This is a genomic window from Photobacterium aquae (assembly GCF_001029445.1).
Classification (GTDB): domain Bacteria; phylum Pseudomonadota; class Gammaproteobacteria; order Enterobacterales; family Vibrionaceae; genus Photobacterium; species Photobacterium aquae.
On record NZ_LDOT01000005.1, the window covers coordinates 168,002 to 215,681 of the forward strand.

Annotated in this window: 50 protein-coding genes (1 of these 50 only partly in view); 35 read left to right on the forward strand and 15 right to left on the reverse strand. The window is 54.7% G+C overall.

Features of this window, described 5'->3' with window-relative positions; all coding sequences use genetic code 11:
* Positions 1-192 carry the start of a phosphoenolpyruvate carboxylase gene (gene ppc / locus ABT56_RS05300; protein ID WP_047877824.1) on the reverse strand. The gene continues 2,439 nt to the left of window position 1, outside the view, so the window shows 192 of its 2,631 coding nt (coding positions 1-192); its start codon is at positions 190-192; its stop codon lies off the left edge, out of view.
* A gap of 617 nt (positions 193-809) precedes the next feature.
* Here ppc and argC point away from each other — a divergent pair.
* The 4 genes from argC (at position 810) to argH (ending at position 5,870) form a co-directional block, all read left to right on the forward strand.
* Entirely contained in the window at positions 810-1,823 is a 1,014-nt protein-coding gene (gene argC, locus ABT56_RS05305; RefSeq protein WP_047877825.1) for an N-acetyl-gamma-glutamyl-phosphate reductase, read from the forward strand.
* A 27-nt stretch (positions 1,824-1,850) separates the two neighbouring features.
* A complete protein-coding gene (argB, locus tag ABT56_RS05310; RefSeq protein ID WP_047877826.1) occupies positions 1,851-2,639 on the forward strand; it encodes an acetylglutamate kinase in 789 nt (262 codons plus the stop codon).
* Between the two features lie 88 nt (positions 2,640-2,727).
* The gene (locus tag ABT56_RS05315) at positions 2,728-3,942 is read left to right on the forward strand and encodes an argininosuccinate synthase (protein WP_047877827.1); all 1,215 of its coding nucleotides are present in this window, start codon (positions 2,728-2,730) and stop codon (positions 3,940-3,942) included.
* A gap of 50 nt (positions 3,943-3,992) precedes the next feature.
* Positions 3,993-5,870: an argininosuccinate lyase gene (gene argH, locus ABT56_RS05320; RefSeq protein WP_047877828.1), complete on the forward strand. Its 1,878-nt coding sequence runs from the start codon at positions 3,993-3,995 to the stop codon at positions 5,868-5,870.
* Between the two features lie 65 nt (positions 5,871-5,935).
* Here the strand turns inward: argH and ABT56_RS23515 are convergent, their stop codons facing one another.
* The 3 genes from ABT56_RS23515 to ABT56_RS05335 all read right to left on the reverse strand — a co-directional run bounded on the left by ABT56_RS23515 (position 5,936) and on the right by ABT56_RS05335 (position 8,565).
* Positions 5,936-6,184: a DUF3624 domain-containing protein gene (locus tag ABT56_RS23515; protein WP_084722162.1), complete on the reverse strand. Its 249-nt coding sequence runs from the start codon at positions 6,182-6,184 to the stop codon at positions 5,936-5,938.
* 124 nt (positions 6,185-6,308) lie between these two features.
* On the reverse strand, positions 6,309-7,766 hold the full coding sequence (locus tag ABT56_RS05330; RefSeq protein ID WP_047877830.1) for a dihydrolipoyl dehydrogenase: 1,458 nt from the start codon (positions 7,764-7,766) through the stop codon (positions 6,309-6,311).
* A gap of 70 nt (positions 7,767-7,836) precedes the next feature.
* Positions 7,837-8,565 (reverse strand): glutathione peroxidase, encoded by a 729-nt coding sequence (locus tag ABT56_RS05335; protein ID WP_047877831.1) that lies wholly within the window; start codon positions 8,563-8,565, stop codon positions 7,837-7,839.
* Between the two features lie 164 nt (positions 8,566-8,729).
* On the opposite strand from ABT56_RS05335, the gene oxyR reads away from it, so the two are divergent.
* Positions 8,730-9,647 (forward strand): DNA-binding transcriptional regulator OxyR, encoded by a 918-nt coding sequence (gene oxyR, locus ABT56_RS05340; RefSeq protein WP_047877832.1) that lies wholly within the window; start codon positions 8,730-8,732, stop codon positions 9,645-9,647.
* A gap of 79 nt (positions 9,648-9,726) precedes the next feature.
* On the opposite strand, the gene ABT56_RS05345 is transcribed toward oxyR, so the two are convergent.
* Positions 9,727-12,273, reverse strand: coding sequence for a penicillin-binding protein 1A (locus ABT56_RS05345; protein ID WP_047877833.1), 2,547 nt, complete (start codon positions 12,271-12,273; stop codon positions 9,727-9,729).
* A gap of 147 nt (positions 12,274-12,420) precedes the next feature.
* Between ABT56_RS05345 and pilM the strand changes: the two genes are divergently transcribed.
* The 9 genes from pilM (at position 12,421) to dam (ending at position 21,235) form a co-directional block, all read left to right on the forward strand.
* Positions 12,421-13,419 carry a type IV pilus biogenesis protein PilM gene (gene pilM, locus ABT56_RS05350; protein ID WP_047877834.1) on the forward strand — a complete coding sequence of 333 codons (999 nt, stop codon included), beginning with the start codon at positions 12,421-12,423 and terminating at the stop codon, positions 13,417-13,419.
* Positions 13,416-14,000, forward strand: a complete 585-nt coding sequence (locus ABT56_RS05355) for a PilN domain-containing protein (RefSeq protein ID WP_047877835.1) — start codon at positions 13,416-13,418, stop codon at positions 13,998-14,000. The genes pilM and ABT56_RS05355 overlap by 4 nt, the downstream gene beginning before the upstream one ends.
* Positions 13,993-14,589 carry a type IV pilus inner membrane component PilO gene (locus ABT56_RS05360; RefSeq protein WP_047877836.1) on the forward strand — a complete coding sequence of 199 codons (597 nt, stop codon included), beginning with the start codon at positions 13,993-13,995 and terminating at the stop codon, positions 14,587-14,589. Before ABT56_RS05355 ends, ABT56_RS05360 begins: the two co-directional genes overlap by 8 nt.
* Positions 14,586-15,119, forward strand: a complete 534-nt coding sequence (locus ABT56_RS05365; RefSeq protein ID WP_047877837.1) for a pilus assembly protein PilP — start codon at positions 14,586-14,588, stop codon at positions 15,117-15,119. Before ABT56_RS05360 ends, ABT56_RS05365 begins: the two co-directional genes overlap by 4 nt.
* A gap of 13 nt (positions 15,120-15,132) precedes the next feature.
* Positions 15,133-16,845 (forward strand): type IV pilus secretin PilQ, encoded by a 1,713-nt coding sequence (locus ABT56_RS05370; RefSeq protein ID WP_084722163.1) that lies wholly within the window; start codon positions 15,133-15,135, stop codon positions 16,843-16,845.
* Positions 16,846-17,055: 210 nt separating this feature from the next.
* Positions 17,056-17,574: a shikimate kinase AroK gene (aroK, locus tag ABT56_RS05375; protein ID WP_047877838.1), complete on the forward strand. Its 519-nt coding sequence runs from the start codon at positions 17,056-17,058 to the stop codon at positions 17,572-17,574.
* 18 nt (positions 17,575-17,592) lie between these two features.
* A complete protein-coding gene (aroB, locus tag ABT56_RS05380) occupies positions 17,593-18,672 on the forward strand; it encodes a 3-dehydroquinate synthase (RefSeq protein WP_047877839.1) in 1,080 nt (359 codons plus the stop codon).
* Between the two features lie 11 nt (positions 18,673-18,683).
* Entirely contained in the window at positions 18,684-20,306 is a 1,623-nt protein-coding gene (locus tag ABT56_RS05385; protein WP_047877840.1) for an AAA family ATPase, read from the forward strand.
* A gap of 104 nt (positions 20,307-20,410) precedes the next feature.
* On the forward strand, positions 20,411-21,235 hold the full coding sequence (gene dam / locus ABT56_RS05390) for an adenine-specific DNA-methyltransferase (protein ID WP_047877841.1): 825 nt from the start codon (positions 20,411-20,413) through the stop codon (positions 21,233-21,235).
* A gap of 20 nt (positions 21,236-21,255) precedes the next feature.
* On the opposite strand, the gene ABT56_RS05395 is transcribed toward dam, so the two are convergent.
* Entirely contained in the window at positions 21,256-21,471 is a 216-nt protein-coding gene (locus tag ABT56_RS05395; RefSeq protein ID WP_047877842.1) for a DUF2970 domain-containing protein, read from the reverse strand.
* A 168-nt stretch (positions 21,472-21,639) separates the two neighbouring features.
* Between ABT56_RS05395 and rpe the strand changes: the two genes are divergently transcribed.
* The 8 genes from rpe to ABT56_RS05435 all read left to right on the forward strand — a co-directional run bounded on the left by rpe (position 21,640) and on the right by ABT56_RS05435 (position 29,910).
* Positions 21,640-22,314, forward strand: a complete 675-nt coding sequence (rpe, locus tag ABT56_RS05400) for a ribulose-phosphate 3-epimerase (protein WP_047877843.1) — start codon at positions 21,640-21,642, stop codon at positions 22,312-22,314.
* Entirely contained in the window at positions 22,314-23,003 is a 690-nt protein-coding gene (locus ABT56_RS05405; protein WP_047877844.1) for a phosphoglycolate phosphatase, read from the forward strand. Before rpe ends, ABT56_RS05405 begins: the two co-directional genes overlap by 1 nt.
* A gap of 84 nt (positions 23,004-23,087) precedes the next feature.
* Positions 23,088-24,104 carry a tryptophan--tRNA ligase gene (gene trpS / locus ABT56_RS05410; protein WP_047877845.1) on the forward strand — a complete coding sequence of 339 codons (1,017 nt, stop codon included), beginning with the start codon at positions 23,088-23,090 and terminating at the stop codon, positions 24,102-24,104.
* A gap of 112 nt (positions 24,105-24,216) precedes the next feature.
* Positions 24,217-24,795, forward strand: coding sequence for an aminodeoxychorismate/anthranilate synthase component II (locus ABT56_RS05415; RefSeq protein ID WP_047877846.1), 579 nt, complete (start codon positions 24,217-24,219; stop codon positions 24,793-24,795).
* A 419-nt stretch (positions 24,796-25,214) separates the two neighbouring features.
* On the forward strand, positions 25,215-26,432 hold the full coding sequence (locus ABT56_RS05420; protein ID WP_047877847.1) for an aspartate aminotransferase family protein: 1,218 nt from the start codon (positions 25,215-25,217) through the stop codon (positions 26,430-26,432).
* A 107-nt stretch (positions 26,433-26,539) separates the two neighbouring features.
* Complete coding sequence (gene astA, locus ABT56_RS05425) at positions 26,540-27,550, forward strand: arginine N-succinyltransferase (protein WP_047877848.1); 1,011 nt, start codon at positions 26,540-26,542, stop codon at positions 27,548-27,550.
* A gap of 10 nt (positions 27,551-27,560) precedes the next feature.
* Positions 27,561-29,036, forward strand: a complete 1,476-nt coding sequence (gene astD / locus ABT56_RS05430; protein WP_047877849.1) for a succinylglutamate-semialdehyde dehydrogenase — start codon at positions 27,561-27,563, stop codon at positions 29,034-29,036.
* Between the two features lie 79 nt (positions 29,037-29,115).
* A complete protein-coding gene (locus ABT56_RS05435; RefSeq protein ID WP_047877850.1) occupies positions 29,116-29,910 on the forward strand; it encodes a DUF1338 domain-containing protein in 795 nt (264 codons plus the stop codon).
* A 23-nt stretch (positions 29,911-29,933) separates the two neighbouring features.
* On the opposite strand, the gene ABT56_RS05440 is transcribed toward ABT56_RS05435, so the two are convergent.
* Positions 29,934-30,116, reverse strand: coding sequence for a hypothetical protein (locus tag ABT56_RS05440; RefSeq protein ID WP_047877851.1), 183 nt, complete (start codon positions 30,114-30,116; stop codon positions 29,934-29,936).
* A 180-nt stretch (positions 30,117-30,296) separates the two neighbouring features.
* Positions 30,297-30,929 carry a cAMP-activated global transcriptional regulator CRP gene (gene crp / locus ABT56_RS05445; RefSeq protein ID WP_027250650.1) on the reverse strand — a complete coding sequence of 211 codons (633 nt, stop codon included), beginning with the start codon at positions 30,927-30,929 and terminating at the stop codon, positions 30,297-30,299.
* Between the two features lie 263 nt (positions 30,930-31,192).
* On the opposite strand from crp, the gene ABT56_RS05450 reads away from it, so the two are divergent.
* The gene (locus ABT56_RS05450) at positions 31,193-31,597 is read left to right on the forward strand and encodes an OsmC family protein (protein ID WP_047877852.1); all 405 of its coding nucleotides are present in this window, start codon (positions 31,193-31,195) and stop codon (positions 31,595-31,597) included.
* Between the two features lie 101 nt (positions 31,598-31,698).
* Here ABT56_RS05450 and ABT56_RS05455 read toward each other — a convergent pair whose 3' ends face one another.
* The 5 genes from ABT56_RS05455 to ABT56_RS05475 all read right to left on the reverse strand — a co-directional run bounded on the left by ABT56_RS05455 (position 31,699) and on the right by ABT56_RS05475 (position 36,427).
* Positions 31,699-32,568: a phosphoribulokinase gene (locus ABT56_RS05455; protein ID WP_047877853.1), complete on the reverse strand. Its 870-nt coding sequence runs from the start codon at positions 32,566-32,568 to the stop codon at positions 31,699-31,701.
* 123 nt (positions 32,569-32,691) lie between these two features.
* Entirely contained in the window at positions 32,692-32,910 is a 219-nt protein-coding gene (locus tag ABT56_RS05460; RefSeq protein WP_047877854.1) for a YheU family protein, read from the reverse strand.
* 107 nt (positions 32,911-33,017) lie between these two features.
* Positions 33,018-33,992 (reverse strand): hydrolase, encoded by a 975-nt coding sequence (locus ABT56_RS05465; protein WP_047877855.1) that lies wholly within the window; start codon positions 33,990-33,992, stop codon positions 33,018-33,020.
* Complete coding sequence (locus tag ABT56_RS05470) at positions 33,989-34,447, reverse strand: TIGR02444 family protein (RefSeq protein ID WP_047877856.1); 459 nt, start codon at positions 34,445-34,447, stop codon at positions 33,989-33,991. The genes ABT56_RS05465 and ABT56_RS05470 overlap by 4 nt, the downstream gene beginning before the upstream one ends.
* 57 nt (positions 34,448-34,504) lie before the next feature.
* Positions 34,505-36,427, reverse strand: a complete 1,923-nt coding sequence (locus ABT56_RS05475) for an ABC transporter ATP-binding protein (protein ID WP_047877857.1) — start codon at positions 36,425-36,427, stop codon at positions 34,505-34,507.
* 206 nt (positions 36,428-36,633) lie between these two features.
* Here ABT56_RS05475 and kefG point away from each other — a divergent pair, with 206 nt between their 5' ends.
* The 4 genes from kefG to slyD all read left to right on the forward strand — a co-directional run bounded on the left by kefG (position 36,634) and on the right by slyD (position 39,921).
* Positions 36,634-37,206: a glutathione-regulated potassium-efflux system ancillary protein KefG gene (kefG, locus tag ABT56_RS05480; RefSeq protein ID WP_047877858.1), complete on the forward strand. Its 573-nt coding sequence runs from the start codon at positions 36,634-36,636 to the stop codon at positions 37,204-37,206.
* On the forward strand, positions 37,196-39,004 hold the full coding sequence (kefB, locus tag ABT56_RS05485; RefSeq protein WP_047877859.1) for a glutathione-regulated potassium-efflux system protein KefB: 1,809 nt from the start codon (positions 37,196-37,198) through the stop codon (positions 39,002-39,004). The genes kefG and kefB overlap by 11 nt, the downstream gene beginning before the upstream one ends.
* A gap of 36 nt (positions 39,005-39,040) precedes the next feature.
* Positions 39,041-39,280: a YheV family putative zinc ribbon protein gene (locus ABT56_RS05490; protein WP_047877860.1), complete on the forward strand. Its 240-nt coding sequence runs from the start codon at positions 39,041-39,043 to the stop codon at positions 39,278-39,280.
* Between the two features lie 74 nt (positions 39,281-39,354).
* Positions 39,355-39,921, forward strand: a complete 567-nt coding sequence (slyD, locus tag ABT56_RS05495; protein WP_047877861.1) for a peptidylprolyl isomerase — start codon at positions 39,355-39,357, stop codon at positions 39,919-39,921.
* Positions 39,922-40,008: 87 nt separating this feature from the next.
* On the opposite strand, the gene ABT56_RS05500 is transcribed toward slyD, so the two are convergent.
* Positions 40,009-40,230 (reverse strand): SlyX family protein, encoded by a 222-nt coding sequence (locus ABT56_RS05500; RefSeq protein ID WP_047877862.1) that lies wholly within the window; start codon positions 40,228-40,230, stop codon positions 40,009-40,011.
* Between the two features lie 4 nt (positions 40,231-40,234).
* Complete coding sequence (locus tag ABT56_RS05505; RefSeq protein WP_047877863.1) at positions 40,235-41,212, reverse strand: WD40 repeat domain-containing protein; 978 nt, start codon at positions 41,210-41,212, stop codon at positions 40,235-40,237.
* Positions 41,213-41,390: 178 nt separating this feature from the next.
* Here ABT56_RS05505 and fkpA point away from each other — a divergent pair, with 178 nt between their 5' ends.
* The 8 genes from fkpA (at position 41,391) to fusA (ending at position 47,548) form a co-directional block, all read left to right on the forward strand.
* Positions 41,391-42,203 (forward strand): FKBP-type peptidyl-prolyl cis-trans isomerase, encoded by an 813-nt coding sequence (gene fkpA / locus ABT56_RS05510; protein ID WP_047877864.1) that lies wholly within the window; start codon positions 41,391-41,393, stop codon positions 42,201-42,203.
* Between the two features lie 244 nt (positions 42,204-42,447).
* A complete protein-coding gene (locus ABT56_RS05515; RefSeq protein WP_047877865.1) occupies positions 42,448-43,170 on the forward strand; it encodes a helix-turn-helix transcriptional regulator in 723 nt (240 codons plus the stop codon).
* On the forward strand, positions 43,167-43,559 hold the full coding sequence (tusD, locus tag ABT56_RS05520; RefSeq protein ID WP_047877866.1) for a sulfurtransferase complex subunit TusD: 393 nt from the start codon (positions 43,167-43,169) through the stop codon (positions 43,557-43,559). The genes ABT56_RS05515 and tusD overlap by 4 nt, the downstream gene beginning before the upstream one ends.
* A 9-nt stretch (positions 43,560-43,568) precedes the next feature.
* A complete protein-coding gene (tusC, locus tag ABT56_RS05525; RefSeq protein ID WP_047877867.1) occupies positions 43,569-43,925 on the forward strand; it encodes a sulfurtransferase complex subunit TusC in 357 nt (118 codons plus the stop codon).
* Positions 43,926-43,944: 19 nt separating this feature from the next.
* Entirely contained in the window at positions 43,945-44,238 is a 294-nt protein-coding gene (gene tusB / locus ABT56_RS05530) for a sulfurtransferase complex subunit TusB (protein WP_047877868.1), read from the forward strand.
* A 179-nt stretch (positions 44,239-44,417) separates the two neighbouring features.
* Positions 44,418-44,792 carry a 30S ribosomal protein S12 gene (gene rpsL / locus ABT56_RS05535; protein ID WP_005595139.1) on the forward strand — a complete coding sequence of 125 codons (375 nt, stop codon included), beginning with the start codon at positions 44,418-44,420 and terminating at the stop codon, positions 44,790-44,792.
* A gap of 95 nt (positions 44,793-44,887) precedes the next feature.
* The gene (gene rpsG / locus ABT56_RS05540) at positions 44,888-45,358 is read left to right on the forward strand and encodes a 30S ribosomal protein S7 (protein ID WP_047877869.1); all 471 of its coding nucleotides are present in this window, start codon (positions 44,888-44,890) and stop codon (positions 45,356-45,358) included.
* Between the two features lie 93 nt (positions 45,359-45,451).
* Positions 45,452-47,548 carry an elongation factor G gene (fusA, locus tag ABT56_RS05545; RefSeq protein ID WP_047877870.1) on the forward strand — a complete coding sequence of 699 codons (2,097 nt, stop codon included), beginning with the start codon at positions 45,452-45,454 and terminating at the stop codon, positions 47,546-47,548.
* Positions 47,549-47,680: the final 132 nt, after the last annotated feature.

The following is a 47,680-nucleotide window of genomic DNA, read 5'->3' on the forward strand; positions in this document are numbered from 1 at the left end:
GGGCAGGTTTTGCAGTTCATCGATCAGCTTGGCGCGATCATCCTGATTTCCTGCGCGTGCAGATTTTGACAGTTTGCGGATAGTTTCTACTTTTTCGAGTAGCTCTTCACCATGCGCATCTTTAATGGTATTGCCCAGCATATGGCCAAGCATACTGACGTTACTTCTTAACGCGCTGTACTTTTCGTTCATATCGCATCCATCTCGTAAAAAAATTACATCCATTGATAACGTGATAAGAGGACAATCTAGCTGTGATCCGGCTCGAAGGTCAACAATGTTCGAATTTATCCATGATAAATCGCCCGGACATTGATTTTTGTCATAATCCGTAGCTGCTTTTGTAACTAACTTTCGTGAAATTGACTGATTAAGGCACGGTTTGTGCGTGCTGGTAGTACATTCTGCTTTAATTTTATCCGCTTCTGGCTTTTGCTGGCGAGATCTCCTGTTTTTCACGGTAGGTGATCCCTTCTTGTTAATCTGGTCTACCCTCTGTAAGGAAGAAATATTGTGTTTTTTTCATACAGCCTGTTGACACCAAATATTAATATGGTAAACATATAAATTCATTTGATGTGAATAAAAATATCTCATTGAGAAATTACACTGCCACGGATAGGCAGACCCAGAATTGTGATCTGACGGTCTCCCCTGAAAGGATATTGTTAACATGAACCAAGCGAAGCTATTCACCACAGTCTCCCTCCGACGACGCTAAGTCCTATTCGCTTGGTGCCCCCGTGCGCACCCCCTCATTGGCAGCATCTGCTGCACGCCCATACCAAAGACAAAATAACGGAAAAACTATGTTCAAGACCCTGATTATCGGTGCCAGCGGCTACACCGGTGCAGAGCTGGCAAAAATGGTTCACCAGCATCCCCATCTCCAGCTTTCTGGGCTGTATGTCTCGGCAAGCAGTCATGATGCCAATAAGCCGATCAGTGCGTTGCATGGAACGCTGAAAGGGCTTGTTGATATGCCTTTGCAGCCCTTGGTTAACCCCGGCAAAGTCGCGGAGCAGGCCGATATCGTGCTGCTGGCAACTGCCCATGAGGTGAGCCATGAATTGGCCCCGGTTTTTTTGGCTCATGGTTGTCAGGTCTTTGATCTTTCTGGTGCGTTCAGAGTTCAAGGTGATGATTTTTATCCCCGTTATTATGGTTTCGAACATCAGGCGGCGGATTGGCTGGAGCAGGCGGTATACGGGTTGGCGGAGTGGAATAAAGATGCCATTGCCACTGCCCAACTGGTTGCGGTGCCGGGGTGTTACCCGACGGCGGCCCAGCTGGCGCTTAAGCCCCTGATCGAGGCCGGTTTGATTGATGACAGCCAGTGGCCGGTGATCAATGCGGTGAGCGGGGCGTCAGGGGCGGGCCGCAAAGCAACGATGGCCAATAGCTTTTGTGAGGTTAGCCTGCAGGCCTACGGGATCTTCAGCCACCGTCATCAGCCAGAAATTGCTACTCACCTTGGCCGGGAGGTGATTTTCACCCCTCACCTCGGCAGCTTCAAACGTGGGATTTTGGCAACAATCACGGCTAAATTGACCCCGGGGACGACCGAGGCGGCGATAGCCGAAGCGATGGTCAAGGCCTATTCGCAAGGCGGGGATCCTCATGCTGTTCGGCTGCTGGGCAACCAGCCTGCACGGCTACAGGATGTTGTCCATACCTGTTTTTGCGACATTGGCTGGAGCTTACATAACGGACACATTATTTTAACCTCTGCGATTGACAATCTTCTCAAAGGTGCGTCATCGCAAGCAATGCAATGCATAAATATTCGAAATAAATTCCCTCAGATGACGGCGTTGGTTTAGGCGGAAATAAGGCAGTAGGAGATAGGCATGAGTCAGGTTCCTTTGGTGATCAAGTTGGGTGGTGCGGTGCTGTCTTGTTCCGACACGCTTGAGAAGTTATTCGGGGCAATTGGCCAATACCAGCAGCAGGCACAGCGCCCACTGATATTGGTTCATGGCGGCGGGTATTTGGTCGACGAGCTGATGGCCAAGCTGCAGTTCGAGACGGTGAAAAAGGATGGGTTGCGGGTGACGCCATCGGATCAGGTGCCCTATATCGCAGGTGCGCTGGCCGGTACGGCCAACAAGCTACTGCAGGGACAAGCGCTGAAGGCCGGGGTGGCAGCGGTTGGCCTCAGCTTGGCTGATGGCGGTTTGTGTCAGGTTGAAGAGCTTGCCCCCGAGCTTGGTGCCGTCGGCAAGGCCAGCCCTGGCGACGGTACGTTGTTGAGCGCGGTCATGGCGGCCGGCTATGTGCCGATTATCAGCTCGATAGGACTGGACGGCAACGGCAAGCTGATGAATGTCAATGCCGATCAGGCGGCAGTTGCGGTTGCGGCGGCGATGAATGCCGAGCTGGTGCTGTTGTCCGACGTCAGCGGGGTACTGGATGGTAAAGGGCGTCTTATCCCGACTCTGACCGAGACGGAAGCTGAGTCGCTGATCAGCCATGCGGTGATCACCGACGGGATGGTGGTCAAGGTACGGGCGGCGTTCGCTGCGGCCAGTGCCCTTGGCCAGCCGATAGAGGTTGCTAGCTGGCGTTACCCAGACAGGCTGGCGGCGCTGTTTAGCGGCCAGAGTATTGGTACTAAGTTTACGCCCGAGAATGGCTAGGTTCTGGGCGGGATAATTTTCAGTTAACGGATTACACAGAGACAAGCCTGAGCGGGACGACCGTCGAGCAGGTAATTAGGAGAGCATTATGAGCAAGGTATCAAAAGTAGTATTGGCTTATTCCGGCGGTCTGGACACATCCGCTATTATTCCTTGGTTAAAGGAAAACTACGACTGTGAGGTAGTGGCGTTTGTCGCCGATGTCGGCCAGGGCGAGGAAGAGCTGGTCGGGATCGAGGAGAAGGCGTTGGCCTCGGGGGCATCGGCCTGCTATATCGCCGATCTGAAAGAGGAAATGGTTAAGGATTATATCTACCCGAGCCTCAAGACGGGGGCGGTGTATGAGGGCAAGTACCTGCTGGGGACGTCGATGGCCCGTCCGATCATCGCCAAGGCTCAGGTTGAGTGTGCCTTGCAAGTCGGGGCGGACGCGCTCTGCCACGGTTGTACCGGCAAAGGCAACGATCAGGTCCGTTTCGAGAGCACCTATGCGGCGCTGGCTCCGCAGCTGGCGGTGATTGCGCCTTGGCGAGAGTGGGACTTGCGCAGCCGTGAGGCTCTGCTTGATTACCTTGCCGAGCGCAATGTGCCGACGACGGCCACGCTCGAGAAGATCTATTCGCGCGATGCCAATGCTTGGCATATTTCGACCGAGGGCGGGGTGCTTGAAGATACCTGGAACCAGCCGAACGAACTGTGCTGGGTGTGGACCAAAGATCCCGAGCAGGCTCCGGATCAGCCGGAGTTGGTTTCGCTGCAGGTTGAAAAAGGCGAGGTGGTAGCCGTCGACGGTGAGGCAATGAGCCCCTACAACGCTTTGGCCTACCTCAATGCCAAGGGGGCGGAGCACGGTGTCGGCCGTATCGATATCGTCGAGAACCGTCTGGTGGGGATCAAGTCGCGTGGCTGCTACGAGACTCCGGGGGGCACCATCATGATGGAAGCTCTGCGTGCCGTTGAGCAACTGGTGCTTGATAAAGAGTCTTTCGAGTTCCGCCAGACTCTTGGCCTCAAGGCCTCGCACCTGATTTACGACGGGCGTTGGTTTACCCCGTTGTGCAAGTCGCTGTTGGCAGCTGCCGATGAGCTGGCTCAGGACGTCAGCGGCGAGGTGGTGGTTAAGCTCTACAAGGGGCAGGCCACTGTTGTGCAGAAGCGTTCTTCCAACAGCTTGTACTCGGAGGAGTTCGCGACTTTCGGTGAGGACGAGGTTTATGATCACAGCCATGCAGGCGGCTTTATCCGTCTTTACTCGCTGGCGAGCCGTATCCGTGCTTTGAACGAACAGAAGAAAAACCAGTAAGACCCATAACGATAATGAGCAAGTCGGATAAGTAGGATAGGAGAAGTACCATGGCACTCTGGGGCGGACGGTTCAGCCAGGCAGCTGATACGAGGTTTAAGCAGTTCAACGACTCTTTGCGGTTTGACTATCGGCTGGCAGAGCAGGACATTGTCGGTTCGATTGCGTGGTCGAAGGCGCTGCGTCAGGTTAACGTGCTGAGCGAAGAGGAGCAGCAGAGGCTGGAGCTGGCGCTCAACGAGCTTAAGCTGGCCGTGATGGAAGACCCGTCTCAGATCCTCCAGTCCGATGCGGAAGACATCCATAGCTGGGTTGAGCAGCAGCTCATCGGCAAGGTGGGCGATCTGGGCAAGAAGCTTCATACCGGGCGTTCGCGTAATGATCAGGTCGCGACCGATCTCAAGTTGTGGTGTCGCCAGCAGGGCCAGCAGCTGCTGCTGATGCTCGACCACCTCCAGAACCAACTGGTGACGGTGGCGAGGGTGCATCAGGCGACGGTCTTGCCGGGGTATACCCACCTCCAGCGTGCCCAGCCGGTCACGTTTGCCCACTGGTGCCTGGCCTATGTCGAGATGTTCGAGCGTGATTACTCGCGTTTGCAAGATGCCCTGAGCCGTTTGGATACTTGCCCGCTTGGCTCGGGGGCGCTGGCCGGTACGGCTTACCCGATAGACCGTGAGGTTCTTGCCCATAGTTTGGGTTTCCACCGGGCAACCCGCAACAGCCTTGATTCGGTTTCCGATCGCGACCATGTGATGGAGCTGCTGTCGACGGCCTCGATTTCAATGCTTCACTTGTCGAGGATGGCCGAGGACCTGATTTTCTACAATTCCGGGGAGTCGAACTTTATCGAGCTGGCCGATACCGTGACCTCGGGATCGTCATTGATGCCGCAGAAGAAAAATCCCGATGCCCTTGAGCTGATCCGTGGTAAGTGCGGGCGGGTATATGGCTCGTTGGCCGGGATGATGATGACGGTCAAGGCACTCCCGCTGGCCTACAACAAGGACATGCAGGAGGACAAGGAAGGGCTGTTCGATGCGCTGGATACCTGGCATGAGTGTATGGAGATGGCGGCTCTGTGCTTCGACGGGATCAAAGTCAACAAGGACCGTACCCTCGAGGCGGCGATGCAGGGGTATTCCAATGCCACCGAGTTGGCGGACTATCTGGTTGCCAAGGGGATCCCGTTCCGTGAAGCCCACCATATCGTCGGGGTTGCCGTCGTGGCGGCGATCAAGAAGGGCTGCGCCCTCGAGGAGCTATCGCTCGAGGAGATGCGAGCCTTTTCGCCGGTGATTGATGTTGATGTCTATCCGATCCTGACCATTGAGTCATGCCTTGAGAAGCGCTGCGCGCTGGGCGGCGTGGCGCCGAATCAGGTCGACCATGCAATTGGCCAGGCAGAAAAGCGGCTTGAGAAGCGTTATTCGCCGGGGGTGAAGGTACGCGGTGCGCGGCTGACCGATCTCGATGCCATCGAGGGGATGGTGGCCTATTGGGCCGGGCTCGGCGAGAACCTGCCGCGGATGCGCAACGAGCTGGTGCGGGATATCGGGTCGTTTGCGGTTGCCGAGCATCATGGGACAGTGACCGGCTGTGCCTCGCTGTATGTCTATGACTCGGGACTGGCAGAAATCCGCTCGCTCGGGATTGAGGCGGGCTGGCAGCAGCAAGGACAGGGGCGGGCGGTGGTCGACCATCTTGTCGAAAAGGCGGCGCAGATGGCGATCAAGAAGGTTTTCGTTTTGACCCGGGTGCCTGAATTCTTCATGAAGCAGGGCTTTGTCCCTACCTCGAAGAGCTTGTTGCCCGAAAAGGTGATGAAAGACTGCGACCGTTGCCCGCGTCAGCATGCCTGTGACGAGGTGGCATTGGAAGTCAGGTTGGATCAGGAGCAGCAGATCCCGACGGTCAGTGTCGCCTAAGTGCCGCGGTGGAAACCGTTGAACCGTTTATTGCTCAGCCCGGCCATTGTGCCGGGCTGTTTTAGTTATGGCCTTTTGCTGCGTTGTTTGGCGGCGTTGAGCTGTCTTGCCCGGATCAGGTGGGCGGCGAGCAGCAACGAGGTGGCGATAGCGGCGACCAGTGTGGTGATGGCCCCGACGGTTGCCGGAGTGTCGCGGAAGCCTATTCCCCATAGCAACCATGCCAACGGTGCGGTGATTGCCAATTGCTTCATGCAGCGGCGGCAGCGGCCGAGTTTTGCGAGAAAGACAGATTGGCAGGAACGGCAAGACATGGTGATTTCTCGGCAGTGGAGGGGGAAAAGGACGGTATTGTAGATCGCCTGTAGCTGGTGGAGGAAGGAATAAAAAAGCCCCCGCCGGATGGCAGGGGCAGATCGGTAGTGCTAGGAGAGCCGATTAACAGCCTGGACCGCAATCCAAGCAGTGCTTGATCATTTCAGGCCCGAGCTGGAGCTTGGCATTGAGGTCGCGCAGTGCGGTGCGGACGCCTTCCTCGATAACCGGGTGGTAGAACGGCATGTCCAACATCTCAGAAACCGTCATCTTGTTTTGGTGTGCCCAAGCCAGTAGGTGGGCAAGGTGCTCGGCGTTAGGACCCATCATCTCGGCGCCTAGGAAGCGGCCAGTACCTTGTTCGCCGTAGACGTGCAGCATCCCTTTGTTGCGCAGCATCACCCGTGAGCGGCCCTGGTTCTCAAAGGAGACTTCACCCGTTGCGAAACAACCGCAAGTGCCTAGGCGAGTCTGAAGCTGTTTGTAGGTCTCGCCGACCATGGCAATCTGCGGGTCGGAGAACACAGCTGAGATCACAGAGCGGCGAAGACCGGCTCGGATATCAGGGAAGCGGCCAGCATTGTCACCGGCAATACGTGCCTGATCGGCTGCTTCGTGCAGTAGCGGAATTTGGTTGCTGGCATCGCCGGCGATGAAAATCGTCTCGACCGATGTTTGCAGCGTGTAGTAATCCGCTGCAGGTACGCCGCGCTCATCCAGCTTGAGGCTGGTGTTTTCAAGGCCGAGCTTGTCAACGTTAGGGCGGCGGCCGGTTGCAGCCAGGACATAGTCGACGATAAAGGTCTCTAGTTCGCCGTCGTGGTTGATGAATTGGATCTCAACCTTGTCCTCACCCTCGATACGCTTCATGCTTTCGATTTTTACATCGGCATCAAGGTAGAATTCTTCTTTGAACGCCTTGTCGGCATAACCCATGATCTCTGGATCTGTCAGCGGGCCGACTTGGCCGCCGATACCGAATAGTTTCACCTTCACACCCAGACGGTGTAGGGCTTGGCCCAGTTCGAGGCCGATAACCCCCGGACCGAAAACGGCAACAGCTTCTGGCAGATCATCCCAGTTGAACACGTCGTCGTTGATCACGAGGCGGTCGCCCAGCTCGTTCCATACTGCCGGGTAGGCAGGGCGAGAGCCGGTGGCAATCACAATGCGCTTGGCGTTGATTTGGGTATGGTCGTCAACAAGCAGAGTGTTGTTGTCGATAAATTTGGCATAACCGGCAAGTTTGTCTTCGGCTGGGATCTCGTCTACCCCTTCTAGAACGAAGCCGACAAAGCGGTCACGCTCGCGCTTGACGCGATCCATCACCTCGCGGCCGTTGATGACGATTTCACCCTGCGGGTGGATACCGAAGCCTGGCGCCTTCTCGATTTGGTGAACGCTTTCAGCTGCGGCGATAAGAAGTTTTGATGGCATGCAGCCAACGCGGGCACAGGTAGTGCCGTAAGGGCCGCCTTCGATCATCACAACGCTGTCGGTGTAAGCCTTGGCTGCGCGGTAGGCACCCAGTCCGGCGGTACCACCACCAATCACTGCAACATCAACATTCAGGGTATTCATAGGTTCTCTCCAATCCAAATCTTGCCGGGTTGGGCCCGCAGTGCGGGCCCTTATTGTTATAGGTGCTGGGTTAGCCCAGGTAGGCTTCTAGCTCTTCGCTACCGCCGATGTGCTTACCGCCGATGAATACCTGAGGTACAGTGCTGCGGCCCGATACTGCGCGCAGGCTCACTGTTGTCGCGTCTTTGCCTAGTACGACTTCTTCGTACTGCAAGCCCTTGTCAATCAGGTTTTGCTTGGCTTTGGCACAGAATGGACAGCCTGGCTTGGTGAATACTGTGATTGACTCCTGCAGTTTGTGGTCAGGGGCAATGTAGTTCAGCATGGTGTCGGCATCTGATACTTTGAACGGGTCGCCTGGTTCTTCGTTTTCGATGAACATTTTTGTCACAACGCCGTTCTTAACCAGCATGCTGTAGCGCCATGAGCGAGGACCGAAGCCTAGGTCTTCTTTGTCTACCAGCATGTCCATCCCTTTGGTGAATTCACCGTTGCCGTCAGGGATGAAGGTGATGTTTTCAGCTTCTTGGTCGGCTTTCCAAGCGTTCATTACGAAGGTATCGTTAACGGATACACATAGGATGTCGTCAACGCCATTCTCAGCAAATACCGAAGCCAACTCGTTGTAACGTGGTAGGTGGCTTGATGAACATGTTGGGGTGAATGCGCCAGGCAGGCTGAATACAATCACTGTTTTGTTGGCAAATAGTTGCTCGGTAGTCACGTCAACCCACTGGTCGCCTTTGCGAGTGTGGAAAGTAACTTGTGGTACTGCGTGGCCTTCTTTAGATACGAACATAATCGAATTCCTTATTAAATTTGTGATGTTTGTTTGGTCATTTGCAACCGGAGCTTATCTTTTCTTGCTCCCTGTTGATGTGATGATTATGCGATTTCCAGCTTGATAGTTCTAATTGTTTGCTGCTATGGTTTTGATAGTTAATTCCTATCAAAGTGGTAAGCATGAATATCCGAGACTTGGAGTATTTGGTCGCGCTGTCGGAGCACAAGCATTTCCGCAAGGCTGCCGAGGCCTGTTTTGTTAGCCAGCCGACCTTGAGCGGGCAAATCCGCAAACTGGAAGATGAGTTGGGTGTTGCCCTATTGGAGCGTACGAGCCGCAAGGTCTTGTTCACCGATGCTGGCTTGGGGCTGGTGGCGCAGGCTCAGAAGGTACTGTTGGAGATCAAAGTTCTCACCGAGATGGCCAGCCAGCAAGGGGACAGCATGAGCGGGCCGCTTCATATTGGCTTTATCCCGACGGTCGGGCCTTATCTGCTGCCTTATATCATTCCGCAGATAAAAGCGCGCTTCCCCGAACTTGAGCTTTTCCTCCATGAGGCTCAGACCCACCAACTTGTCCATCAGCTCGAAGAGGGCAAGATCGACTGTATGATCCTCGCAGCGGTCAAAGAATCCGAACCGTTTATCGAGTTGCCGCTCTATCAAGAGCCGATGGTGGTTGCGGTGCCGGAAGACCATGCGTGGGCCGGGTTGGACAAATTGGCTATGACCCAGCTTCATGGCGAAACCCTGCTGATGCTGGGTGATGGCCATTGCCTGCGCGATCAGGCGATGGGCTTTTGTTTCGCGGCCGGGGCGGTGGAAGATGGGAGCTTCCAGGCGACGAGTCTTGAGACACTGCGCAATATGGTGGCGGCTGGTAGTGGGATTACTTTATTGCCGCAGCTGGCGACGCCGAGCGAGCGCTGCCGCGATGGCGTTTGCTATATCAAGGCCTGTGAGCCCGTGCCGAGCAGATTGATCACCTTGGCTTATCGTCCAGGCTCCCCGCTCAAGGGGCGTTATGAGATTTTGGCCGAGTTGGTTTCAGAGTTCATGACTGGTCATTTCGAGCCTGCCAGTAATAGTGCGGCGTGATCGAACTAGGCAGCCTTGGTTGCGAGGAATAAAAAAAGAGCGCCATCACGGCGCTCTTTTTGTTTCGGGTGGGGGAGTATCAGAACAGTTCGTCTGAACTGTCAGAGGTAAAGATCCCCTCGTTTACCCCGCTTGCCCCGGCCATCTCGGTAGGCTCGGTGCCCTGTTCGAAATACTCGAACATCGAGGTGAAGTCGGTGCTGTTGGTCAGCTTGCCGCTTTCGCGGTCGATACGAACCTTGATGATATCGGCTGGAAGGACCTTGCGCTGGACCGGTACATCTTCTAGCGCTTTGTCCATAAAGGCGATCCAAGCCGGTTGGGCGGTTTTCGCACCGGCCTCGGCACCGGAGGTTTGATCCTTGCCGAGGTTGTTGTTCCACGAGGTCTTGCCCAAGTTGCGGCTATGGTTGTCGAAGCCAACCCATGCGGTTGCGACGATGTTCGGGCCGAAGCCGGAGTACCATGCATCCTTGGAGTCGTTGGTCGTGCCCGTCTTACCGCCGATATCATGACGCTTCAGGGTTTGTGCCCGCCAGCCAGTACCGTTCCAGCCACTGCCGTGGCGCCAGTCACCGCCACCCCAGATGTTACTCTCGAGCATTTCGCGAACCAAGAAGGCGTTCTGCTCTGAGATGACCTGTGGTGCATAGTGTACCGTTTGTCCCTGCTGGGCTAGGTCGCTGGCATCCAGTGATTCTTCGCTGATGGCGATATCATTGGCGACTACCGACGATGGGGTAAAACCGGTGCTCTTGCTGTGGCCCCGTTCTTTCTGGCACTCGCTGTTGCAGGCAATATTAGGGTTGGCCTGATAGACCACATTGCCGTACGGGTCTTCGACGCGCGCGATAAAGTATGGCTGGACGTAGTAGCCGCCATTGGCGAAAACGGCAAAGCCTTGCGCTACTTCGAGCGGCGTCAGGCTACCTGCACCTAGGGCCAGCGGCTCCGCGCGCGGTAGGTCTTTCTTCTTAAAGCCAAAGCGGGTCAGGTAATTGATCGTCTCGTCAAGACCGACACTCTGCAGTACCCGTACCGCCATTACGTTTTTGGACTGGGCCAAACCTTGACGCAGGCGGGTAGGGCCGTTGTAGGTCGGTGGCGAGTTCTTCGGACGCCATGCTGTGCCCATGCTCTGGTCCCAGCGGTTGATTGGCGCATCGTTGACCAAGGTGGCAAGGGTCATGCCGTTATCCAATGCCGCCGAGTAGATGAACGGCTTGATTGCCGAACCCACCTGACGGATGGACTGGGTGGCGCGGTTGAACTTGCTGTGGATGAAGTTGAAACCGCCGACCATCGCCTTGACCGCACCGTCTTGCGGTGAAACCGCGACAAATGCCGTATTGGCGTCCGGCACTTGGCTCAGGGCCCATTGTTCGCCCTTGTGCTGGATCCAGATCTGCTGGCCGGCAGCAAGGATGTCAGACGCCTTTTTCGGTGCCGGGCCCTGACGCTTGTCTGTAATGAACTTGCGGGCCCACTTCATGCCGTCCCAGTCAAGGGTCTGGCGTTCGCCGCCTTTGGCAATCACTGTTGCGGTTTTACCTTCGACATCTGTGACGACGGCCGGCGTGAGGTCGCCGTAGCTTGGCTGTTTGTCAAGGTGGGCATCAATTCTGGCCATATCCCATGCGGGTTGGCCGCTCTTCCATAGCGTGGCCACGGCACCGCGGTAGCCATGACGCTGGTCATAGCCCAGTAGGTTGCTGATGGCTGCTTGCTGGGCTGCGCGCTGCATGGTTGGGTCAACCGTAGTGTAGACACGCATTCCAGAGGTGTAGGCGTCCTCACCGTAGCGATCGACCATCCAGGCACGGGCCTGTTCGGCAAAGTAAGGCGCGCTCAGTTCGATTTCTGCACCGTGGTAGCGGGCGATAATCGGTTCGTTGCGGGCCTGATCATACTCGGCTTGGCTGATGTAGCCTTCGGCCTGCATACGGCCCAGTACCACATTGCGGCGAGTCGTCGCGCGATCGACGGAATAGATCGGGTTCATTGTCGAAGGTGCTTTGGGCAAGCCGGCAATAATCGCGATTTCGCTCAGTGTCAGCTGGCTGACATCCTTGCCGAAGTATACCTGTGCGGCAGCCCCGACACCGTAGGCACGGTAACCGAGGTAAATTTTGTTGAGGTAAAGCTCAAGGATTTCGTCTTTGCTCAGAAGCTGCTCGATGTGGATCGCGATGAAAATCTCTTTGATTTTCCGCATGATCTTCTTTTCATTGGAGAGAAAGAAGTTACGGGCAAGCTGCTGGGTAATGGTACTGGCCCCCTGCCTTGCCGACCCAGACGTTGCAACAACGAAGGCGGCTCGGGCGATGCCGATCGGGTCGATACCCGGGTGCTCGTAGTAGCGGCTGTCCTCGGTCGCAATGATGGCATGGATCATTTGCGGAGGAATTTGGTCTAAAGATAGCGGAATGCGACGCTTCTCACCAAATTGGGAGATCAATTTGCCATCGCGGCTGAATACCTGCATAGGCGTTTGTAATTCAACATGTTTCAATGTAGCCACATCTGGGAGTTCCGGCTTCACATAAAGGTAAAAGCCAAAAATTGTAGTGACTCCAAGAATTATGCAAATCATTGCAAATATCAGTAATCGCTTTATGAACTTCACTTGAGATTTCCCGTTGCACCGTCATTCGTGCGTTTAATAAGTTTCCACCAGTAGTATAAAGATAACTTCTGGAAAATTAACGCTCTACCGGGGTGTTTAACTTAAATAATCATTTTGCTATTCCGTCTAGAGGGAGCATAGCACGGTATGTTTCTGAACCCACTAATAATTGGGATTGATATTGGCCATCATAGTATCAAAGCAGTGGCCTTGAGGCAGAAAAAGTCCAAGTTGGAATTGGCTGCCTTTGCAGAGGTGGTGCTGTCGGCGTCGGTGGTTAATGATCAGCATAGCGTGAATGCGCCAGCCTTGTTGTCAGCCGTACGTAAATTAAAAAAAGCAATGCCGCGTGGAGCCAGTAAAACGGTTCTGGCATTACCCGACAGTGCAGTGATCAGCAAAGTCATTCAGCTTGACAGTCACCTCAGTGATGACGAAGCAATGTTTGCCGTTGAGCAAGCATTGAGCGCATCGTCGCCATTCCCTATTGATGAACTACGCATAGACTTTTTCCCATTGGAATCCGGGGGTTTCAAGGAATCAGCTCCCACCCAGCCATTTCAGGTTTTTGCCGCACGTCGTGAGACGGTGGACAGCCGGACTGAAACGCTGCGCAAGGCGCGCCTGTCACCTGAGGTGGTTGAGTTGCAGACCCACGCCTTGCTTTGGCTTGAACAGTATACCCGCGAGCAGACCAAGACCGACGGGTTGTGGGGGGTGATCAATATCGGCCGCCGCTGCACCGAGTTCAGCGTCAAGCCGCAAAATGGGGCGGCCTATCACCGCGAGCTGGCCTTTGGCAGCGAAAGCCTGCCGGGCATGCAGCAGGAGGGGCCGTCGGTGACCGGGGTGTCTGCGGAGCTGGTCGAACAGTTTACCAAGCTGTTGTCTGACAACCTCAAGCGCCAACTACAGCTTTATAACTCTACCCATCCTCGTGCTGCTATGCAGGGAGTATGGTTGAGCGGCGGCGGCCAGCAGTATGTGATGGCAGAGAGCCTTGGCAGAATGCTGGGCATCGACGTCAAGGTGATGGAGCCGCTATCTGGATTTGAATGCAATCCCAAGCTTAGTAGCCAACTGAACGGTCCGATGAGCCAATACGCAGTTGCGGCCGGTCTGGCGATTCGAGGGGGTTCCCAATGATCGCAAAACTTAACCTGATGCCGTGGCGTGATGCACGCAAGAAGCAGCACCAGCAACGCTTCTTCGGCATGCTGTCAGCGGCGATTCTGGTGGCACTGGGCTGTGTCTGGCTGGTGTCTGGCTGGTACAGCCAGCAGCACGAAATTCAGCATGCGCGTAACGGACAGCTGGATCAGGAGCTTACCCGTCTTGAAGATGAGTTGTCGATGCTGCCGGAGCTGGATGCCCAGCGCGACGCTCTGGTCGAGCGCCTGGCGGTTATTGCCGATATTCAAAAAGGCCGCAACCAAGTGACGCGGCTGCTTAGCTTGATGCCGGGCGTGGTTCCGCAAGGGGTCTATCTCGATGAGTTGTCGACGGAAAATAACTGGGTTCAGATCAATGGGATGGGTGAGTCGAACGGGCGACTGGCAACCTTGCTCGGCAATGGTGAGCAGTCCGAATGGATTCGAGATATCGCCATGCACTCGATTGTTGCTGCCAAGGAAGAACCCAAAGAGCGCACTGTGTTCCGCGCGTCTTTTACCTTACTGCCGCCAGAGCTACACAATTTACTAGATCAGGGACAGACAAATGAGTAACTGGCAGGACTTGGAACTGGATGAAATGATGGAGTGGCCGGCTGCCGCTCAGGGGGTCGTTGCAACCTTGGTTGCGATTCTGGTCGCGGCAGCTGGCTATTGGTATTGGCTCTCTCCTATGCAAGATGAGTTGGCCGTACTGAAAAACAAAGAGGCAGAGCTCAAGATGCAGGTTATCCGGCGGGCCAACCAGGTTGCCGCTTTGCCGAAAATCAAAGCACAGATTGAGATTTTGCAAGATCGCTACCAGCAGGTGGTGCGCCAGCTTCCCGAAGAAGACGAGTTGGCCAGCTTGCTTGCTGATGTCAATGATATCGGGGTGCGCAATGGCCTCGAGTTCCATCGCATTGAATGGGCCAAGCGGGTTGAGCATGAGCTCTACCTTGAGCTGCCGATCAGTATCGAGCTGACAGGCGGTTATGAAGACATCGGTCAGTTTGCTGCGGATATTGCGGCTTTGCCTCGGATTGTCCTGCTCAAGGACATAACCCTCGTTCGTGACGAGGAAGATGATACCTTGCTGACACTGAATGTGTCGGCAACGACATTCCGCTTTAAGGCCCCGAAGGCACCTAAGGAGGAGGTATGAAAAGGCAACAGTGGTTTGCTCTGAGTGTCGCCGCCCTTGCCTTGATGGGGTGCCGTGCCAACGAGGACTCAATAGAACAGTTTATCAACACCGCCCATCTTGAGGCGAAGGCCAATGTTGAGCCGCTTGATGCCCAGCCGGTATTTGTGGCTGAGGAGTTTGTGATGACCAGCCCTCGGGTGCCGTTCTTGCAGCCCCGTCCTGAGTTGGCCCAGCAGGCGCGAAATGCCGCCTGTTGGCAGCCGGAGCTGCGCAGTAAGCGGACGCCGCTTGAAGCCTACCCGCTTGAGCAGTTGAGCATGCGGGGGGTTATGGGGCAGGGCAGTAGCTTGTGGGCGTTGATTTATACCCCTGCTGGCAAGTTGGTAAAAGTACGTGAAGGGCACTACCTGGGGGTGAACCAGGGGCGGATTCTCAAAGTTCTGCCGAAGAGTGTTGAAGTTGAAGAAGTATTGCCGGATGGCGAGGGTTGCTGGCTGAAACGCCCGATCAAGCTGACATTGGCAAAACAGGTTAAGCCTACTAGTTAAGAGACAGAGAACTATGACAAGTTATGCGTCCCAAGGAAGGAAATATAGTGTATGGGCCCGGGTCGGCCAAATCGGACTTGCCATTGTGCTGTGGCTTGCTAGCGCAGCCGCCATGGCCTCGGTCTCGAACCATATCCGCGGTCTTGATTTCACCCGTAACTCGGAAGGGAGCGGGGTCTTGATAGTGGATCTTGAGCAATCTCGCTCGGTAGTTGACTTGCGCCGTAACGGCCGCCTGCTGTATGTCGATTTTATCGACACTGATATTGCCGATGACATGCTTTATGTCTTGGATGTGGCTGACTTCGCCACCCAGGTCAAGACAGTTGAATCCCTGCGTACCAAGCGTGGTGTCCGCTTGGTACTGACCATGAGCGGTGACTACTTGTATGATTACAAGAGCAAGAACAACAAGCTCGAGGTGATTGTTGCCAAGAAGGATCGAAGCAAGATTGACACCTCGACTATTTCCTATGACAGCAAGCCAATTTCCATCAACTTCCAAGATGTGCCGGTACGTAACGTTTTGCAGTTGATAGCGGAATATAACGATTTTAACTTGGTGGTATCTGATTCGGTGACCGGCAACCTGACCCTGCGTTTGGATGATGTGCCGTGGAAACAGGTGCTGGATATTATCCTCAAGTCGAAGAACCTCGACAAGCGCGAGCAGGGCTCGGTGGTGATGATTGCGCCGAAAGAAGAGTTGATGCGCAGCGAGCAGGAGCAGTTGGAGGCGCAGCGCAAGGAAGAAGAGCTGGCATCGCTGCAGTCGGAGATCATTACCCTTAACTTTGCCAAGGCGACGGAGCTGGGCGAGTTGCTGGCCGGAGCTGAGGACGGTATTAGTATGCTCTCTGGCCGAGGTTCGCTGCATGTCGATGAGCGGACCAACTCGATTATTATCAATGATATCCCTGAGAACCTGGCCAACGTGCGCGATATCGTGGCGGCATTGGATATTCCGGTCGATCAGGTGCAGATTGAAGCGCGTATCGTGACGGTTGACGAGGGGGATATTGATGAACTCGGCGTGCGTTGGGGGATTTTGAGTACGGACGGTACCAATACCGTCGGCGGCTCGATAGAGAATAACCTGGCATCGGTTGGACTGCTTGACCGCAAGGCTACGGTGGACGAGTTCTTGAACGTTAACCTGGCGGCGACCAGTGCGGGTGCCTCTAGTGTCGCCTTCCAAGTGGCCAAGATGGGCGATGTCCTCTTGGATCTGGAGCTGTCGGCATTGCAGGAGGAGAAAAAAGCCGAGATTATCTCAAGCCCGCGCTTGATGACCACCAACAAGAAGACGGCCTACATCGAGCAGGGTACCGAGATTCCGTACCTTGAAGCGGCATCGAGCGGTGCGGTGTCGGTGAGCTTCAAGAAGGCGGTTTTGAGCCTGATGGTGACACCCCAGATCACTGCCGATGGCAAGTTGGTGTTGGATTTGGTGGTTACCCAGGACAAGGTGGGTGATGTGGTGAAAGCCGGTACTGGCGAAGCGGTGTCGATTGATACCCAGCGAATTGGTACCCAGGTTCTGGTCGACAACGGCGAGACTGTGGTACTGGGCGGGATCTACCAGCATACGCTCAACAACAAGATTCAGAAGATTCCGGTATTGGGGGATATTCCGGTGCTTGGCGCGCTGTTTAGGAGCACAATGGAAAAAATGGGCAAGCGCGAATTGTTGATTTTTGTCACGCCTAAGATTGTCCGTCAGTGAGTTAACCCCTTGTTGTTTTACGTTGAAGGCCCGTTTAAGGGTCTTCTTCGGCAATAAATCCCGTCTAGCTATTGCCAACCCTAGCCCTGTCTTGAGATAATTTTCGGTCTTATCACGAATTAAATGTGAGGAAGTTGGCGCCTCGGGCTTGTTTTCACTTAAGCCTGCGGGCGGTGTCGTTATATTAACCGCGCGTAAATATTGCTAAAAATGGCTGAAAAACGAAATATTTTCCTGGTCGGCCCAATGGGTGCCGGCAAAAGTACTATAGGTAGACACCTTGCACAGCAGTTACATATGGAGTTCTTTGACTCCGATACGGTAATTGAGGACCGCACAGGTGCGGATATCAGCTGGGTATTCGACGTGGAAGGCGAAGAAGGCTTTCGTGTTCGCGAAGAGAAGGTCATTGATGATTTGACCCAGCAGCAAGGTATTGTCCTGGCAACAGGTGGTGGCTCGGTAAAAAGCAAAGAGAGCCGCAATCGCTTGTCTGCCCGTGGTATTGTGGTATACCTTGAAACGACGATTGAGAAGCAGCTTGCTCGTACGCAGCGTGATAAAAAGCGCCCGTTGCTGCAGACCGATACTCCGCGTGAAGTTCTGGAGGAACTTGCACAGGATCGTAATCCACTGTATGAAGAGATCGCCGACTATGTCGTGCGCACTGATGATCAGAGCGCCAAGGTTGTCGCGAACCAAATCATCAAGATGCTTGAAGAGCGCTAATCAACAAGAGAGCTGGCCATGGAACGGATTAACGTCAATCTCGGTGACAGAAGTTACCCAATTTCAATCGGCGCCGGGTTGTTCGATGACCCAGCCCTTTTCTCTGCGGCAATCCCTGCCGGACGACGTGTTGTCGTGGTCAGCAATGTAACGGTAGCCCCGCTGTACGCCGAACAGGTGATCGGGACTATCCGTTCTCTCTCTTGCGATGTTGCTTTGCTCTCCTTGCCTGATGGCGAGCAGTACAAAAGCCTCGAAACCTTCAACCAAATTATGAGCTTTCTGTTGGAAGGCAACTATGGCCGAGATGTGGTTTTGGTTGCCCTTGGCGGTGGGGTGATTGGCGATGTTGTGGGTTTTGCGGCGGCTTGCTACCAGCGCGGTGTGGACTTTGTTCAGGTCCCGACAACGCTGCTGGCGCAGGTTGATTCCTCTGTCGGGGGTAAAACCGCCGTCAACCATCCCCTTGGCAAAAATATGGTAGGTGCGTTCTACCAGCCCAAGGCTGTGATCATCGATAACCAATGCCTACATACCCTGACCGAGCGTGAGTTTGCGGCCGGTATGGCAGAGGTGATTAAATACGGCATTATTGCCGATGGTGAATTTTTCTGCTGGCTTGAGCAGAATATCGAGCGCCTTCAGGCTCTCGATAATGATGCATTGAGCTACGCAATTGGCCGTTGTTGCCAGATCAAAGCTGATGTCGTCGCCGCAGACGAGAAAGAGTCCGGTGTGCGGGCCTTGCTGAATCTCGGCCATACCTTCGGCCATGCCATTGAAGCTGAAATGGGCTACGGCAATTGGCTTCACGGTGAGGCAGTGGCTGCCGGTACTGTCCAGGCTGCCCGAGCTGCACAGATGCTAGGCCGTATCGGCGCGCAGGATGTCGAGCGGATCGTCAGCCTGCTGGAAAAAGCCAAATTGCCAGTTAAGGGGCCTGAGACAATGGATTTTCCGGGCTATCTCAAACATATGATGCGTGACAAAAAAGTGCTCTCTGGCCAGCTGCGCCTGATTTTGCCGACGGCGATCGGCAAGGCGGAATTGGTGGCTGGTGTGGAAGAAGATATTTTGCGCCGCGCCATCAGCGACTAACTCAGTAGCCCATGAACACAGATATGCATACGCAGGCGCTGGATCTGGATTCTCAGACCCAGCTTCTCTCTCGTCTCCAGTTCCTTACCCGCTTTAGCTCCAATCTTATCCATATCACAGGTGCTGCCGGTGCCGGCAAGACCTGGCTCTCCCAGCGTTACCTCGAAGCATGGGCAGGCGCTCGGCAGCAGGCGCTTTTGCTTTGCCACGCCAGCCAGACAGCCAGCCAGCAACGCGCCTATCTGTTGCAACAGTTGGCACCGAAGGCGGTGTTTAATGATCAGGACCCGTTAGGACAAACCCTCGAGCGTATTTTCGCTGGCGAGCGGGTTGATATGTTGTTGGTGGTTGATGATGCTCACCTGCTCAGCCCAGTACTGGTTGCAGAGCTTTGGGATTGGCATCAGCAAACACAGGCGAACCGTGGTTCGCAGGTGAATGTATTGCTGTTTAGTCTCCCTGGGCGTTTGGACAGCAGTAATGACCAGACTACTGCGGCGAAGGAAATACACCCGATCGAGGTGGATATCTCGGCATTGGATGAACAGGAATCGCTGTTGTTTGTGGAGCGGGCTTTGGGATTACAACTCGATGCTGCCGCCCGGCGTTGGTACCGTGAGCAACTCGGGGGACGGGACGGGAATCTGCCCGGGGATCTGGTGAAGATGCAGTACAGCGATGATACGGCAACAGCCGGGTATCGATTTTCGCCGAAGGCGGCCCTGGCTCTTGGTGGGGCGGCAGCCCTGCTTGGCCTGGGATGGTGGCTGTGGTCAGCGGAGCCCGCTCCGTCCCCAGCGCCAGTTGTCAGCGGTGGGATTAACCAGCAGCAATTGGATCAGGCCTTGGTTGCCGCCGATGCGAAGACGGTGTCGGGCAATACGGATCTGCCCGCGTCGGGTATCTACGATGACAGTGCGAGTCTGCCACCAGAAGTGATGCTGGAAGGGCAGACGGTTGGCCGCAAGGACAGCCCCCCTCGTGTTGTCGTGCCTTCGGCGGTTGTCGATGCCATGCTCGATGAGCAGGCTGTGGGTGGATCCGGTGAGAATGCCGTAGTGGCAAGGCAGGATCTGCTGCAGCCCGTATTGCCCGAAGGCAAGCCGGTGCTTGAACCGAAAAGCGCCGAGGAAAAACGTGAACCGGTGCCGGTAGTTGCTCCGGAACTAAAGCCCGAGCCCAAAGCGAAGCCTGAGGCCCAAACGGTAACGAAGCCGCCGGTCGTGCCGAAACAAGCGGCAGCAGAGACGAAGCGGCCAACGGCCAAGCCGGTCCCTGAGGTTAAAGCCGCGCCGAAAACGCCACCGGCGGATAAGTCAAAAGCCAGAGCGAAAGCTGAGCTGGGGGCGACGTTGCGCCAGTACCCGCCGCAGCATTATGCCTTGCAGCTTGCCGCAGTACGCTCGTTGCAGGCGGCCGAGGAGTTTTTGGCAGATTACGACATGGCGGGGAAAGCAACGGTATATCGGACCCTGCGTAGTGGTGAGCCGTGGTTTATTATCGTGACAGGCAACTATCGCAATGTTGCCGCAGCCCGCGAGGCAGAGGATTCGCTGCCAGCTCGGGTTCAGGCTGTTCAACCGTGGGCGAAGTCATTCCGCCAAATTCAGCTTGAAATGGATCGCGTCAAATAACGTTCATAGTGGGAGATATTTCCGGGATTTCGGTATCAGAGGCAGCATGAATGGTGTACAATCCGCCACCTTTCGTTACAAAGTAGGTATTGGTGGTTAGCCGAATGAAGAAGCATCGTGCATTCCTGAAATGGGCTGGGGGAAAATACTCTCTGGTTGAGGACATCAAGCGCCACTTGCCTCCTGCACGTAAATTGGTAGAGCCGTTCGTTGGTGCGGGCTCGGTATTTTTGAATACCGATTATGAGCAGTACCTACTGGCAGATATCAACCCGGATCTGATCAACCTTTACAACATCATTAAAGAGCAGCCGGAGCAGTTTGTCCGTGATGCCAAGGCGTTGTTTACGGCTGAATTCAACCAAAAGGGTGCCTACCTCGATATTCGCGAGGCATTCAATAAGACCCAGGACCCTTATCAGCGCTCGCTGTATTTCCTGTATATGAACCGCCACGGTTTTAACGGTTTGTGCCGTTACAACAAGAAAGGTGGGTTCAATGTACCGTTCGGCTCGTACAAGAAACCGTACTTCCCTGAAGACGAAATGTATTTCTTTGCCGAGAAGGCCAAGCGCGCGACGTTTGTCTGCGAGGGGTACCAGCAGACGTTTTCTCGGGCTCGTAAGGGGAGTGTGGTGTACTGTGATCCACCGTACGCACCATTGTCCACCACGGCCAATTTTACCTCTTATGCCGGTAACGGTTTTAGTCTGGATGATCAGGCGGCTTTGGCTGATGTGGCCGAGCGGGCAGCCGTAGAGCGGGGGATCCCCGTGCTTATTTCAAACCACGATACGACCCTGACCCGTCGGCTGTACCACGGTGCCGAGCTCTCGGTAGTGAGGGTCAAGCGCACGATCAGCCGCAATGGCGGTAGCCGCAACAAGGTGGATGAGCTGTTGGCCCTGTTTCCGGCCCAGCCAGACTGATTATTCAGCCGCGGTGACGCCTAGCCGGCGATCCAGCGACTAATTGCGATCAGTATTCCCACGAAGATAACGATAGCCAGTGCCCCCGTGACAATGAACGGTAGGGCGCTAGGCTGTTTGAAATCTGTTTTCCTGCATGCTTCGGATTGTACGCCCAATAGCGCGCCCGCCACGCTCTTTATTAGGTTGGGCTTCGGTGGCTGCTTGCCCCCGCCGCTAGGTGATGGTTTGGTCATCCTCCGTTACCTGCTCCTCTCTGTTTTCCCGTTGTGCCAGGCCTCTCCTTTTCCTAGTGTAGCCCGTAGATAGGGCGGCAAATCCGGTAAGACAATATTGTTCTGATCGGGTAGAATTGCGCCGATTTTCCAATAATCGTTTCCGTAAGTACCGTATAGAGGCTGAACATGAAGGATTTTTTGATCGCTCCATCTATCTTGTCTGCAGACTTTGCCCGTTTGGGTGAGGATGTCGCGAAAGTACTGGCAGCGGGTGCCGATGTTGTGCACTTTGATGTGATGGACAACCACTTCGTACCGAACCTGACATTTGGTGCGCCGGTGTGTCAGGCCCTGCGTGACTACGGGATCACCGCGCCGATTGACGTGCACCTGATGGTCAAGCCTGTTGACCGTATCATTCCGGATTTCGCCAAGGCCGGTGCAACCATGATCACCGTCCATGTTGAAGCGACGGATCACCTTGACCGTACCCTGCAACTCATCAAAGAGTGCGGCTGCCAGGCGGGTGTCGTGTTCAACCCGGCAACACCGCTTCATCACCTGGACTACGTGATGGACAAGATTGACATGATTTTGCTGATGTCGGTCAACCCGGGCTTCGGTGGCCAGTCGTTTATCCCGTCAACCCTCGACAAGCTACGCGAGGTGCGCAAGCGCATTGACGAGTCAGGCCGTGCGATTCGCCTAGAGATTGACGGCGGCGTCAAAGCCGACAACATCCGTGAAATCGCCGAGGCCGGTGCGGATATGTTTGTCGCAGGCTCTGCGATTTTCAGCCAGCCTGACTACAAGGTGGAAATCGACAAGATGCGTGCCGAGCTGGCGAAGGTTGAGCGATAATGGTGGCGCTACAAGACATTAAGTTTGTTGCTTTCGATCTTGACGGTACGCTGCTAGACAGCGTGCCTGATTTGGCGCTGGCAGCGGACCAAACCATGCAAGCCCTCGGCCTTCCCGGGGTGACCCTAGAGCAGGTGACGACCTGGATTGGCAATGGTGCGGATATTCTGATTGGCCGCTGCTTAAGCCGAGATATGGACGTGTCCCCCGATCTCGATCCGCTGCTTCATCAGGAGGCGCGCCGTTTGTTCGATCGCTTCTACGATGAAGGCGGCCATCGCCAAAGTGCGCTTTATCCGGGGGTGCTTGAGACCCTCGCTGCAATGCACCGTGCCGGGATCCCAATGGCGATTGTTACCAATAAGCCGTCCCAGTTTGTGCCTCATCTGCTAGAGGAGCACAAGATTGCCGAGTATTTCGTCGATGTGATTGGTGGCGATACCTTCCCGCAACGAAAGCCCGATCCTTGTGCTCTGCATTGGCTGATGGAAAAACACCAGCTGGCAAGCCACGAGCTGCTGATGGTCGGGGATTCGCGCAATGACATTCTGGCTGCCAAGGCGGCCTCGTGTTATGTTGTTGGCTTGACCTACGGTTACAACTACGGCCAGCCAATCAGTGCCAGCGATCCAGATATTGTGCTGGATCACTTCAGTGATCTGGCAGAAGTGGTTAGACTAGGCAGCTAGTACATCCGGCCCTGCCGGTTAGCGTTGAATTTCAGGCAGCGGCGAAGGCCGCTGCTTCCCTGAGTGACATAGGAACATCACATCATGACTAAACCCATTGTATTGAGCGGCGTGCAGCCTTCTGGCGAATTGAGTATCGGTAACTATCTGGGTGCGCTGCGTCAGTGGGAACAGATGCAGGATGATTACGATTGCCAGTACTGTGTGGTGGACTTGCACGCAATCACTGTGCGCCAAGACCCTAAAGCACTGTACGAAGCGACCTTGGACGCGTTGTCTGTGTGTCTGGCTGTGGGGGTAGACCCGAAGAAGAGCACCCTTTTCATTCAGTCACATGTCCCTGAGCATGCCCAGCTGGGCTGGTTGCTGAACTGCTACACCCAGATGGGTGAGCTAAGTCGTATGACCCAGTTCAAAGATAAGTCCGCGCGTTACGCGAACGATGTGAACGCCGGCCTGTTCGATTACCCGGTACTGATGGCGGCGGATATCCTGCTATACGGCGCACACCAAGTGCCTGTCGGCAACGACCAGAAGCAGCACCTTGAGCTGGCCCGTGATATCGCGACCCGTTTCAACAACATCTATTCGCCTGAGCAGCCGATCTTCACCATCCCCGAGCCATACATCCCAACGGTGAATGCCCGTGTGATGAGTCTGCAGGACGCAACCAAGAAGATGTCGAAGTCGGACGACAACCGCAAGAACGTGATTACCCTGTTGGAAGAGCCTAAGTCGATCATCAAGAAGATCAACAAGGCCCAGACCGATGCGGAAACACCACCGCGTATTGCCCATGATATCGAGAATAAGGCCGGTATCTCTAACCTGATGGGCCTGTACTCGGCGGCAACAGGTATGAGCTTTGCCGAAATCGAAGCCAAGTATGCCGGCGTTGAGATGTACGGCCCGTTCAAGAAAGACGTTGGCGAAGCTATTGTGGCGATGCTTGAACCTATTCAGGCTGAATACCACCGTGTTCGTGCCGACCGCGCCTACCTCGATGAGGTGATGAAGACGGGTGCCGAGAAAGCGTCTGCACGCGCGGCAGAGACCCTCAAGAAAGCCTACGCGGCAGTGGGTTTCGTTGCTCGCCCGTAAGCGTTGCAGTGTATTGGAAAACCGGCTTCGGCCGGTTTTTTTTCGTCTGGACTTGCCTTTCCTCACTCTAGCGGCAAAATAGCCGCTGACTTTTCAGGGAGTGGACTGACCCATGCTATTGATGATCGACAATTACGATTCCTTTACCTATAACCTGTACCAGTACTTTTGCGAATTGGGGGCTGAGGTCAAGGTGGTGCGTAATGACGAGATTGATCTGGCCGGGATAGAGGCCCTGGCACCGAGCCATCTGGTTATTTCTCCCGGGCCGTGCACTCCTGACGATGCCGGGATTTCACTGGCGGCGATCCGCCATTTCGCGGGTAAGTTGCCGATCCTCGGGGTATGCCTTGGCCACCAGTCACTTGCCCAGGTTTTCGGGGGGGAGGTGGTGCGTGCCCGTCAGGCGATGCATGGCAAGACCTCGCCGGTTGTCCATACTGGGAAAGGCGTATTTTCCGGCCTTAACCAGCCATTGACGGTGACCCGATATCATTCGCTGGTGGTGCGTGCCGAGAGCTTGCCGGATTGTTTTGAGGTGACGGCCTGGACCGAGCGTGACGGCGAGTTTGATGAGATTATGGGTATAGCCCACAAGAGCCTGCCGATCGAGGGGGTGCAGTTCCACCCTGAGAGTATCCTGACCGAGCAGGGTCACCAGCTGCTGGCTAATTTCCTCCATCGCCACTGATCCCCGCGCTAACTGCGTTTTCCCCTCGTCATTCACCGGCGGTGTGCTGTGCCGCCGGTTGGCCGTAGCCTCGCCCTGTTTATTTGTCACTTATCTCTTTGTCCCCCCGGTATATTTAGCGCATTTATGCCGATCCCCTCTGGTTAAATCGCGATCGCGGTCAATTATTTAACATTTAACCAACCTCTAAGTGCAGGAAAGATTATGCAGTCGGAGAACGGTTAGCTGTTGTTTCCTTGCAGGAAAAACAGTATTCCTCACGAAGTGCTTAATAACTTTTCTGTAATATCGCATAAATATACCTATGTTGTTGTGTTGGCCAGATACCAGCCAGAGAGAAAAACATTTTCTGCTATTGGAAATGGTTAATAAAATGTAAATACTATGCTTAGGGCAAGCTTTATAGAAGGATTATGACTATGGCAAAGGAACAGAAAGTCGATCGTCAGGTATTCGATGAGGTCATGGTGCCCTGCTATGCACCGATGCAGATGATCCCTGTGCGTGGTGAGGGATCTCGGGTCTGGGATCAGGATGGGCGGGAGTATATCGATTTTGCTGGCGGGATTGCGGTTAGCTGCCTTGGCCACTGCCAACCGGTGATGGTAAGCGCTCTTACCGAGCAGGCGGGGAAGCTATGGCACCTGAGTAATGTCATGACCAACGAACCGGCGTTGCGTCTGGCCCGTCTGCTGACCGAGCACAGCTTTGCCGACAAGGTGTTCTTTGCCAATTCGGGGGCTGAAGCGAACGAAGCGGCACTTAAACTGGCACGTCGTTATGCCGCAGATCAATTTGGCCCTGAGAAGTCGGAGATCATCGCTTTCCATCAGGGGTTCCACGGTCGTACTTTCTTTACGGTCACCGTTGGGGGGCAGACGGCTTATTCGGATGGTTTTGGACCCAAGCCAGGGGATGTCACTCACCTTGCCTACAATGACCTCGAAGGGCTGGCAGCCCATATCTCTGACCGTACCTGTGCGGTGATGATGGAGCCGCTGCAGGGCGAGGGGGGGATCATTTCACCGACGTCTGAATTTGTTCAGGGGGTTCGGGAGCTGTGTGACAAGTACAGGGCACTGCTGATTTTTGATGAGGTGCAAACAGGTAATGGCCGTACCGGCAGTTTCTATGCCTATCAGGATCTCGGGGTAGAGCCGGATATTCTCAGTACCGCCAAGTCTCTGGGCGCTGGCTTTCCGATCGGGGCGATGTTGACGACGGACTCCTTGGCCAAGCACCTCAAAGTGGGGACGCACGGTTCGACATATGGCGGCAATCCGCTGGCATGTGCTGTCGCCGAGGCCGTGGTGGGCGAGGTGACCAAGCCAGAAGTGCTGGCTGGGGTCAAAGAACGCGAGCATTGGTTTCGCGATGCCCTGATGGCTATCAATGCCAAATACCCAATTTTCGACGAAGTACGCGGCAAGGGGCTGCTGCTCGGAGCCGCGCTTAACAGCGAGTGGCAGGGGCGAGCAAGGGATATATTGGTCGCTGCCGGCGAAGAAGGGCTGCTGGTACTGGTCGCGGGCGCTAACGTTGTTCGTTTCACGCCGTCACTTGTTATTAGTCGGGAGGAGTTTGACTGCGGGATGACTCGCTTCGAGCAGGCCGTCGCCAAGCTTTACTTATCGTGAGAATCGTTGGCTAGTCGATACTGCGGCCGGTTGTGCCGTAGGGGCCCGGTTAGGCCGGGAGGGGATGAGGGACAGCTTGCGCTGCTATAGCATTAGGAGGGAGTTCGATGCTGGTTATACGTCCGATTACAATGGCTGATTTGCCTGCGCTTTTGGCCTGTGCCGAGGAGTCCGGCCACGGGTTTACATCGCTTCCGGTCAACGAGGAGATTTTGGCCGGTCGAATAGCCCATTCCGAGGAGAGCTTTGCCAAATCGGTATCTACACCGGGGACGGAAGGCTATCTTATGGTCGCCGAGGATACCAAGACCGGCGAGGTGGCCGGCACAACGGCTATCGAGGCGGCAATAGGGCTCGACAATCCGTTTTATACCTATCACCTCAGTACCGTCGTTCATTCGTCGCGCCGGCTCAATGTCCATAATGTCGTCAAGGTCCTGACTTTTGGCAATGATTACACCGGGGTCAGTGAGCTTTGCACTCTGTTCCTTCGATCGCAATGGCGCGAGGGGCTCAATGGCAGGTTGCTGTCGAAATGCCGTTTTCTGATGATGGCGCAGCATTCGGCCCGTTTCGACAAGACGGTGATCGCCGAAATGCGGGGTGTCTCCGACGATGACGGCAACTCGCCGTTCTGGGACTGGCTCAAGGAGCATTTCTTCTCGATAGACTTCACTTTGGCCGATTACCTGACGGGGATTGGCAAAAAAGGGTTTATTGCCGACTTGATGCCCAAGCTGCCGATCTACGTCAACCTGCTTAGCCCCGAGGCGCAGGCGGTGATTGGCCATGTTCATGAAAAGACCCGCCCGGCACTCCACCTGCTCGAGCAAGAGGGATTTACCTGCCGTGGTTATGTCGACATCTTTGACGCGGGCCCGACCGTGGAGTGCGATATTCGCAATATAGAGTCGGTTCGCCACTCCCGTCTATGCCGGGTGGAGATCGGCCAGCCGCAAGGCGGTATTGATGCCATTGTTGCCAATACGTCATTTGAGGGATTCCGGGCGGTGGCTGGTGAGGTGGATGTTTTGCGTGATGCGGCCGTGGTGACAATTGAGATGGCCGAGGCCCTGCAGGTTAAGCAGGGCGATCTGGTTCGTCTGATTACCCAGTAAGGAGAAAAGTATGTCCCAATGGAACGAAGGACGTTTATGGATTGCGGGCCAATGGCTGGATGGCCGCGGCGAGACGCTGGCTTCTTTTAATCCCTATACCGGAGAGTCGATTTGGCAAGGGGCGGCGGCAAGTGTGGAGCAGGTTGAGCTGGCCGTTGCCGCTGCGCGCGAGGCATTCCCTTCTTGGCGTAGGCTGAACTTGGAAAACCGTCAGGAAATCGTGGAGTGCTTTGGCCGTTTGGTGACGGAGCACAGCGAGGCGTTGGCAGAGGTGATTGCCGAGGAAACGGGTAAGCCCTTGTGGGAAACCCGTACTGAGGTGTCGGCGATGGCGGGCAAGGTGGCGGTTTCGCTGCGTGCCTACCATGAACGTGCCGGCAGTACGCGGCGTGATATCGCAGGTGGGCAGGCTGTCCTGCGTCACCGGCCGTTGGGGGTAATGGCGGTATTCGGGCCGTATAATTTCCCCGGCCACCTGCCGAACGGCCATATTATCCCGGCCCTGCTGGCCGGTAATACGGTGGTTTTCAAGCCCTCAGAGCTTACCCCGAAGGTGGCTGAACGTGTCATGCGGCTGTGGCAGTTGGCGGGGCTGCCTGATGGGGTGATCAATTTGGTACAGGGGGCAAGGCAGGTTGGCGAGGCCCTGGCGGCCAGCCGTGGTATCGACGGGCTGTTGTTTACCGGCAGTGCCCATACTGGCCACCTGTTGCACCGCCAGTTTGCCGGCCAGCCAGGCAAGATGCTGGCGTTGGAAATGGGGGGCAACAATCCGTTGGTTGTCTCTGAATTTTGTGGCGAGCTCGATGCCACTGTCTACACTATTATTCAGTCGGCCTTTCTCAGTGCCGGGCAGCGTTGCACTTGTGCTCGCCGCCTTTATCTTCCTCGTGGGGAGGTCGGTGATGCCCTGCTTGAGCGGCTGGTCGCTGTCGCGTCCCAGTTGCGGGTTGGCGGGCCGTTTGATCATCCGGCGCCGTTTATGGGGCCGCAGATTTCCGATCAGGCTGCCGATGCGATTGTCCGTACCCAGTCCGATCTTGAGAATTTGGGGGGCAAAACCCTGCTACGTTCAACCCGCGGGCAAGGGGCGGTTGTGACGCCGGGTATTATCGATGTGAGTGCTATTGCCACCCTGCCTGATGAGGAATACTTCGGCCCGCTGTTGCAAGTTGCCCGTTATCGTAATTTGGCCGATGCCGTCGCTATGGCCAATGACACCCGCTATGGGCTGTCTGCCGGTTTGATATCGACGGATGACGGCGAATGGCAGTATTTTGTCGAGCATATCCGGGCCGGGATCGTTAACCGCAACCGGCCGTTGACTGGGGCGAGTGGCGATGCGCCGTTTGGTGGCCCCGGCGCATCTGGCAACCTGCGTCCCAGTGCCTACTATGCCGCCGACTATTGTGCCTATCCGATGGCTACGCTTGAGGGCGGGCAGGCAGAATTGCCCGACAAGTTGGCGCCGGGTATCGTTTTTTAGAGTGCGTTCTGTAACCAGCGCGAGTTACCACGAGAGCGTTGATTCCCCTCGAACCGACTAGCGTGAGGATATCATCATCATGGAAAGGGTAGAGCAACTGTTTAACGGGCTGTGGCAGGACTATGTCACACGCCTTTGTCCCTCGGCATTGCAGATCCACGATCTGCTAGCCGAGGAGGAGCCGCTGCATAACGATCACATTGCCCTACGAACGTTCAATTTACCGATGGTGGGCCTTGACCGTTTGGCTGCTCCCTTCATTGCGATTGGCTACCAACCCAAGGGGCGTTACCGTTTCGAGGGCAAGAAACTCTACGCCGAGCATTTCGAGCATCCCAACCCGCTGGCTCCCAAGGTGTTTATCAGCGAGCTGATGGTGGGGCAGTTCAGCTCGTTGTTCCAGCAGACGGTACGAGAGCTGGTGGCCCAGATGCCGGAGACGTCCTTGCGTGATCCGGCCTTCCTATATGGCGGACGGCAGTGGGAGCTGGACTTTGCCACTTATGAGTTGCTGCTGGCAGAGAGTGAGTATGGCGGTTGGCTGGCTGCCCATGGCTTTGGCGCCAACCATTTCACGGTGAGCCTCAACCATCTCGAGCAGTTCACTGAGGTACGGGAGGTCAACCACCTGCTACGTCACAATGGCTTTGTGATTAACGAGGCTGGCGGGGATGTAAAGGGAAGTGCCAAGGTGATGCTTGAACAATCGTCCACGATGGCCGACCGGGTCGAGGTTGGGTTCAGTGATGGAACCTATGCTATCCCCGGAGGCTTTTACGAGTTTGCCAAGCGTTATCCTGATGAGGATGGTGAGCTGTTCTCTGGTTTTGTCGAGGCATCTGCCGACAAAATTTTCGAGAGTACTCACCAATAGATCACCGTGATTGTCCGCGTTGTTCAGTGGCTGATGTTATCGAGGGGAGGCAGATCATAGCCGCGGCTGCTATGGCGTGGCGGCTCTTGTTGTTCGAGGTAGTGTCTGCTGCCGCTAAAGCCGGTCAATTCGACGGTTGTCGGTAGCGGGGCAATCACGGCAGGGCTAAAAGTGGTATGGTGCGGGGAGAAACGCTCGATATCCATATCTTAATCTCCGGTCAACGTTGTATAAGCACAAATTCCATATGCGCAATGTAGCACTTGCTGGGCAGGATTCAAGTGAAAAAATAGTGAAAATTATTGCAAACTTATTCGCTATAGCGATTTTTTATTTGCAGCCATAAAAAAAGCCGCTAGTGCGGCTTTTTTCAATTATGGTGGCTATCAGCGTGTACCGTAGACAACGATAGTCTTGCCGTGGGCAGAAATCAGGTTCTGCTCTTCCAGCATCTTGAGGATGCGGCCAACGGTTTCACGCGAGCAGCCAACGATTTGGCCGATTTCCTGACGGGTGATCTTGATCTGCATGCCGTCTGGGTGCGTCATTGCATCCGGTTGCTTGGCAAGGTTCAGCAAGGTTTGTGCGATACGGCCGGTTACATCCAAGAAGGCAAGGTCGCCAACTTTCTGGCTGGTTACCTGCAGGCGACGAGCCATCTGAGCAGACAGGCGCATCAGGATATCCGGATTTACTTGGATTAGCTGGCGGAATTTCTTGAATGAAATTTCAGCTACTTCGCACGGAGTCTTCGCACGTACCCAAGCGGTACGCTCCTGGCCTTCCTCGAACAGACCAAGTTCACCGATAAAGTCGCCCTGGTTTAGGTAAGACAGGATCATTTCTTTGCCTTCTTCATCCTTGATCAGGACGGCAACAGAACCTTTTACAATGTAGTAGAGGGTTTCTGCTTTCTCGCCAGCATGGATCAAAGTACTCTTTGAAGGGTATTTATGAATGTGACAATGGGAAAGAAACCACTCTAGAGTTGGATCTGTTTGAGGTTTACCTGGAACCATATTACTAACTTCCTCTGCGTTTAATGCCCAACAACGACGTCCCTATAATTCAAGGCTGGGCCTCTTGTTCGTCGTTTAGGATATTCAGTCACCTGCCGGGCTGCAAGTCAACTTGAATAATTAGCTCAGAGTTTATCTTTTTTCGGCGCGTATTTCTTGATATTGATCTATCGGAAATGGCCATTTTCTAGTCATAAGTGTGCACATGATCACACAGTTGCCAGATAGTGCCAAAACCCCCTGTTTGTAGTAAGGAGAACACGATGCAATCGCGAGTGAAATGGGTCGAGAATATGACCTTTTTAGGCCAGTCAAATTCGGGCCATAGCGTGGTAATGGACGGTAATGGTGGCGAAAAAGCCCCGAGTCCGATGGAACTGGTATTGATGGCTGCCGGAGGTTGCAGCTCAGTGGATGTGGTGGACGGCCTGAAGTCAGCCGGTCAGAAAATCACGGCGTGCGAGGCGCAGATCAGCTCGGTCCGGCGCGATCAGGCACCCCGCCTGTTCACCACGGTGAACTTGCACTTTGTGGTTACCGGTGTGGGGCTCGACAGTGCCATCGTGGCCGAGACGGTTGCCAATTCGCTGGAGAAGTACTGCTCGGTTTGCCTGATGCTAGGGGAAGGGGTCGAGATGACCCATTCCTACGAGGTTGTCGAGGCGTGATCGCCTGAACGTGGTGGCCTTTGCGCCGCCACGTTGTTTTGCCTAACTGTTGTGTTGCTAGTCCCTTCCTATGCTCTGGGCGATCGCCCTAATCCCTTGTACTACCCAATCTTTCCTGTATCGATCAGTTTTTGGATCAGCGGCCTCATGATCAACTCCATCGCAAAGCTCATCTTGCCGCCGGGCACCACCAGATTGTTGTGGCGAGACATAAACGAGCCTTGGATCATTGCCAGCAGGTACGGGAAGTCGACGTTTTTGATCCCACGGAAACGGATCACCACGAAGCTCTCGTCGAGGCTCGGAATGGCCTTGGCACTGAACGGGTTGGAGGTATCGACGGTCGGCACCCGCTGGAAATTGATATGGGTGCGCGAGAACTGCGGAGTGATGTAGTTGAGGTAGTCGTCCATCGAGCGGACGATAGATTCCATCACCGCCTCGCGGGAATGGCCACGATCCCGGGTATCACGGACGATTTTCTGAATCCACTCGAGGTTGACGATCGGTACCATGCCGATGAGTAAGTCGACGTGCTGAGCGGCGTTGACATCGCCGTCGACCACCCCGCCGTGGAGCCCTTCGTAGAACAGTACATCGGTATTTTCGGGGAGATCTTGCCAAGGCGTGAAGGTGCCCGGCATTTGGTTATAGGGAACGGCCTCGTCGAAGGTATGCAGGTAGCGGCGGAATTTGCCGCTGCCATCGTTGCCGTACTGTTCGAAGAAGCCGGCCAGCAGCGGAAAGTCATTGGCCTGGGGGCCGAAATAGCTGATATGGCGTCCCTGCTCTTTGGCTTTGCGGATCTCGACGTCCATTTCCGGGCGGGTAAAGCGGTGGAAGCTGTCCCCCTCAAGCCAGGCGGCATTGATACCCATCATGTTGAACATTTTGCGGAAGGCTTCGGAGGTGGTCGAGGTGCCCGCACCGGACGATCCGGTAACTGCAATAATCGGATGTTTTGCAGACATGACAAACCCTGTCGTTAACATTATTGGAAAGAGTTATTAACAGGGTGCGGGGGTTAGGTCAAGCGGAGGCGTCAAAAATGCCAACAGCCTCCGCCCAATTTTCTCATTATGGGAGAGCGCGCTTCAGTGGCCCATTTGATGGCGGAGTTTGATATCTACTGTTTCATGGAGCTCGGAGAAGACAATCACGGCATCGCCGCTGCGGAGCTGGGCCCGGACATGGTCGACCTTTTCTTCGAGGCTGAGCTCGCGCTCGCCGTAGTCGGTTCCCTCGCGCAGGACGAAGTGCTCGATAAGGTTAGTTAGGGTGTCTGGGTCAATATCTTGCCAGGGGATGATCATAGGACGCTACCTAAAGGGGGGAAAGCCGTATCTTGCCGGAAGCCCCGCCTATTGGCAATGCTGTTACTTGCCTGCGCTTGCCATGTCTATCCGCCAGCAGGACTGGGCTAGCGGCGGTTCAGGATTTGGCTGAACCATTCGGGAACAGTCGTTTCCAGCCATAGCGCAGGCTTGTGCCAACTGCCAGACACAAAACCGACATGGCCGCCGTTGTCGACCAGATCATAGTGGATGTGCGGCGGAAGGGGATGAGACGGGATCACCGCCCCTGTCATGAACGGGTCATCCTTGGCATGGATAACCCGCAGCGGGGTTGTGATCTCTGTAAGCCGCGCTAACCCGCTGCAGCGCCGATAGTAGTCATTGGCACCGTCAAAGCCGTGCAGCGGCGCGGTAACCTGTTCGTCGAACTGCCACAGGGTACGAATGTTCCTTGCTTGCTCCTGACCGAGGGGCATCGCCTCGGGCTGGGTGTTAATTTTGCGGTCGAGGGTACGTTTCATCGAGCTAAGCAGGTATAGCTGGTAGATCTTGGAGAACCCCTGCTGGATCCGCGTCGAGCAGGCAGCGAGATCAAGCGGTGGCGAGATCACCTGTGCGGCGAGGAGATCACTCTGCTCTTGGGACTCAGCCAGATAGTTGACCAGCATGTTGCCCCCGAGCGAAACGCCCACCGCCATGAAAGGCTGGGTCGGGAGTTGCTGGCGCAGCCACCGGAGAAAAAAGCGCGCGTCGTCAGTCTCGCCGGAATGGTAGCTCCGAGGCAGGCGGTTGATTTCGCCACTGCAGCCGCGGAAATGCATCATCACCCCGAGCCAGCCCTGTTGAGCGGCAGCATGGAGCAGGCCGTTGGCATAGGGGCTGTGAAAGCTGCCCTCAAGGCCGTGGAACAGGATCATGACCGGTTGGTTCTGGTGGCAGCTGTCAGGCTGTGCGGTCCAGGCTAAATCCAGGAAGTCACCGTCTGGCGTATCAAGGCGTTGGGTGATGGGCTCGAATAACGGTGAGCGGCGCATGAATCGGGGCAACAGGGTCTGGAGGTGGGCGTTGCGTAATCCGAGGGCCGGTTTGAACGGGGTCATAGTCGCTCCTGAGCTTGCAGTGATGGCATCAGGCTAGCAGGGAATGCCAGCAGGCGGCAATAGTTTGACAGGTTGCGGGGATGCCGGGTGGTGCTGAGTGCCATGGGGGAGAGGGCATCAATCAGCGATTGCTGCTGTTCTTGCTCGAGCTGGAGCTCTTCGTCGAGCAGCGAGCGGTACAGCTCTTTGCTCAGGCTGGGTTTGAGTTGCCGTCGCCGGGTACGGTGGGCTTGCAGGGATGGTTCGCTGGCGGACAGGGCGGCAAGCAGCACCGATATTTCCTGTGTCGACAGGGCCAGCGATTGGGTATCGAGCCAGTGCAGGAGCAGGGCGAGGTTGACGTTGCCATGGTATTGGTCTTGCAAGACGAGGCAGGCATGCTCGACACCAGGGCTGCGGTAGTGGTCAATGGCAAATTGCCAGAAGCGCAAAGGATCCAATCGCTCTATCGGCATGGTGCTGTCTCCCAGAAAAAAGGGGGATGACAGTGTCATCCCCCTTAGGTTGTGCGGTTACTGTTGGTTGAATTCGGCTTCCATCGCCTCGAGCTGCTCTTGCAGATCCATCCATTCCATCTCAACGTCTTCGAGCTGGGATTTGGATTCTGCCTGGCGCTGCAGTTGCTCGGTCAGCTGGGCTTTGTTGTCGGCTTCGTAGATTGTCGCATCCGCGAGACGCGCCTCGGCATCCGCAAGGGTTGCGCTGAGTTTTTCCATCTGCTTGTCGAGCTTGTCGACTTGCTTACGCAGCGGGGCCGTCAGCTTGCGGAATTCGGCCTCCAGACGCTTTTGCTCCTTGCGGGAGGCCGCGCTGTTGTCCTTGTTGCTCTCTGGCTTGGCAGCCTGCTGCTCGCGTCGCTCGTTGCGCTGCTGCTCGGTCAGCCATTTATGGTAATCGTTGAGATCGCCATCGAATGGCACGACTTGACGGTCGTGGACCAGATAGAGGTCATCGGTGGTTGCACGGAGCAAGAAGCGGTCGTGGCTGACAATGACCATTGCCCCCTCGAAAGACTGCAGGGCCAGAGTCAGGGCCTGACGCATATCCAGATCAAGGTGGTTGGTTGGTTCGTCGAGTAGCAACAGGTTCGGGCGTTGCCATACGATCAAGGCCAGCACCAGGCGGGCTTTCTCGCCGCCGGAGAACGGGCCGACTTTTTCCAGTGCCTTGTCGCCGACAAAGCCGAAGCTGCCGAGGTAGTCGCGCAACTGCTGCTCGGTCGCTTCCGGGGCGAGGCGAGCCATGTGCTGGACCGGGGTGTCATCCATGTACAGCGTTTCGAGCTGGTGCTGGGCGAAGTAGCCGATCTTCACACCCTGCGAGTAGGCCATGTCGCCAGCCTTGGCCGGCAACTCACCAGCCAGCATCTTGATCAGGGTGGATTTGCCCGCACCGTTACGGCCGAGCAGGCCGATACGACTGCCCGGCACCAGATTCAAGCGGATCTTCTCGAGGATCAGTTTGTCGCCGTAGCCGGCGGCGACCTGATCCATCATCAGGATCGGGTTGGGCAGGGCCGATGGCTCGCGAAATTCGAAACTGAACGGGTTGTCGAACTGGGCCGGAAGGACCTTCTCCATCCGCTCAAGCGCCTTGATACGGCTTTGGGCTTGGCGGGCCTTGCTGGCCTTGTAGCGGAAGCGGTCGATATAGGACTGCATGTGCGACATTTGCTTCTGCTGCTTCTGGTACATCGCCTGTTGCAGGATCAGCTTTTCGGCGCGCTGGGTCTCGAACGACGAGTAGTTGCCGGTATAGCTGTTCATGGTCTGGTTTTCGATGTGCACGATCCGGTTGACGACCGGGTCGAGGAAGTCACGGTCGTGGGAGATCAGAACCAAGGTACCGCGGTATCCCTGCAGCCATTTCTCAAGCCACATCACGGCATCAAGGTCGAGGTGGTTGGTCGGTTCGTCGAGCAGCAGCAGGTCGGAGCGGCATAGTAGCGCCTGGGCCAGGTTGAGGCGCATTCGCCAGCCACCGGAGAATTGGGTCAGGAACCAGCTCATTTGCTCTTGCGAGAAACCAAGGCCGTCGAGCAATTCGGCTGCGCGGGCACGGATGCTGTAGCCGCCGATGGCTTCGATTTTGCCGTGGAGCTCGGCCACTTTGGTGCCGTTGTCCGCCTCCTCGGCGGCAGCCAGTTCGGCCTCCAATTGGCGGTACTCGCGGTCGCCGTCGATCACGTATTCGATGGCACTGCGCTCGAGAGCCGGGGTCTCCTGGGCAACCCAGGCCAGTTCCCAGTTGGCAGGGTACTGGCAGTTGCCGGCATCGACGCTGAGTTCGTGCTTGAGCAGGGCGAACAGGGTGGACTTGCCACAGCCGTTCTTGCCGACAAGGCCGACTTTGTCGCCGGGATGAATGGTCGCCGAGGCCTGGTCCAGCAGGACCTTGCCGCCGCGCAGGAGTTGGATGTCAGAAAAGGTGATCATTGACTGTGCCGGGGTGTCCCGCTCCGCAAAAGACTGAATACAACAATATGTGCGGCAGTCTACCCGAAAGCGGTGGGGACTGCTAATTGCAAAGATGGCAGTGGCGGCCGTGCTATTTGTACCCGATTATGTATTATGAGGATAAAGGTTAACAAAACGTTGCCGTTCCCTGTTTTTCAGGGGCGGCGCGAGCAACAAGGACTGTTATGACCCAACAAGGCCCACCGCGTGTACTGGTGATTTATGCCCACCCCGATCCTGCTGCTTCGGTCGCCAACCGCGAGATGCTGGCAGCCGTCGAGCCCCTGCCCAATGTGACACTTCATGATCTGTATGCGGTCTATCCGGATTTCTTTATTGATGAGGCTACCGAGCGTGAGCGGGTTCGCCAGCATGATGTTCTGGTTTTCCAGCATCCGCTGTATATGTATTCCTGTCCCGCGCTCCTCAAGGAATGGATAGATGTGATCCTCTGCAAGGGCTTTGCCCATGGCGAGGGGAATGATACCCAAGGCAAGTACTGGCGCTCGGTGATCACCACTGGGGGGGCGGCGGAAGCCTACACCCCCGATGGCTACAATCGCTGCAGCGTTGACGAGATCCTCAAGCCCTTCGAACTCAGCGCGGCCCTGTGCCAGATGCACTGGCTGCCGCCGCTGGTATTGCATTGGGCTCGGCGGATCCCCGCAGCCGAACGGTCGGCCCATGCCCGGGCCTACCGTGACTGGATCCGTGATCCGCTGGCGGTAGTGCCTAAGGGGGGATGGGATGGCCGGTGATATCCTTTCTGTCAGCGTGGTTTTCTTGGCGGCGGCTGTAGTGGCCGTGCCGATTGCCCAGCGTCTTGGTATCGGTTCGGTACTGGGTTACCTGCTGGCCGGGATTGCCATCGGCCCTTGGGGGTTGGGGTTGATTGATGATGTCGATGCGATACTGCGCTTTTCTGAGTTCGGGGTGGTGTTGCTGCTGTTTTTGATCGGGTTGGAGCTCAACCCCAAGAAGCTGTGGCAGATGCGCGGGCCGATTCTTGGGCTGGGTGGCAGCCAGGTGCTGTTGACCAGCGTGGTGATCACCTTGGCGATGATGGTGGCCGGACGCTCACTGCTACCGGGGCTGACATGGGCTGATGCGCTTGTGGTCGGGATGGGGTTGGCACTGTCGTCGACAGCTATCGCGTTGCGGGTGATAGACGAGCAGGGGCTGGCGGGGAGCGATACGGGGCAGGCAGGGTTTGCCGTCTTGCTGTTTCAGGACATCGCAGTGATCCCGATGCTGGCGATTTTGCCCGTGTTGGCCGGTGGCGGAGGCGGCAGCTGGGTTGACTTGGCTTGGATGGTCGGCGGTATTGCCGTATTGCTGGTTGGCGGTCATTTTTTGCTGCGGCCGCTGTTCCGCTGGGTGGTGATGAGCAATGTCCGCGAGCTGTTTACGGTGACGGCCTTGCTGCTGGTGGTCGGGATTGCCCTTGGGATGCAGTCGCTTGGCTTGTCGATGGCGTTGGGTACGTTCTTGGCCGGGGTGCTGCTTGCCGAGAGTGAGTACCGTCATGAGTTGGAGATAGCCATCGAGCCGTTCAAGGGGTTGCTGCTTGGGCTATTCTTCATTTCTGTGGGCATGGCGGTTAATCTTGGTTTACTGCTGCAGTACCCGTTGCAGATCCTGCTGGCCGTTGTCGGCCTTGTTGCTGTCAAGGGGTTGGTTCTGTATCTCTTGGCCCGTAGTTTCGGGATCCAGGCCAAGGCCCGTAGCCAGATGGCGGCGATCCTCAGTCAGGGCGGCGAGTTTGCCTTTGTCCTGTTTACCGCCGCAATGGGACAGGGGTTGCTGGGGGCCGAGTTGTCTTCCTTTCTGCTGGTGGTGGTAAGCCTGTCGATGATGACCACGCCGTTGGTACTAAAGGTTCAGGACTACTGGTTTGTCCGCAGTTTCAAGACAGATTCAGATGAACAGATCGAGTCTGACGTCGTTGACCGCCAGCCACGGGTGATTATCACCGGCTTTGGCCGTTTTGGGCAGGTTGTGGGGCGGTTGCTGTTTGCCAACAAGATCCGGGTGACGGTTCTTGAGCGCGACCCCACCCAAATCCAGTTTCTGCGCAAGTTTGGTTACAAGGTCTATTATGGCGATGCGACTCAGGTCGAGCTATTGCGTGCGGCGGGCGCGGACCGAGCCGAGGCGATTATTATCTGTACCGATGATCCGGGTGAGGTGATGGAAGTCGTGGCGTTGTGCCAGCGGTATTTTCCCAAGCTTAAAATTATGGCCAGGGCCAGAAGCCGGGTCGAGGCACACCAGTTGTTGAGCCACGGGGTTGAGTGCTTTTCGCGCGAAACTTTTGCCAGTGCCCTTGATTTAGGACGTCAGGCCCTCATATCTTTGGGTATGCACCCTTACCAAGCTAAGCGGGCCGAATCCCATTTTCGAAAGTTGGATACTACGGCACTGCGCGATTTGTTGCCGCAGCATTCCGAGGATGTCCATTTGGCGACGCGGGCCAAGGAGGCGCGCAAAGAGCTGGAAGAGATTTTCGACCGCGAAATGCGCGGCGAGCGCGAACGTCACAATGACTGGGATTGAACTCGGTCGGTTACCGTTGAGGAGGCAAGGAGCACAATGACCAAGAAACGGTTTATCGCCGGAGCGGTGTGTCCGGCCTGCAAGCAGCAAGATACATTGCGCTGGTGGCAGGAGCACGATATTGAGCGGGTGGAATGTGTGGCTTGTGGCCATCATGATCTTCGAGCCCCGCAATCTGTCGAGCAAAGCGGGCAACTTTCAGCTCAGACCAAACAGCAGGTTATCGGGATCTTCAAGCCCGACGACGAAAAGGGTGACCTCACCCGAAACAGATAGTTGGCATCCATGTGCCATTATCCGGTATCATGCAGGCGAAATCCCTAGATACCCAGTTCAAAATTGGAGTAAACATGAAAGTCGCTAAAGACATCGTAGTAAGCCTGGCTTACCAAGTGAAAACTGAAGATGGTGTAGTGGTTGACCAGTCAACTGTCGATGCACCGCTTGATTACCTGCACGGTCACAACAACCTGATCGTAGGTTTGGAAAACGCGCTTGAAGGCCGTGAAGCTGGCGACAAGTTTGAAGTGACTGTTGCTCCTGAAGATGCTTACGGCGAGCACATGGACGAGATGGTTCAGCGTGTACCTGCTGAAGTATTCCAGGGCGTTGACGAGATCACTGTGGGTATGCGTTTCCTAGCAGATACTGATCAGGGTCCAATTCCTGTTGAAGTAACCGAAGTTGACGGCGATTTCGTTGTTGTTGATGGCAACCACATGCTGGCTGGCCAGACTCTGACATTCGTTGCTGAAGTTGTTGCACTACGTGAAGCAACTGAAGAAGAAATCGCTCACGGCCACATCCACCAAGGTGGCGGTTGCTGTGGCGGCGGTGGTTGTGGTGACCACGACCACGGTCATGAAGACGAAGGCTGCTGCGGCGGCGAAGGTCACGGCGGTTGCTGCTCGCACTAAGCCTCTGTGATAGAAAAAAGGAAGCCCAAGGGCTTCCTTTTTTATTGTCTGCAATTTATAGCGGGTCGGCCGTAAACCCACCCCGCATCAATAATGCGGAGGAGGGGTTTCTTCCGACTCTGAGGCCATATTAGACGGCTCCATGCCCTTGACCTTGCCGACCATGAATTTCATCTGGGTCTGCATCTTGTCGATCAAAAACTGCTGCGCAGTCAGGGCTTCGTTAAGATCGTCGATGGTCTGTTCCTGAAAAGCCTGTTTCATTTCCAGTTCATCGATACGGGCTTTGAGTTGTTCGAGTTCGGTCATCACGTTATTCCACCGCCCACTGTTGGGCGATACCTGCTGAAGTGCCAGAGATCACGTTGCCCTCTGGAGTAATGGCGACATCATACACGACTGCCGTAGACGATCGAGTATCCTGTTGCCCCGCCGCCTCCCAGCGGCCGAGGTTCTGGCCGGTTTGGGTATCCCACAGCTCGATTCTTTTGGCGGGGGTCCCCGTGACCAGCTTGCTGCCGTCCGCCGAAAAACGGGCGCTGGACAAATTCTGCTGGCGCAAGGCGAGATCAAGGTCGGTTTGCTTGGTGCCGTCAAATAGGTTCCAGATAGTGACCTCGTTGCCACCGTCGGCCGTCATTGCCAGTATGCCGTCACGATGAAGTGCCACCCGGCTGATCCGGCTTTTATGGGCGAAATCATAGAGGATCTGACCGCTGCGGGTATCCCAGAGGTAGGCATGGTGGTCGTTGCCGCCGGAAAGGGCGAACCGTCCGTTGGCCGAGAGGGCAACGGAATTAACTTTTTCTTGGTGGGCAAGGAACTCTAGTCGTCGTCCGGTGCCCAAGTCGACATACAAGGCCTTGCCGTTGGACAGCGCGAGGAGGACATGCTGACCGTTGTTGGCGATAGTGATATCGCGAATGAGTCCGTCGGATATTGACCATAAGCCTTCAGAGCGCCCCCAGGCTAAGTCCCAGACCGCGAAGCTCTTGGCGGTGGCGGTGATCGCGTAGCGGCCGTTGTCGGATAGGTGGCTGTGCAGCACGGTATTGTGATATTGATCTTGAGAACCAAAATCAGCTAACTTTTTGTTTTGCTGTAAGTCCCACAGCACGATACCTTGTAAGGCCGTATGGTACAGGGCAAAGCGCCCTTCGCGGCTGAGGCTGAAACTGGTTGCTCCCTCGGGTGCTAATACCCAGCGTTGTTGTTCCTGAGAGGAAAAAAAACAGCCAGTTAGGGTGATTAGTGCCACAATAAGCATGGATACGCGTTTGAGTGTTCGCATTCAAGTCTGGTTCCGATTTGCCCTGCTAATAAAACGAGATGCCTTATTAATTCACTGTTAGCGCAGTCAATCAATAAGGTGAGTGTTAGTATATTGATATAAAGCGCATTTCCTATAGATTGGGGAAAGTGAATACGAATTTTGAGGTATTCCCTCAGTATAAATGATGGAGAGTTACATGAAACCTGTTCTTAAGATGTCCGTTTTGGCGGCAACCATTCTTCTTGCTGTTGGCTGCCAAGATGAAAAAGCTGCAGAGACCAAGCCGGCAGAGCCTGCGAAAGTAGAGCAGGTTGCCACTGAAGCGGCACCGGCGGCAGCATTTGCATCTGAAGATGACAAAGCCGCTTATGCTATCGGTGCGTCATTTGGTCAGTACCTTGCGATGAACCTTGAGCAGCAGAACGAACTGGGTCTGTCTTTGAACCGCGAGCAAGTTCTTGCCGGTGTGAAAGATGCCTTTGCTGACAACAGCCGTTTGACCGATGAGGAAACTCAGCAGACGTTGCAGGCTTTGGACAAGCGCGTATCAGACATGGTGCAGAAGAAAGCTCAGGAAGAAGCCGCGAAGAACCTGAAGGCAGGTGAAGAGTTCCGTACTGAATTTGCCAAGAAAGACGGCGTGGTGAAGACTGACACTGGTCTGCTGTACCATATTGATACTGAAGGCAAGGGTGCCAAGCCTGCTGCAACCGATACCGTGAAGGTTCATTACAAGGGCTCTTTGATTGACGGTACTGAGTTCGATAGCTCATACGCGCGCAACCAGCCTGCGACCTTCCCGTTGAATCAAGTGATTGCTGGCTGGACCGAAGGCGTACAGCTGATGCCTGTAGGCTCTAAGTTCACGTTCGTGATCCCGCCTGAGTTGGCTTACGGCTCACAGGCAAACCCAAGCATCCCTGCTAACTCAACATTGAAGTTCGAAGTTGAGCTATTGGACATCGTTAAAGCGGATAAGCCAAGCGCGCCAGAGCAAGCCGCACAGTAAAACTTGGGACACTTTGAACTAAACAACCCGGCATAACGCCGGGTTTTTTTATAACAGTGCAGAGTTCTGTAACAAGAAGACTTCTGGCACCTGTCATAAATCTGATAAACTTGCTAGCAAGATTTGAAACTTTATAGCGTGCGGTACCGTGCCGTGGCTATAGCCCATTCTATTTAATTTCACTGAGTTCCACCCAGTGGCCGGAAGCTAAATAAAATGGGAATGAGCAAGGAAGAAAAGACTCGTGGTATCTACTGATAACTTTGGCTCTGACGTCATGGTCGAGAGTGACCTGATTGAGCCCCGTGCGTTTAGCGAGCACGATTATATTATCCTGCGTTCTTATGAAGCTGTGGTTGACGGGCTTGCCGCGTTGATTGGCCCGTTTTGTGAAATTGTTCTGCATTCATTGGCTGACTTGAATACCTCTGCGATTAAGATCGCCAACGGTGAGAATACCGGTCGTAAAGTCGGGTCGCCGATCACTGATCTGGCGCTGCGGATGCTGCGCGATATCGAGGGCTCGGAGCGCAACTTCTCCCGCGCCTACTTTACCCGCGCCAAGGGCGGCGACTTGATGAAGTCGATCACCATCGCGATCCGCAACGGCGAGAACAATATCATTGGCTTGCTATGTATCAATGTTAACTTGGACGCGCCGTTCTCCCAGATCCTGCAGTCTTTCATGCCGACAGACGAAGCCAAGCAGGCTGCCTCATCGGTGAACTTTGCCAGTGATGTCGACGAATTGGTGGACCAGACGGTCGAGCGTACCATCGAGGAAATCAACGCTGACAAGAACGTGTCGAATAATGCCAAGAACCGCCAAATCGTAATGGAGCTGTTCGACAAGGGGATTTTCGATATCAAAGATGCGATTAACCGCGTCGCTGATCGTCTGAATATCTCCAAGCATACGGTTTACCTCTATATCCGTCAGCGTAAGACCGAGGACGGCGAAAAATGAGTCTCAACTATGCCTTGTTGGTGCAGGGGCCGGCCTACGGCACCCAATCGGCCAGAACGGCGTACCAGTTTGCCCTCGCTCTGATCGAAGAGGGGCATACCCTGTCGCGGGTTTTTTTCTATCAGGATGGGGTGCATAACGGGTCAGCCCTGACTGCGCCGGCTTCTGATGAGTTTGACCTTGTTGCGGGCTGGCAGGCACTTGCCGCTGAATATGGCGTGGAGCTTCAGACATGCGTCGCCGCGGCTTTGCGGCGTGGGGTGGTGAGCGAGCTTGAAGCCGAGCAGAACCAGCTGCCGGGTAATAACCTTGCCTCCGGTTTCGAGCAAGCAGGTCTTGGCGGCTTGGCTGAGTCGCTGCTCAGTGCCGATCGCGTCATTCAGTTTTAGGAGCCAAAAATGAACACATTGGGTTTTGTTTTTCGTTCTGTACCGCACGGGACTGCGGCGGGGCGTGAGGGGCAAGATGCCATATTGGCCGCTTCCGCTTACAGTGAGGATATTGCCGTGTTTTTCCATGGTGACGGCGTATTTCAAATCCTCAAAGGGCAGCAGCCGGGACAGGTCTTGTCCCGTGATTACGGGGCTGCTTTCAAATTGTTCGAACTATACGACATTGAGCAGGTGTATGTTTGCGCGGCATCGCTGCGTGAGCGCGGTATTGAACCGGCTCAGTTGCTGATTGAGGCCGAAGTGTGCGAATCAGTGCGTTTTCGTGACGTACTGCATGGCTGTCAGCGCGTGTTGACATTCTGAATCAAGAGACCCCGTCGCTATGTTACATATCCTGACTCGCTCCCCGTTTTCTAGTCATTCATTCGCTCAATGTCGCTCTTTATTGGCCGAAGGTGATGCAATATTGCTGATCCAAGATGCAGTTGTGGCGATAACAGATACAAATCGTTGGTTTACTGACTTTGAGAATGCTGGCGTAAAAATTTATTTACTCGAGCCTGACTTGGCCGCTCGAGGTTTCGGTGCTGACACCAATGGTGAGATTCATATTGTTGATTATAAAGGATTTGTGTCGCTTACCGTTGAGCATGAATCACAGATGAAATGGGACTGAATCCCGTTGTTGAACGCCCGGTATAGGGCTAAAATTCTTCTGTTCAAGAAATGATCATCTGATTGATCGTTGGTTACATCTTGACACCTCTAGGTGCGATGCCTAAAATTTCGCGTCCTCCTGTTGTTGGGAGGCGGATTTTTCACATTTACGAAAGTAATATTTTCAGGAGCTATTTAATGGCAACTATTAACCAGTTGGTACGTAAGCCACGTGCTAAGCAAGTTGTAAAAAGCAACGTGCCTGCACTAGAAGCGTGCCCACAGAAGCGTGGTGTATGTACTCGTGTATACACTACTACTCCTAAGAAACCTAACTCAGCACTACGTAAAGTGTGCCGTGTTCGTCTAACAAACGGTTTCGAAGTAACTTCTTACATCGGCGGTGAAGGTCACAACCTTCAGGAGCACTCAGTTGTTCTTATCCGTGGTGGTCGTGTTAAAGACCTTCCAGGTGTTCGTTACCACACTGTTCGCGGTGCACTTGACTGTGCTGGCGTAAACGACCGTAAACAAGCTCGTTCTAAGTACGGTGTGAAGCGTCCTAAGTCTTAATGGATTCCGTTAAGTAAGGCCAAACACTAAATTATTTGATTTTTGAAGAAACTGAAAAGTTTTGGATAACCTGAAGAAGACAACGGAGAAATTCCATGCCACGTCGTCGCGTAATCGGTCAGCGTAAGATCCTTCCAGATCCTAAGTTCAAATCTGAATTGCTGGCAAAATTCGTTAACATCCTAATGGTTGACGGTAAGAAATCTACTGCTGAAAAGATTGTTTACACTGCACTTGATGCAATGGCTGAAAAGTCAGGTGAAGAACACCTAGCAGTATTTGAAAAAGCTCTTGAAAATGTACGTCCAGCGGTAGAAGTTAAATCTCGCCGTGTGGGTGGTTCAACTTACCAGGTGCCTGTAGAAGTACGTCCAGTACGTCGTAACGCACTAGCTATGCGTTGGTTGGTTGAAGCTGCGCGTAAGCGTGGTGAAAAATCTATGGCTCAGCGTCTTGCAGCAGAAATGCTAGATGCAGCTGACAACAAAGGTTCTGCTGTTAAGAAACGTGAAGACGTTCACCGTATGGCAGACGCGAACAAAGCGTTCGCACATTACCGCTGGTAATCACTTACCGGGTAATACCACTTGGGCACAGCAGGCTTTGCCTGCTGTGCCTAAACCATACTCTAAGGTTCCCCTTAGCAAGAGGATACTGCCGTGGCTCGTAAAACGCCTATCGAGCGCTACCGTAACATCGGTATTTGTGCTCACGTTGACGCCGGTAAGACAACCACTACCGAGCGTATCCTGTTTTATACAGGCTTATCTCACAAGATCGGTGAGGTTCACGATGGCGCTGCTACCATGGACTGGATGGAGCAGGAGCAGGAGCGTGGTATCACTATCACATCTGCTGCCACTACGACCTTCTGGCGTGGTATGGAAGCTCAGTTCCCAGAACACCGCGTAAATATCATCGATACCCCTGGACACGTTGACTTTACTATCGAAGTAGAGCGTTCATTGCGTGTGCTTGACGGTGCCGTTGTTGTTTTCTGTGGTTCTTCGGGTGTTGAGCCGCAGTCTGAAACCGTATGGCGTCAGGCTGACAAATACGAAGTACCGCGTATGGTTTTCGTAAACAAGATGGACCGTGCTGGTGCTGACTTCCTGCGTGTTGTCGACCAGATCAAGAACCGTCTTGGTGCTAACCCTGTGCCAATCCAGCTAAACATTGGTGCTGAGGACGAATTCAAAGGCGTTGTTGACCTTATCAAGATGAAGTCAATCAACTGGGATGAAGCTGATCAGGGTATGTCATTTACCTATGAAGACATCCCGGCTGACATGATGGAACTTGCCGAGGAATGGCGTCAGAACCTAGTTGAAGCCGCAGCCGAAGCGTCTGAAGAGCTGATGGACAAGTACCTTGAAGAAGGCGACCTGTCTGAAGCTGAAATCAAAGCCGGCCTTCGTCAGCGTACTATCGCCAACGAAATCGTGCTTGCAACTTGTGGTTCAGCATTCAAAAACAAAGGTGTTCAGGCTGTACTTGATGCAGTTATCGAATTCCTGCCTTCGCCGACAGAAGTGAAAGCTATCCGTGGTGAAGACGAAAACGGTGAAGAAGTTGAACGCCACTCTAGCGATGATGAACCATTCTCAGCGCTTGCGTTCAAGATCGCAACCGACCCATTCGTTGGTAGCTTGACCTTCATGCGCGTTTACTCTGGTGTTGTAAACTCTGGTGACAGTGTCTACAACTCTGTAAAAGAGAAGCGCGAGCGTTTTGGCCGTATCGTACAGATGCATGCCAACAAGCGTGAAGAAATCAAAGAAATCCGTGCTGGTGATATTGCAGCAGCAATCGGTCTGAAAAACGTGACAACGGGTGATACTCTGTGTGACGGCGATCATAAAGTGATCCTCGAGCGCATGGACTTCCCAGAGCCTGTAATTCAGATTGCTGTTGAGCCTCGTTCTAAGGCTGACCAAGAGAAAATGGGTATCGCGCTAGGTAAACTAGCCGCAGAAGACCCGTCATTCCGTGTTGAAACGGATGAAGAATCTGGCCAGACATTGATCTCGGGTATGGGTGAACTTCACCTGGATATCATCGTTGATCGTATGAAGCGTGAATTCAGCGTTGAATGTAACGTTGGTAAGCCTCAGGTTGCATACCGTGAAACTATCCGTGGTAAAACGGAAGTGGAAGGGAAGTTTGTGCGCCAGTCAGGTGGTCGCGGTCAATATGGTCACGTATGGCTGAAAATCGAACCATCGGAGCCTGATGAAGGTTTCGTGTTCGTGGATGAAGTCGTTGGTGGTGCGGTACCTAAAGAGTACATTGGTGCTGTTGCTAAGGGTATCGAAGAGCAGATGAACAACGGTGTGCTTGCGGGCTATCCTGTACTGGATGTCAAGGCAACCCTGTTCGACGGCTCTTACCATGACGTCGATTCCAACGAAATGGCATTTAAGATTGCCGGTTCTATGGCATTCAAGAAGGGTGCGCTACAAGCAGAACCTGTTATCCTTGAGCCATTGATGAAAGTTGAAGTAACCACTCCGGAAGACTGGATGGGTGATGTTGTTGGTGACATTAACCGTCGCCGCGGCATGATCGAAGGTATGGATGAAGGCCCAGCTGGCCTGAAAATTATCCGTGCCAAAGTGCCTCTTTCGCAAATGTTTGGTTACGCAACTGACTTGCGTTCAGCGACTCAGGGTCGTGCGTCATACTCTATGGAATTCAGCGAATACGCTGATGTACCAAAGAATGTCGCCGATGCCATCATCGCAGAACGCGGTTAATCGCAATATCTATATTGCGCCAATGGCTGTTGGCGCATAAAATAGCAACTTCTGACGCGCCCCATCATTTTATTTCAATGGGGCGTATCACAACTAGGAAGGAACACGATCGTGTCTAAAGAAAAATTTGAA

Coding starts and splice junctions, on each gene's coding strand:
- argC (WP_047877825.1), top strand. CDS start 810: ATGTTCAAGACCCTGATTATCGGTGCCAGCGGCTACACCGGTGCAGAG.
- argB (WP_047877826.1), top strand. CDS start 1,851: ATGAGTCAGGTTCCTTTGGTGATCAAGTTGGGTGGTGCGGTGCTGTCT.
- ABT56_RS05315 (WP_047877827.1), top strand. CDS start 2,728: ATGAGCAAGGTATCAAAAGTAGTATTGGCTTATTCCGGCGGTCTGGAC.
- argH (WP_047877828.1), top strand. CDS start 3,993: ATGGCACTCTGGGGCGGACGGTTCAGCCAGGCAGCTGATACGAGGTTT.
- ABT56_RS23515 (WP_084722162.1), bottom strand. CDS start 6,184: ATGTCTTGCCGTTCCTGCCAATCTGTCTTTCTCGCAAAACTCGGCCGC.
- ABT56_RS05330 (WP_047877830.1), bottom strand. CDS start 7,766: ATGAATACCCTGAATGTTGATGTTGCAGTGATTGGTGGTGGTACCGCC.
- ABT56_RS05335 (WP_047877831.1), bottom strand. CDS start 8,565: ATGTTCGTATCTAAAGAAGGCCACGCAGTACCACAAGTTACTTTCCAC.
- oxyR (WP_047877832.1), top strand. CDS start 8,730: ATGAATATCCGAGACTTGGAGTATTTGGTCGCGCTGTCGGAGCACAAG.
- pilM (WP_047877834.1), top strand. CDS start 12,421: ATGTTTCTGAACCCACTAATAATTGGGATTGATATTGGCCATCATAGT.
- ABT56_RS05355 (WP_047877835.1), top strand. CDS start 13,416: ATGATCGCAAAACTTAACCTGATGCCGTGGCGTGATGCACGCAAGAAG.
- ABT56_RS05360 (WP_047877836.1), top strand. CDS start 13,993: ATGAGTAACTGGCAGGACTTGGAACTGGATGAAATGATGGAGTGGCCG.
- ABT56_RS05365 (WP_047877837.1), top strand. CDS start 14,586: ATGAAAAGGCAACAGTGGTTTGCTCTGAGTGTCGCCGCCCTTGCCTTG.
- ABT56_RS05370 (WP_084722163.1), top strand. CDS start 15,133: ATGACAAGTTATGCGTCCCAAGGAAGGAAATATAGTGTATGGGCCCGG.
- aroK (WP_047877838.1), top strand. CDS start 17,056: ATGGCTGAAAAACGAAATATTTTCCTGGTCGGCCCAATGGGTGCCGGC.
- aroB (WP_047877839.1), top strand. CDS start 17,593: ATGGAACGGATTAACGTCAATCTCGGTGACAGAAGTTACCCAATTTCA.
- ABT56_RS05385 (WP_047877840.1), top strand. CDS start 18,684: ATGAACACAGATATGCATACGCAGGCGCTGGATCTGGATTCTCAGACC.
- dam (WP_047877841.1), top strand. CDS start 20,411: ATGAAGAAGCATCGTGCATTCCTGAAATGGGCTGGGGGAAAATACTCT.
- ABT56_RS05395 (WP_047877842.1), bottom strand. CDS start 21,471: ATGACCAAACCATCACCTAGCGGCGGGGGCAAGCAGCCACCGAAGCCC.
- rpe (WP_047877843.1), top strand. CDS start 21,640: ATGAAGGATTTTTTGATCGCTCCATCTATCTTGTCTGCAGACTTTGCC.
- ABT56_RS05405 (WP_047877844.1), top strand. CDS start 22,314: ATGGTGGCGCTACAAGACATTAAGTTTGTTGCTTTCGATCTTGACGGT.
- trpS (WP_047877845.1), top strand. CDS start 23,088: ATGACTAAACCCATTGTATTGAGCGGCGTGCAGCCTTCTGGCGAATTG.
- ABT56_RS05415 (WP_047877846.1), top strand. CDS start 24,217: ATGCTATTGATGATCGACAATTACGATTCCTTTACCTATAACCTGTAC.
- ABT56_RS05420 (WP_047877847.1), top strand. CDS start 25,215: ATGGCAAAGGAACAGAAAGTCGATCGTCAGGTATTCGATGAGGTCATG.
- astA (WP_047877848.1), top strand. CDS start 26,540: ATGCTGGTTATACGTCCGATTACAATGGCTGATTTGCCTGCGCTTTTG.
- astD (WP_047877849.1), top strand. CDS start 27,561: ATGTCCCAATGGAACGAAGGACGTTTATGGATTGCGGGCCAATGGCTG.
- ABT56_RS05435 (WP_047877850.1), top strand. CDS start 29,116: ATGGAAAGGGTAGAGCAACTGTTTAACGGGCTGTGGCAGGACTATGTC.
- ABT56_RS05440 (WP_047877851.1), bottom strand. CDS start 30,116: ATGGATATCGAGCGTTTCTCCCCGCACCATACCACTTTTAGCCCTGCC.
- crp (WP_027250650.1), bottom strand. CDS start 30,929: ATGGTTCCAGGTAAACCTCAAACAGATCCAACTCTAGAGTGGTTTCTT.
- ABT56_RS05450 (WP_047877852.1), top strand. CDS start 31,193: ATGCAATCGCGAGTGAAATGGGTCGAGAATATGACCTTTTTAGGCCAG.
- ABT56_RS05455 (WP_047877853.1), bottom strand. CDS start 32,568: ATGTCTGCAAAACATCCGATTATTGCAGTTACCGGATCGTCCGGTGCG.
- ABT56_RS05460 (WP_047877854.1), bottom strand. CDS start 32,910: ATGATCATCCCCTGGCAAGATATTGACCCAGACACCCTAACTAACCTT.
- ABT56_RS05465 (WP_047877855.1), bottom strand. CDS start 33,992: ATGACCCCGTTCAAACCGGCCCTCGGATTACGCAACGCCCACCTCCAG.
- ABT56_RS05470 (WP_047877856.1), bottom strand. CDS start 34,447: ATGCCGATAGAGCGATTGGATCCTTTGCGCTTCTGGCAATTTGCCATT.
- ABT56_RS05475 (WP_047877857.1), bottom strand. CDS start 36,427: ATGATCACCTTTTCTGACATCCAACTCCTGCGCGGCGGCAAGGTCCTG.
- kefG (WP_047877858.1), top strand. CDS start 36,634: ATGACCCAACAAGGCCCACCGCGTGTACTGGTGATTTATGCCCACCCC.
- kefB (WP_047877859.1), top strand. CDS start 37,196: ATGGCCGGTGATATCCTTTCTGTCAGCGTGGTTTTCTTGGCGGCGGCT.
- ABT56_RS05490 (WP_047877860.1), top strand. CDS start 39,041: ATGACCAAGAAACGGTTTATCGCCGGAGCGGTGTGTCCGGCCTGCAAG.
- slyD (WP_047877861.1), top strand. CDS start 39,355: ATGAAAGTCGCTAAAGACATCGTAGTAAGCCTGGCTTACCAAGTGAAA.
- ABT56_RS05500 (WP_047877862.1), bottom strand. CDS start 40,230: ATGACCGAACTCGAACAACTCAAAGCCCGTATCGATGAACTGGAAATG.
- ABT56_RS05505 (WP_047877863.1), bottom strand. CDS start 41,212: ATGCGAACACTCAAACGCGTATCCATGCTTATTGTGGCACTAATCACC.
- fkpA (WP_047877864.1), top strand. CDS start 41,391: ATGAAACCTGTTCTTAAGATGTCCGTTTTGGCGGCAACCATTCTTCTT.
- tusD (WP_047877866.1), top strand. CDS start 43,167: ATGAGTCTCAACTATGCCTTGTTGGTGCAGGGGCCGGCCTACGGCACC.
- tusC (WP_047877867.1), top strand. CDS start 43,569: ATGAACACATTGGGTTTTGTTTTTCGTTCTGTACCGCACGGGACTGCG.
- tusB (WP_047877868.1), top strand. CDS start 43,945: ATGTTACATATCCTGACTCGCTCCCCGTTTTCTAGTCATTCATTCGCT.
- rpsL (WP_005595139.1), top strand. CDS start 44,418: ATGGCAACTATTAACCAGTTGGTACGTAAGCCACGTGCTAAGCAAGTT.
- rpsG (WP_047877869.1), top strand. CDS start 44,888: ATGCCACGTCGTCGCGTAATCGGTCAGCGTAAGATCCTTCCAGATCCT.